The organism is Streptomyces sp. NPDC002886, assembly GCF_042888445.1.
Lineage (GTDB): Bacteria > Actinomycetota > Actinomycetes > Streptomycetales > Streptomycetaceae > Streptomyces.
In genome coordinates, this window is sequence record NZ_JBIAPV010000002.1 from 219193 (window position 1) to 272838 (window position 53646).

General features: G+C 72.9%; 56 protein-coding genes, 1 tRNA gene and 1 pseudogene (1 of these 58 only partly in view). 23 read left to right on the forward strand and 35 right to left on the reverse strand.

Annotation, left to right across the window (positions count from 1 at the left end; translation table 11 throughout):
- Positions 1–343: 343 nt before the first annotated feature.
- From pepN to ACFYYB_RS07150, 7 genes are all read right to left on the reverse strand, one after another.
- Entirely contained in the window at positions 344–2905 is a 2562-nt protein-coding gene (gene pepN / locus ACFYYB_RS07120) for an aminopeptidase N (RefSeq protein WP_389433687.1), read from the reverse strand.
- Positions 2906–2945: 40 nt separating this feature from the next.
- On the reverse strand, positions 2946–3293 hold the full coding sequence (locus ACFYYB_RS07125) for a chorismate mutase (RefSeq protein ID WP_389433689.1): 348 nt from the start codon (positions 3291–3293) through the stop codon (positions 2946–2948).
- Between the two features lie 67 nt (positions 3294–3360).
- Positions 3361–3591: a helix-turn-helix domain-containing protein gene (locus ACFYYB_RS07130; RefSeq protein ID WP_389434937.1), complete on the reverse strand. Its 231-nt coding sequence runs from the start codon at positions 3589–3591 to the stop codon at positions 3361–3363.
- 11 nt (positions 3592–3602) lie between these two features.
- Positions 3603–4187, reverse strand: a complete 585-nt coding sequence (locus ACFYYB_RS07135; RefSeq protein WP_389433691.1) for a DUF2975 domain-containing protein — start codon at positions 4185–4187, stop codon at positions 3603–3605.
- An 88-nt stretch (positions 4188–4275) separates the two neighbouring features.
- Positions 4276–5463: a sensor histidine kinase gene (locus ACFYYB_RS07140; protein ID WP_389433692.1), complete on the reverse strand. Its 1188-nt coding sequence runs from the start codon at positions 5461–5463 to the stop codon at positions 4276–4278.
- Positions 5464–6247: 784 nt separating this feature from the next.
- Complete coding sequence (locus tag ACFYYB_RS07145; protein WP_383954125.1) at positions 6248–6907, reverse strand: response regulator; 660 nt, start codon at positions 6905–6907, stop codon at positions 6248–6250.
- A gap of 286 nt (positions 6908–7193) precedes the next feature.
- Positions 7194–7976, reverse strand: coding sequence for a serine protease (locus ACFYYB_RS07150; protein ID WP_389433694.1), 783 nt, complete (start codon positions 7974–7976; stop codon positions 7194–7196).
- Positions 7977–8119: 143 nt separating this feature from the next.
- On the opposite strand from ACFYYB_RS07150, the gene ACFYYB_RS07155 reads away from it, so the two are divergent.
- Both ACFYYB_RS07155 and ACFYYB_RS07160 read left to right on the forward strand, forming a co-directional pair.
- Positions 8120–9013, forward strand: coding sequence for a hypothetical protein (locus tag ACFYYB_RS07155; protein ID WP_389433696.1), 894 nt, complete (start codon positions 8120–8122; stop codon positions 9011–9013).
- A 132-nt stretch (positions 9014–9145) separates the two neighbouring features.
- Positions 9146–9829, forward strand: a complete 684-nt coding sequence (locus ACFYYB_RS07160; protein WP_389433697.1) for an HAD family acid phosphatase — start codon at positions 9146–9148, stop codon at positions 9827–9829.
- A 40-nt stretch (positions 9830–9869) separates the two neighbouring features.
- Here the strand turns inward: ACFYYB_RS07160 and ACFYYB_RS07165 are convergent, their stop codons facing one another.
- The 6 genes from ACFYYB_RS07165 to hsaA all read right to left on the reverse strand — a co-directional run bounded on the left by ACFYYB_RS07165 (position 9870) and on the right by hsaA (position 15090).
- Positions 9870–11075 carry an FAD-binding protein gene (locus ACFYYB_RS07165; protein ID WP_389433699.1) on the reverse strand — a complete coding sequence of 402 codons (1206 nt, stop codon included), beginning with the start codon at positions 11073–11075 and terminating at the stop codon, positions 9870–9872.
- Entirely contained in the window at positions 11042–11536 is a 495-nt protein-coding gene (locus tag ACFYYB_RS07170; protein ID WP_389433700.1) for an FAD-dependent oxidoreductase, read from the reverse strand. Before ACFYYB_RS07170 ends, ACFYYB_RS07165 begins: the two co-directional genes overlap by 34 nt.
- A complete protein-coding gene (locus tag ACFYYB_RS07175; RefSeq protein ID WP_389433702.1) occupies positions 11533–12057 on the reverse strand; it encodes a flavin reductase family protein in 525 nt (174 codons plus the stop codon). The genes ACFYYB_RS07170 and ACFYYB_RS07175 overlap by 4 nt, the downstream gene beginning before the upstream one ends.
- Entirely contained in the window at positions 12045–12950 is a 906-nt protein-coding gene (locus ACFYYB_RS07180) for a VOC family protein (RefSeq protein ID WP_389433704.1), read from the reverse strand. Before ACFYYB_RS07180 ends, ACFYYB_RS07175 begins: the two co-directional genes overlap by 13 nt.
- Positions 12951–13063: 113 nt before the next feature.
- The gene (gene hsaD, locus ACFYYB_RS07185; protein ID WP_389433705.1) at positions 13064–13924 is read right to left on the reverse strand and encodes a 4,5:9,10-diseco-3-hydroxy-5,9,17-trioxoandrosta-1(10),2-diene-4-oate hydrolase; all 861 of its coding nucleotides are present in this window, start codon (positions 13922–13924) and stop codon (positions 13064–13066) included.
- On the reverse strand, positions 13921–15090 hold the full coding sequence (gene hsaA / locus ACFYYB_RS07190; protein ID WP_389433707.1) for a 3-hydroxy-9,10-secoandrosta-1,3,5(10)-triene-9,17-dione monooxygenase oxygenase subunit: 1170 nt from the start codon (positions 15088–15090) through the stop codon (positions 13921–13923). The genes hsaD and hsaA overlap by 4 nt, the downstream gene beginning before the upstream one ends.
- Before the next feature lie 247 nt (positions 15091–15337).
- Between hsaA and ACFYYB_RS07195 the strand changes: the two genes are divergently transcribed.
- A complete protein-coding gene (locus ACFYYB_RS07195) occupies positions 15338–16219 on the forward strand; it encodes an IclR family transcriptional regulator (RefSeq protein ID WP_389433709.1) in 882 nt (293 codons plus the stop codon).
- Between the two features lie 115 nt (positions 16220–16334).
- On the opposite strand, the gene ACFYYB_RS07200 is transcribed toward ACFYYB_RS07195, so the two are convergent.
- From ACFYYB_RS07200 to ACFYYB_RS07235, 8 genes are all read right to left on the reverse strand, one after another.
- On the reverse strand, positions 16335–17495 hold the full coding sequence (locus tag ACFYYB_RS07200) for a 2Fe-2S iron-sulfur cluster-binding protein (protein ID WP_389433711.1): 1161 nt from the start codon (positions 17493–17495) through the stop codon (positions 16335–16337).
- The gene (locus ACFYYB_RS07205; protein ID WP_389433713.1) at positions 17488–17718 is read right to left on the reverse strand and encodes a ferredoxin; all 231 of its coding nucleotides are present in this window, start codon (positions 17716–17718) and stop codon (positions 17488–17490) included. The genes ACFYYB_RS07200 and ACFYYB_RS07205 overlap by 8 nt, the downstream gene beginning before the upstream one ends.
- Positions 17718–18896, reverse strand: coding sequence for a Rieske 2Fe-2S domain-containing protein (locus ACFYYB_RS07210; protein WP_389433715.1), 1179 nt, complete (start codon positions 18894–18896; stop codon positions 17718–17720). The genes ACFYYB_RS07205 and ACFYYB_RS07210 overlap by 1 nt, the downstream gene beginning before the upstream one ends.
- A 51-nt stretch (positions 18897–18947) precedes the next feature.
- Positions 18948–20003, reverse strand: coding sequence for a 4-hydroxy-2-oxovalerate aldolase (gene dmpG / locus ACFYYB_RS07215; protein ID WP_389433717.1), 1056 nt, complete (start codon positions 20001–20003; stop codon positions 18948–18950).
- Complete coding sequence (locus tag ACFYYB_RS07220) at positions 20000–20920, reverse strand: acetaldehyde dehydrogenase (acetylating) (RefSeq protein WP_389434939.1); 921 nt, start codon at positions 20918–20920, stop codon at positions 20000–20002. The genes dmpG and ACFYYB_RS07220 overlap by 4 nt, the downstream gene beginning before the upstream one ends.
- Positions 20921–20996: 76 nt before the next feature.
- On the reverse strand, positions 20997–21779 hold the full coding sequence (locus tag ACFYYB_RS07225; protein ID WP_389433719.1) for a 2-keto-4-pentenoate hydratase: 783 nt from the start codon (positions 21777–21779) through the stop codon (positions 20997–20999).
- Positions 21780–21920: 141 nt separating this feature from the next.
- Entirely contained in the window at positions 21921–22829 is a 909-nt protein-coding gene (locus ACFYYB_RS07230) for an SDR family oxidoreductase (RefSeq protein ID WP_389433721.1), read from the reverse strand.
- 1 nt (position 22830) lies between these two features.
- Positions 22831–23667 (reverse strand): SDR family oxidoreductase, encoded by an 837-nt coding sequence (locus ACFYYB_RS07235; protein WP_389433722.1) that lies wholly within the window; start codon positions 23665–23667, stop codon positions 22831–22833.
- A 56-nt stretch (positions 23668–23723) separates the two neighbouring features.
- On the opposite strand from ACFYYB_RS07235, the gene ACFYYB_RS07240 reads away from it, so the two are divergent.
- From ACFYYB_RS07240 to ACFYYB_RS07260, 5 genes are read left to right on the forward strand one after another with little or no spacing between them, the layout of a single operon-like run.
- Complete coding sequence (locus ACFYYB_RS07240; RefSeq protein WP_389433724.1) at positions 23724–24521, forward strand: enoyl-CoA hydratase family protein; 798 nt, start codon at positions 23724–23726, stop codon at positions 24519–24521.
- Entirely contained in the window at positions 24518–25369 is an 852-nt protein-coding gene (locus tag ACFYYB_RS07245; protein WP_389433726.1) for a CoA transferase subunit A, read from the forward strand. The genes ACFYYB_RS07240 and ACFYYB_RS07245 overlap by 4 nt, the downstream gene beginning before the upstream one ends.
- Positions 25366–26118 carry a CoA-transferase subunit beta gene (locus ACFYYB_RS07250; protein ID WP_389433728.1) on the forward strand — a complete coding sequence of 251 codons (753 nt, stop codon included), beginning with the start codon at positions 25366–25368 and terminating at the stop codon, positions 26116–26118. The genes ACFYYB_RS07245 and ACFYYB_RS07250 overlap by 4 nt, the downstream gene beginning before the upstream one ends.
- 4 nt (positions 26119–26122) lie before the next feature.
- Positions 26123–27229, forward strand: a complete 1107-nt coding sequence (locus ACFYYB_RS07255) for an NAD(P)H-dependent flavin oxidoreductase (protein ID WP_389433729.1) — start codon at positions 26123–26125, stop codon at positions 27227–27229.
- Between the two features lie 31 nt (positions 27230–27260).
- Positions 27261–28193 carry a tyrosine-protein phosphatase gene (locus tag ACFYYB_RS07260; RefSeq protein ID WP_389433730.1) on the forward strand — a complete coding sequence of 311 codons (933 nt, stop codon included), beginning with the start codon at positions 27261–27263 and terminating at the stop codon, positions 28191–28193.
- A 73-nt stretch (positions 28194–28266) separates the two neighbouring features.
- Here ACFYYB_RS07260 and ACFYYB_RS07265 read toward each other — a convergent pair whose 3' ends face one another.
- The 4 genes from ACFYYB_RS07265 to ACFYYB_RS07280 all read right to left on the reverse strand — a co-directional run bounded on the left by ACFYYB_RS07265 (position 28267) and on the right by ACFYYB_RS07280 (position 32923).
- The gene (locus ACFYYB_RS07265; RefSeq protein ID WP_389433731.1) at positions 28267–29958 is read right to left on the reverse strand and encodes a DEAD/DEAH box helicase; all 1692 of its coding nucleotides are present in this window, start codon (positions 29956–29958) and stop codon (positions 28267–28269) included.
- Between the two features lie 120 nt (positions 29959–30078).
- Positions 30079–30282: a cold-shock protein gene (locus ACFYYB_RS07270; protein ID WP_112447913.1), complete on the reverse strand. Its 204-nt coding sequence runs from the start codon at positions 30280–30282 to the stop codon at positions 30079–30081.
- Positions 30283–30409: 127 nt separating this feature from the next.
- The gene (locus tag ACFYYB_RS07275) at positions 30410–31615 is read right to left on the reverse strand and encodes a sensor histidine kinase (protein WP_389433732.1); all 1206 of its coding nucleotides are present in this window, start codon (positions 31613–31615) and stop codon (positions 30410–30412) included.
- A gap of 147 nt (positions 31616–31762) precedes the next feature.
- Complete coding sequence (locus ACFYYB_RS07280) at positions 31763–32923, reverse strand: peptidoglycan DD-metalloendopeptidase family protein (protein ID WP_389433733.1); 1161 nt, start codon at positions 32921–32923, stop codon at positions 31763–31765.
- 228 nt (positions 32924–33151) lie between these two features.
- Here ACFYYB_RS07280 and ACFYYB_RS07285 point away from each other — a divergent pair, with 228 nt between their 5' ends.
- From ACFYYB_RS07285 to ACFYYB_RS07295, 3 genes are read left to right on the forward strand one after another with little or no spacing between them, the layout of a single operon-like run.
- Positions 33152–33805, forward strand: a complete 654-nt coding sequence (locus tag ACFYYB_RS07285) for a response regulator (protein WP_389433734.1) — start codon at positions 33152–33154, stop codon at positions 33803–33805.
- 54 nt (positions 33806–33859) lie between these two features.
- The gene (locus ACFYYB_RS07290) at positions 33860–34663 is read left to right on the forward strand and encodes a class I SAM-dependent methyltransferase (RefSeq protein ID WP_389433736.1); all 804 of its coding nucleotides are present in this window, start codon (positions 33860–33862) and stop codon (positions 34661–34663) included.
- Positions 34664–34717: 54 nt separating this feature from the next.
- On the forward strand, positions 34718–35092 hold the full coding sequence (locus ACFYYB_RS07295; protein ID WP_389433737.1) for a YrdB family protein: 375 nt from the start codon (positions 34718–34720) through the stop codon (positions 35090–35092).
- Here the strand turns inward: ACFYYB_RS07295 and ACFYYB_RS07300 are convergent.
- Genes ACFYYB_RS07300 through ACFYYB_RS07310 form a run of 3 tightly spaced genes read right to left on the reverse strand, consistent with a single transcriptional unit; the run spans position 35074 to position 38050 of the window.
- Positions 35074–36057, reverse strand: coding sequence for an acyl-CoA dehydrogenase family protein (locus ACFYYB_RS07300; RefSeq protein ID WP_389433738.1), 984 nt, complete (start codon positions 36055–36057; stop codon positions 35074–35076). The two genes, ACFYYB_RS07295 and ACFYYB_RS07300, sit on opposite strands and share 19 nt — an antisense overlap.
- Positions 36057–37202, reverse strand: a complete 1146-nt coding sequence (locus ACFYYB_RS07305) for an acyl-CoA dehydrogenase family protein (RefSeq protein WP_389433740.1) — start codon at positions 37200–37202, stop codon at positions 36057–36059. The genes ACFYYB_RS07300 and ACFYYB_RS07305 overlap by 1 nt, the downstream gene beginning before the upstream one ends.
- Entirely contained in the window at positions 37202–38050 is an 849-nt protein-coding gene (locus tag ACFYYB_RS07310; protein ID WP_389433741.1) for an enoyl-CoA hydratase, read from the reverse strand. Before ACFYYB_RS07310 ends, ACFYYB_RS07305 begins: the two co-directional genes overlap by 1 nt.
- Positions 38051–38096: 46 nt before the next feature.
- Between ACFYYB_RS07310 and ACFYYB_RS07315 the strand changes: the two genes are divergently transcribed.
- Genes ACFYYB_RS07315 through ACFYYB_RS07330 form a run of 4 tightly spaced genes read left to right on the forward strand, consistent with a single transcriptional unit; the run spans position 38097 to position 41870 of the window.
- Positions 38097–39245 carry an acyl-CoA dehydrogenase family protein gene (locus ACFYYB_RS07315; RefSeq protein ID WP_389433743.1) on the forward strand — a complete coding sequence of 383 codons (1149 nt, stop codon included), beginning with the start codon at positions 38097–38099 and terminating at the stop codon, positions 39243–39245.
- Positions 39242–40036, forward strand: a complete 795-nt coding sequence (locus tag ACFYYB_RS07320; protein WP_389433745.1) for an SDR family oxidoreductase — start codon at positions 39242–39244, stop codon at positions 40034–40036. Before ACFYYB_RS07315 ends, ACFYYB_RS07320 begins: the two co-directional genes overlap by 4 nt.
- A 25-nt stretch (positions 40037–40061) precedes the next feature.
- The gene (locus ACFYYB_RS07325; protein WP_389433746.1) at positions 40062–40697 is read left to right on the forward strand and encodes a TetR/AcrR family transcriptional regulator; all 636 of its coding nucleotides are present in this window, start codon (positions 40062–40064) and stop codon (positions 40695–40697) included.
- A 15-nt stretch (positions 40698–40712) separates the two neighbouring features.
- A complete protein-coding gene (locus ACFYYB_RS07330; RefSeq protein ID WP_389433748.1) occupies positions 40713–41870 on the forward strand; it encodes an acetyl-CoA C-acetyltransferase in 1158 nt (385 codons plus the stop codon).
- Between the two features lie 225 nt (positions 41871–42095).
- Here the strand turns inward: ACFYYB_RS07330 and ACFYYB_RS07335 are convergent, their stop codons facing one another.
- Positions 42096–42416: a hypothetical protein gene (locus tag ACFYYB_RS07335; RefSeq protein WP_389433749.1), complete on the reverse strand. Its 321-nt coding sequence runs from the start codon at positions 42414–42416 to the stop codon at positions 42096–42098.
- A 67-nt stretch (positions 42417–42483) separates the two neighbouring features.
- Here ACFYYB_RS07335 and ACFYYB_RS07340 point away from each other — a divergent pair.
- Positions 42484–42558 (forward strand) — tRNA-Ala (locus tag ACFYYB_RS07340).
- 9 nt (positions 42559–42567) lie between these two features.
- Here the strand turns inward: ACFYYB_RS07340 and ACFYYB_RS07345 are convergent.
- Genes ACFYYB_RS07345 through ACFYYB_RS07355 form a run of 3 tightly spaced genes read right to left on the reverse strand, consistent with a single transcriptional unit; the run spans position 42568 to position 45324 of the window.
- Positions 42568–43461: an alpha/beta hydrolase gene (locus ACFYYB_RS07345; RefSeq protein ID WP_389433751.1), complete on the reverse strand. Its 894-nt coding sequence runs from the start codon at positions 43459–43461 to the stop codon at positions 42568–42570.
- Positions 43458–44189: an SDR family NAD(P)-dependent oxidoreductase gene (locus tag ACFYYB_RS07350; RefSeq protein WP_389433752.1), complete on the reverse strand. Its 732-nt coding sequence runs from the start codon at positions 44187–44189 to the stop codon at positions 43458–43460. Before ACFYYB_RS07350 ends, ACFYYB_RS07345 begins: the two co-directional genes overlap by 4 nt.
- Before the next feature lie 4 nt (positions 44190–44193).
- Entirely contained in the window at positions 44194–45324 is a 1131-nt protein-coding gene (locus ACFYYB_RS07355; protein WP_389433753.1) for an LLM class flavin-dependent oxidoreductase, read from the reverse strand.
- 116 nt (positions 45325–45440) lie between these two features.
- On the opposite strand from ACFYYB_RS07355, the gene ACFYYB_RS07360 reads away from it, so the two are divergent.
- Positions 45441–46097 carry a helix-turn-helix transcriptional regulator gene (locus ACFYYB_RS07360; protein ID WP_389434941.1) on the forward strand — a complete coding sequence of 219 codons (657 nt, stop codon included), beginning with the start codon at positions 45441–45443 and terminating at the stop codon, positions 46095–46097.
- A 47-nt stretch (positions 46098–46144) separates the two neighbouring features.
- Here the strand turns inward: ACFYYB_RS07360 and ACFYYB_RS07365 are convergent.
- Positions 46145–46558, reverse strand: a pseudogene (locus ACFYYB_RS07365) (flavin reductase family protein); the annotation flags it as partial.
- 102 nt (positions 46559–46660) lie between these two features.
- Here ACFYYB_RS07365 and ACFYYB_RS07370 point away from each other — a divergent pair.
- From ACFYYB_RS07370 to ACFYYB_RS07385, 4 genes are read left to right on the forward strand one after another with little or no spacing between them, the layout of a single operon-like run.
- Positions 46661–48358, forward strand: a complete 1698-nt coding sequence (locus ACFYYB_RS07370) for a FadD3 family acyl-CoA ligase (protein WP_389433755.1) — start codon at positions 46661–46663, stop codon at positions 48356–48358.
- Positions 48355–49440, forward strand: coding sequence for an acyl-CoA dehydrogenase family protein (locus tag ACFYYB_RS07375; RefSeq protein WP_389433756.1), 1086 nt, complete (start codon positions 48355–48357; stop codon positions 49438–49440). The genes ACFYYB_RS07370 and ACFYYB_RS07375 overlap by 4 nt, the downstream gene beginning before the upstream one ends.
- 51 nt (positions 49441–49491) lie before the next feature.
- Complete coding sequence (locus ACFYYB_RS07380; protein ID WP_389433757.1) at positions 49492–50220, forward strand: vWA domain-containing protein; 729 nt, start codon at positions 49492–49494, stop codon at positions 50218–50220.
- Positions 50221–50256: 36 nt separating this feature from the next.
- A complete protein-coding gene (locus ACFYYB_RS07385) occupies positions 50257–50796 on the forward strand; it encodes a pyridoxamine 5'-phosphate oxidase family protein (RefSeq protein ID WP_389433758.1) in 540 nt (179 codons plus the stop codon).
- A gap of 6 nt (positions 50797–50802) precedes the next feature.
- Here the strand turns inward: ACFYYB_RS07385 and ACFYYB_RS07390 are convergent, their stop codons facing one another.
- Both ACFYYB_RS07390 and ACFYYB_RS07395 read right to left on the reverse strand, forming a co-directional pair.
- Positions 50803–52311 (reverse strand): DUF1906 domain-containing protein, encoded by a 1509-nt coding sequence (locus tag ACFYYB_RS07390; protein WP_389433760.1) that lies wholly within the window; start codon positions 52309–52311, stop codon positions 50803–50805.
- A gap of 118 nt (positions 52312–52429) precedes the next feature.
- Complete coding sequence (locus tag ACFYYB_RS07395; protein WP_389433761.1) at positions 52430–52924, reverse strand: MarR family winged helix-turn-helix transcriptional regulator; 495 nt, start codon at positions 52922–52924, stop codon at positions 52430–52432.
- A gap of 96 nt (positions 52925–53020) precedes the next feature.
- Here ACFYYB_RS07395 and ACFYYB_RS07400 point away from each other — a divergent pair, with 96 nt between their 5' ends.
- Together ACFYYB_RS07400 and ACFYYB_RS07405 are read left to right on the forward strand one after the other, a co-directional pair.
- Positions 53021–53488: an SgcJ/EcaC family oxidoreductase gene (locus ACFYYB_RS07400; protein WP_389433763.1), complete on the forward strand. Its 468-nt coding sequence runs from the start codon at positions 53021–53023 to the stop codon at positions 53486–53488.
- A 56-nt stretch (positions 53489–53544) separates the two neighbouring features.
- A protein-coding gene (locus ACFYYB_RS07405) for an SDR family NAD(P)-dependent oxidoreductase (RefSeq protein WP_389433764.1) crosses the window boundary here: on the forward strand, positions 53545–53646 show its 5' end (the start). It continues 1377 nt past the right edge of the window; 102 of the gene's 1479 nt are visible here — the first part of the coding sequence; it begins with the start codon at positions 53545–53547; its stop codon lies beyond the right edge, outside the window.

The window sequence follows — 53646 nt, forward strand, 5'->3', positions numbered from 1 at the left end:
GCGTAAGCCCGTGCCGGACAAGGCCGGTACAGCCACACCCGCCATAGCCCGATGCCGCGTAAGCCCGTGCCGGACAAGGCCGGTACAGCCACACCCGCCATAGCCCGATGCCGCGTAAGCCCGTGCCGGACAAGGCCGGTACAGCCACACCCGGCAGGGCTCGGTGCCACGTAGGGCCCGTGCCGGACAGGGCCGGTGGGGCCGTGTCCGGCAGAACCCGATGCCACGTAGGGCCGGGCCAGGCAGGGCCGTAGAGCCGCGCCCGGCAGAACCCGGTGCTGGGTAGGGCCGGGCGGGCTGGGCTGTCGGGCGTGGGTGGGGTTGGGGGGCGCCGGGGGTGTGGTTAGTGGCGGGCTCGGGCGGCGCGGGTGAGGTCGTCGAGGTGGTCCACGAGCTTGCGGTGGAGGAGGGGGGTGATGTCGGGGTCGGCCAGGGCGGCTTGGCCGGCCTGGAGGTTGGCCTCGGTGATCTCGTGGCCCGGGAGGGCCCAGCGGCCGGCGGCGTCGGCGATGGCGGGGCCGCGGCGGGCTGCGAGGGTGACGGCCTCGGCGTAGGCGCGGGGGACGTAGTCCCGTACCAGATCGGCCTGTTCGGGCTGCCAGAAGCCCTGGGCGGTGGCGGTGAAGAGGTAGTTGGACAGGGAGTCGTCGCGGAAGAGGCGCTCCCACGCGGCGGCCTTCGCCTCGGCCGTCGGGAGGGCGGCCCGGCAGTGGGCGGCGCCTTCCCGGCCGGTGGCGCTGGGGTCGGCGGCGAGGGCTTCGTCGATCTCGGCTTCGCCGGCCGCGCCGAGGACGGAGAGGCGGGCGAGGATGCGCCAGCGCAGTTCGGGGTCGAGTTCGGGGCCGCCGGGGACGGTGCCGTCGGCGAGCCAGCCGGCGATGGTGTCGGGCTGGGTGGCGCTGTCGACCAGGGTGCGGACGGCGACGAGCCGCAGTCCGGGGTCGGAGCCGTCCTCGGTGCGCCGCAGCAGGTCGCGGGCGATGGAGGTGAGGGTGGTGAGGGCGTCGGCGCGGCGGAGCGGGATGACGTAGCGGTCGGCGATCTGGGCGCGGGTGAAGGAGAGGACGCCTTGGACGATCGCGAGGTCGGTTTCCTCGGGGACGTGGGCCTCGGCGGTGGCCAGGTAGTCGCCGGCGTCCAGTTCGCCGTCGCGGACCATGTCGCGCAGGGAGTTCCAGACGACGGCACGGGTGAGCGGGTCGGGGATGCGGGAGATGTCGCGCATGGCTGTTTCGAGTGAGGTCTCGTCGAGGCGGACCTTGGTGTAGGTGAGGTCGCCGTCGTTGAGGACGAGGAGGGCGGGGCGCGGGCCGCTGACGGAGAGGATCTCGTCGGAGGGGACGTCGAGGGCGAGGACCTCGCGCGGTTCGAGGACCCCGTCGGGGGCGCGGTCGTACAGGCCGACGGCGATGTGGTGGGGGCGGCTGCCGGTGCGGTCGACGGTGAGGGTCCAGCCTCCGTGGCTCTCTTCGAGCCGGGGGGTGAGGGTGTCGACTCCGGTGGTGCGCAGCCAGGTCTCGGCCCAGGTGTGGACGTCGCGGTCGGTGTGGGCGGCGAGGGAGTCCACGAAGTCGGCGAGGGAGGCGTTGGCGAACTTGTGGCGGGCGAAGTGGGTGTTGATGCCGGCCAGGAAGTCCTTCTCGCCGAGCCAGGCGACGAGTTGGCGCAGGGCGGAGGCGCCCTTGGCGTAGGAGATGCCGTCGAAGTTGAGGAGGGCGGAGGCGGTGTCGGGGACGGCGGCGGCGTCGGGGGCGACGGGGTGGGTGGAGGGGCGCTGGTCTGCGTCGTAGCCCCAGGGCTTGCGTTCCATGCCGAAGCCGGTCCAGGTCTCGGTGAAGCGGGTGGCTTCGATGAGGGTCTGGTAGCCCATGAACTCGGCGAAGGACTCGTTCAGCCAGATGTCGTCCCACCAGCTGAGGGTGACGAGGTCGCCGAACCACATGTGGGCCATCTCGTGCGCGATGGTGACGGCGCGGCGCTGGCGTTGGGCGTCGGTGACGGCGGAGCGGAAGACGTAGTCGTCGCGGAAGGTGACCAGGCCCGGGTTCTCCATGGCGCCGGCGTTGAACTCGGGTACGAAGGCCTGGTCGTAGGAGTCGAAGGGGTAGGGCTCGCTGAACTTCTCGTGGAAGCGGTCGTAGCAGGCGGTGGTGAGGTCGAGGATTTCCTGCGCGTCGGCGTCGAGGTGGGGGGCGAGGGAGCGGCGGCAGTGGATGCCGAAGGGGAGCCCGGCGTGTTCGGTGCGGACGCTGTGCCAGGGGCCGGCGGCGACGGCGGCGAGGTAGGTGGAGATGACGGGGGTGGGGGCGGAGGTCCAGATGCCGGCTTCGGGGGCGGAGCCGTCCCCGGAGCCTTCCCCGCCGTCGCCGCCGTCCCCGGAGCCGTCGCCGCTGCCGCCGGGGCGTTCGCCGATGCGGGTGGTGACGCCGTTGGCGAGGACGGTCCAGTGCGCGGGGGCCGTGACGTGGAACTCGAACACGGCCTTGAGGTCGGGCTGGTCGAATGCCGGGAAGACGCGCTGGACGTCGTCGAGGAACATCTGGGTGTAGACGTACGTCTCCCCGTCCGCGGGGTCGGTGAAGCGGTGCAGGCCTTCGCCGGTGCGGGAGTAGCGCATGCGGGCGGCGATGCGGAGTTCGTGGGGGCCTTCGGTGAGGCCGGTGAGGGGGAGGCGGCCGTCGCTGAGGGCGGCCGGGTCCAGGGGGTGTCCGTCCAGGGCGGCGGAGCGCAGTTCGTCCGGCTTCAGCTCGACGAAGGTGTCGCCGGCCGCTCGGGCGGCGAACCGGATGACGGTGCGGGACTCGAATGTCTCGTCGCCGGTGGTGAGGTCGAGGGCGACCTCGTAGTGCTGGACGTCGATGAGCCGGGCTCGGAGCTGCGCTTCTTTGCGCGTAAGTGCGGACATGGGGCCCATGCTGCCGGATGGCGGCGCCGGGCCCCAGTTCCTATGCTTCGCCCGCGCTTTCGCCGTCGTTTTCGCCGTCGCCCTCGCCGGCGGCGATCGTCTCGTGGTGGCGGATGACCTCGGCGATGATGAAGTTGAGGAGCTTCTCGGCGAAGGCGGGGTCGAGTTTGGCGTTCTCGGCGAGTTGGCGCAGCCGGGCGATCTGGCGGGCCTCGCGGCCCGGGTCGGCCGGGGGCAGCTGGTGACGGGCCTTGAGATGGCCGACCTGCTGGGTGCACTTGAACCGCTCGGCGAGCATGTGGACCACGGCCGCGTCGATGTTGTCGATGCTGTCCCTGAGCCGGGCCAGCTCGGCGGTGACGTTCTCGTCGATGTCCCTGGTGTTCATGGTCACCGAGAATACGTGGCGTGCGCCGCCGGTTCCTCGGTTGATCGACCACTGAGACGGGCCGGGCCTACGACTCGGCGGGGTCGTGGGTGATCAGGTCGCCCGGCTGGCACCGGAGGACTTCGCAAATCCGGGACAGGGTGGAGAAGCGGATGGCCTTGGCCCGGCCGTTCTTGAGCACGGACAGGTTGACGACGGTGATGCCCACCTGCGCGGACAGTTCGGTGAGCGTCATACCGCGTTCGGCGAGGATGCGGTCGAGGTGGATCCGGATCGCGTGGAGTTCCTCTTCGGGCATCGATTCGGGCATCAGATGGTCCCTTCGAGGTCCTCTCGCATGCGCACGCCCTGGCGCATGATCTTCCCCATGATGACGGCGGCGAGGCCGGCGAGGATGAGCACCTGCGGCCCGGAGACCTCCGGGCCGTACGTCTCCATGGGCACCATGCTGGCGGTGAGCCAGGAATGCGACCCCCCTGCGACGAGGCCCGCCAGCGGTGTGCCCGCGGTGACGACCCAGCCGAGGACGGTGAGCCGTCGCGCCGTCTTGTCGGTGAACGGTCCCTCCGACACGACGGCGTCCAGCAGGCGGGAGAAGAGCAGCAGGGCGAGGGAGGCGAACAGCATCCAGGGCAGCTGTCCCCCGAGGTCGGCCGCGCGTTGCGCCGCCGAGGGGTCGTCCTGGCAGAGCCGCGCTTCGCTGCTGGACGCGTCCACCCCTTCGCCGACCGGCAGGCCGCCCTCCAGTGTGGCGTTGGCCCAGAGGCCGGTTTGTACGCAGACCGCCCCGTCGTCGGCCAGGCGCGAGACGGTCGTGCCGATGAAAGTGAGTCCCCAGAGCATCGCCAGCCCGAAGGTGAGGGTGGCCAGGATCTTCGTGAAGCGCGTGTTCATCGCGTTCCCCCCTATCGATTTTCGATATGCCTGAGACTAGACGACCATATCGATAATCGACAAGTGGGTCGGGTCGGGTCGGAGAGGTTCAGAGCGGGAGCAGCGCCGTGACCAGCCAGCCGCCTTCGGGGGCGGGGCCGGCGGTGAGGGAGCCGCCGAGGGCTTCGGCGCGTTCGGCCATGCCGACGAGGCCGTAGCCTCCGCCGCGGGCGTTCTCGGAGAGTTTCGCGGGGCGGCCGCCGTCGTCGGCGATCCGGACCTCCAGGCCCGCCGGGACCGTGCGCAGGCCGATCCGGACGGCGGTCGCGGTAGCCGCGTGCTTGCCGATGTTGGTGAGGGCTTCGAGGACGATGCGGTGGGCGGTGGCGGCGACGTCGGCGGGGAGCCGGGCCTCCAGGCCCTCCTCCACGTAGAGGACCACGGGCGGGCCGGTGGCGGCGAACCGTTCCGTCAGCCCGCGGATCTCCCGGAGGCCGGCGACGGGGGCCGTACCGGCGGAGCCGGGCGTGCCGGCGCCCTTGCCCGCCTCCGGGGCGGAGTCGTCGGCGCCCTCGCGGAGAATCTTGACCAGGCGGCGCATGGAGCCGAGCGCCTCGTCCCCGGCGGTCTCGATGCGGCCGAAGATCTCGGCGGCGCGTTCCGCGGAGACCTTGGTGTACCGGGCGGCGCGCGCCTCGACGACGATCCCCGTCACGTGGTGGGCGACGAGGTCGTGGAGCTCACGGGCCAGCTCCAGGCGCTCGGCACTGCGTACGGCGCGCAGCTCGCGGACGCGCTGGACGGACTGCAGGCGCAGGAGCAGGGAGTACGCGGTGACGACGACGGCGAGCACGGAGAAGAGCAAGGTGAAGCGGCCCGGGTCCGCGTCGCGGACGGGCGCGGCCATGGAGCCGAGGGCGAGCAGGGGGCCGAGGACGGCGGCGGTGCGGGCGGGGGCGCGGAGCAGGACCTGGGTGAGGAGGACGAGCAGGGCGACGGCCTCGCCGCCGCCCCAGACGACGAGGGGGAGGTTGCTGAAGAGCAGGGAGAGAGTGACGGCCCAGGTGACGGCGGCGGCGAACCACGCGCGGGTGAGGAGCGGGATGCGCGGCCAGGGCGCGGCGCTGAGGCAGACGAGGACGCCGGACACCCAGACGGCGGCGTGGGGGGTGCTGGGCTGGCGGGCGAGGACGACGCCCTCGAAGGTGACGAGGGAGAGGAGGGTGACGGAGAGGAGGATCCGGATCCAGTCCGCGGCATAGGGGTGCCGCCGGGCCCACGGCCCCAGGGGGCTCACGCGGGGCCCCTGCGGAGGGCTCCGCCGGTTGTACGGGGCTCAGCGCGGGCGGCTCCGCCGGGGAGGTGGGGGGTTCCGCCGGGGACGTGGGCCGCTCCACCGGGGACGTGGAGGGTTCCGCCGGGGACGTGGGCGGCCCCACCGGCGGCATGGGCGGCTCCGCCAGGGACGTGGGCGGCCCCGCCAGGAACGTGGGCGGCCCCACCGGGGACGTGGAGGGTTCCGCCGGGGACGTGGGCGGCCCCACCGGCGGCATGGGCGGCTCCGCCAGGGACGTGGGCGGCCCCGCCAGGGACGTGGGCGGCCCCGCCACGGGCGTGGGGGGTCCGGCGACGGCGGGGGCCGTAGTCCGGCGGGGTGTTACCCGCGCCCGTGGGGGCCGGGGTCGTCGGAGACGGCGTGTGCCGGCTTCCAGGGGCGGCGCCCCGGAGCCCGCGCCTCAAACGCCGGCGAGGCTGATGCCGCCCGGCGGTGCGTGAACACTGACGGGGCCGACCCTCGAGGGCAGCACCCGGACGCGGACGCAGTCGGCCCTGACCCGAAGCAGCCGAACGGCCACGCGGCCGACTCTGACACGGACTCAGTCGACCCTGACCCAATCCAGCCGCACTGCCACGCGGCCGGCCCTGACGCGGAGCACCCGCACATCGACGGGGCAGCCTGCGCCGCGCGACGCCCGACCGCCCGCGCGGCGGCGGGGTCTGTTCCCGGGCGCGGTACCGCCCGCACGACGGCATCCGTCCCGTGGGGGGCGTGCCGTGGGCGGGGGTGGGTCGGGGGTGGGTCACGCCGGGGTGCCCGCCAGGCCGCTTTCCCAGGCCCAGGCGGCGATTTCCACGCGGTTGCGGGCGTCCAGTTTGGCCTGGACGTTGGCCAGGTGGGTCTTGACCGTGGAGAGGGAGACGAAGAGTTCCCCGGCGATCTCGGCGTTGGTCAGGCCGCGCGCGAGGCAGCGTACGACCTCGCGTTCCCGGTCCGTCAGGGGTTCCGCCGGGCGGCGGGCGGCCGCGGCGGCCGCCGGGGTGCGGTGGGCCATTTCGCGCAGCAACCGGACGGTGATGGCGGGTGAGACGAGGGAGTCTCCGACGGCTGCCGCCCGTACCGCTTCAACCAGCATGGCCGGGCTCGCGTCTTTGAGGAGGAAGCCGGACGCTCCGCCCTGGAGCGCCGCGTGGACGTACTCGTCGAGGTCGAAGGTGGTGACGATGACGATGCGGGGGGTGTCGCGGCCCGAGAGCCGGCGGGTGACTTCGAGCCCGTCGAGTTTGGGCATGCGGATGTCGAGGAGCAGGACGTCGGGCCGGTGTTCGGCGACGGCCGCGAGGGCCGCTTCGCCGTCTTCCACGTCGGCGACCACCTCGATGTCGGGCTGGCTTTCGAGGATCATCCGGAAGCCGGTCCTGACCATCTCCTGGTCGTCCGCGATGATCACTCTGATCGCCATGCGCCGCCTGCCCCACTGTCGCCCGTTGCCTGTGCCGTCCCGGTTTCCCCGGCGTTCCCACGCGGTGGGATCTCTCCATGGGACCCGCGGGCGCCTCGGCCCGCAACCGCACGGCAGAGCGCCGGGAGCATGCCGTGAGGCCGGAACGGCGTCGTTCCGGCCTCACGGTACTTCGGTCGACCTTACGGACATGTTGCGCATTGCGCCTCATTCTTCCGGTCACCATCCGACGGGACGGACGGGCCGGAAGACCTGCCGGAAGACCCGCGGAAGGCCCCGGGACCGGTCAGAGCGTGGCGGCCGCGCTCTTGATGGCCGCCGCGAAGGTGGAGACCTCCGTGTAGACGCCGGGGTAGTCGGGGCGTGCGCAGCCCTCGCCCCAGCTGACTATGCCGACCTGGATCCAGGCGTTGGCGTTGTCCCGGCGGAACATCGGACCGCCGGAGTCGCCCTGGCAGGTGTCGACGCCGCCCGCGGCGAACCCGGCGCAGATCTCCTCGGCGGGCACGATCGAGCCGCCGTAGGAGGCCTGGCAGGAGGCGTCGGAGACGAAGGGGACGGTGGCCTTCTGCAGGTAGCGCTGCTGGCCGCCGCCTTCCCGGGTGGCGCCCCAGCCGGCGACGGTGAAGGTGCCGTTGTCGTAGGCCTTGGTGTCGGCGATCTTGAGGGTGGGCAGGTTGATGGGCTTGGCCAGCTTGATCAGGGCCCAGTCCTTGCCCGTGCCGTTGTAGCCGGGGGCTTGGAGCACCTTGGTGGACTTGACCTTGATGGCGCTGGCGCTGTTGAGGTCGACGACTCCGGCGGTGGCGGTGATGGAGGTGTTGTTGCCGGAGCCGCTCACACAGTGGGCGGCGGTGAGCACGATCTGCTGGGTGTAGAGGGCGCCGCCGCAGCCCATGGAGAGGCGGACCATGAAGGGGAACTCTCCCTGGGCGGCGCGGGTGCCGCCGACGACGGGCGCCGTGCCGGCGGTGGCGGTGCCGGGCTGGAGGCTGACGGCCGCGAGGGCCACCGCTCCGACGGCGAGGGCGCGCTTGAGGGTGGTGACGAGGCTGGACACAGTCGACACACTGCCTTTCGTGGGGGGTTGGGCCGTGCGCGTCACCTCGGGGCGGGTGGGATGGACCGCCCGGGTGACGGGTACATGACACACCGTTCACGCCGAGTCCATCAAGAACGCGTTTTCGGACAACTTCCGGCCGGAGGCACCCCATGACGCACAACGGTCGGCGCGACAGCCCGATCGAGCACGGATTTCCTCATCTGGAGACGGTCCGCGCGGCCCTCACCGCGCTGTTCCGGCGGCTGTCCGCCGACGAGATCCGCGCCTACGGCACCTCCTTCGCCCCCGCCGACGCGGCCTTCTCCGCCTCCGAGGACCTGTATCCGGGCGCCCACCGGGTGGCTTCCGCGATGGTCCGCGCCCTGCGGCTGCCCGACGCGCGCCTGATCGTGGGCTTCCGGCCGATGGAGGAGGCGGCGACCGTGGAACTGACCGCCGGGCCCGAGTACTTCGTCGAGGTCAACGACCGCTTCCGCGTGCACCGCCGCGATCTGGCGGCCGCCCTCGCCCACGAGGTCACGCACGTGCTGCTGCACCGCCTGGACCTGCGCTTCCCCACCACCGCCGCCAACGAGATCCTCACCGACACCGCCGCCGCCTACCTCGGCGCCGGCTGGCTGCTGCTCGACGCCTACCGGGAGGACGAGCTCACCCACCAGAAGCTCGGCTACCTCACCCCGGAGGAGTTCGGCTACGTCCTGGCCCGGCGCGGCCGGTTCCTCGGCGGCGAGGACCTCTCGGCGTGGTTCACCAGCCCGCAGGCCTACGAGGCGTACGTGCGCGGCCGTGCCCTGGCCGACCGGGACCTGCGCCGGGCCCCCCTCGCGGCGGCGGGCCGCCGGGAGCGGCTGCGGTACGCGGCGGCCCGCCTGACCGGAGCCGCCGCGCCCGGAGCCCCGTACGGGTTCGAGGAGCACCCGGCCGGGCTGCGCGTGGGCTTTCCGTGCCCGGTGTGCGGGCAGCGGCTGCGGTTGCCCGCGCACCGCGGGCCGGTCCGGGCCCGCTGCGGGCTGTGCCGCACGGTGCTGGACTGCGACACCTAGGCACCCGTCACGGGACATGACGGAGGTTCACCGACCGGCCATGAAAAATTACTTACCGGCCAGTAGACACGCGGGCGCGCGATCTCCAGCCTGATCACGTACATGCCAACACGTGATCGAGGAGCGTCCCCCATGCGCAGCACCCGCACCCGCACCACGGCCGCCGCGGTGGCCGCGGCAGCAGCCGCCGTACTGGCCCTGGTTCCGGCCACCGCCGCCCACGCGGCCCCCGCCACGACGGCCGGGACCGCCGCCACCGCCTCCGCCCCCGCCTCCGTCACCGCCTCCGCCCCCGGCGGCAACGCGGTGTTCCTCGGCATCGACTACGCCACCTGGCAGCGCGACGTCTCCGCCGTCATCGACGCGGCCCGCCCCGGGATCGAGCAGCGCATCGCCGCCTCACCGGCCGGTGAGAAGCCGGCGATCGTCCTCGACATCGACAACTCGTCGCTGGAGACGGACTTCCACTGGTTCTGGACCTTCCCGACCCCCGCGATCGCCCAGGTCCGCGACCTGACCCGGTACGCGAGCGACCGCGGGGTCGCCGTCTTCTTCGTCACCGCCCGCCCGGGGATCGTGTACTCCCTGACCGAGCGCAACCTCAAGGCGGTCGGCTACCCGGTCTCGGGCCTCTACGTCCGCGATCTGCCCGCCCTGTTCGACGAGGTCAGCGCCTACAAGACGGCCAAGCGGGCCGAGATCGAGGCGCGCGGCTACACGATCATCGCCAACATCGGCAACAACCAGAGCGACCTGGTCGGCGGCCACGCCGAGCGCACCGTCAAGCTGCCGGACTACGGCGGCAAGCTCTCTTAGGAGCGGGACGGGACGGGACCGGCGAGACGATCGGGGCGGCCTACTCCAGCCCGGCGGCGATCGCGTTGACGGCGGCCCAGCCGAAGGCCATCGCGGGGCCGATCGTCGCGCCCGGCCCGGGGTAGGTCTCCCCCATCACCGCCGCCGAGCAGTTGCCGGAGGCGTAGAGCCCCGGGATCGGCGTGGAGTCCTCGCGGAGCACCCGGCCGTCGGTGTCCGTGACGAGGCCGCCCTTGGTGCCGATGTCCCCGGGGTGGACGGGGACCGCGTAGAAGGGGCCCTTGTCGATCGGCGTCAGGTTCGGGTTGGGCAGGGTGGGGTCGCCGTAGTAGCGGTCGTAGACGCTCTCGCCCCGCCCGTGGTCCTTGTCGGTGCCGGCCTCGGCGAAGGTGTTGAAGCGGCTGATCGCGGCGGGCAGGCCGGGGGCGGAGATCTGCCGGGCCAGTTCCTCCACGGTGCCTGCCTTCTTCAGGAAGCCGCTCTCCAGCCACTTCTTGGGGAAGGGCTGCCCGGGGAAGAGGCCGGCGAAGATGTACCGGGCCTTGGAACGGGCGTCCAGGATCAGCCAGGACGGCACGGTCGACGCCCCGGGCCGGTCGGCGGCGTACATCCGGTCCACGAACGCGTGGTACGGCAGGGCCTCGTTGGCGTAGCGCTCCCCCGCCTCGTTGACGATGACCATGCCGGGGATGCCCCGGTCGGCGACGAGGAAGAAGGGCTTCTCCCCCGGCGGGCACACCGACGGCGCGCCCCAGACCTTGTCCAGCAGGTCGGTGGCGGCCCCCAGCTCCTCACCGAGCTTCAGGGCGTCTCCGGTCTGGCCCTCCGAGGCGTGCGTCCAGGCCGTGGAGGTGGGCGCGGGCAGGTGCTTCTCGCGCAGCGCCTGGTCGTGCGAGAACCCGCCCGAGGCCAGCACCACCCCGCCCCGCGCCGCTACGGTCACTTCGCGCCCGGCGCGCAGGACCCGTACGCCCGTCACCCGCCCGGCCGGGTCCGTGACCAGACCGGTCAGGGGCGCCGACAGCCACAGCTCGCCGCCCAGCGCCTCCAGGGACAGCCGCATGCGGGCGATGAGCGCCTCTCCGAGGGAGAGCAGCTTGCGGCCGGTGGCCAGCGCCTTGACGGCGCGCAGGCCGACCTTGACGGAGGTCCTCCGGCCCGCCCAGGTCCGGCTGACCATGTTCAGGAAGCGGAAGTCGTACGAGGTCATGGTCAGCCCGTACGTGGGCAGTCCGGCCCGGCGCATGGAGGCGCCGAGCCCGCCGAGCCGTTTGAAGTCGACGATGCACGGTTCGATGGAGCGCCCTGCGCCATGCCGCCCTGGGCCTCGGGGAAGTAGTCCGAGTAGCCGGGGGTGTACATGAAGCGGATCTCGGTGCGGTCGTGGAACTCCCTGACCATCCGCGGCCCGTGGCTGAGGTACGCGTCCTTGCGGGCGGCCGGGACCCGGTCGCCGACGGTGGCGTCGAGGTAGGCGCGGGCCTTCTCGCGGGTGTCGGCGAGGCCGGCGCGGTCGAGGTGGAAGTTGCCGGGGACCCAGATCGCGCCGCCGGACAGGGCGGTGGAACCGCCGTACCTGTCGGTCTTCTCCACGATCAGGACGCTCAGGCCGCGCAGTCGGGCCGTGACGGCGGCGGCGAATCCGGCGGCGCCGGAGCCGACGACCACCACGTCGTAGGCGTGCTCGGTGAGGTGCTCGGCTGTCATCCGAAGGCTCCGGTGGCGTAGTCGCTGCGGTAGTAGAGGAGGGGCGATCCGCCGTCGCGGGCGCTCAGTTCGAGGACCCGGGCGGTGACGAGGTAGTGGTCGCCCGCCTCGTGGACCTCTTCGAGGGCGCAGTCGACGGTGGCGAGGGCGCCGGTGACGCGGACGGCGCCGTGGGCGGAGAGTTCCCAGTCGACGCCCGCGAACTTGTCCTCGCCGCGGCGGCCCAGCGCCTCGCAGACGGCGCGCTGCTCCTCGGCGAGGATGCTGACGCCGAAGCGTCCGGCGGCCCGGACCTTGGGCCAGCTGGAGGAGCCCTTGCCCACGCAGAGCAGGACCAGTGGCGGGTCGAGGGAGAGGGAGGCGAAGGACTGGCAGGCCAGCCCGGCCGGCCGGCCGTCGTCCGCGAGGGCCGCGACGACGGTGATGCCGGAGGCGAAGGCGCCGAGGACCTCGCGGAACAGGGACGGATCGACCGCGTCGACCGCGTCGACCGGGGCTCCGGGGCCGGTCAGCCGTTCCACTGGTGGCCCCAGAAGCTGTCCGCGGTGATCTCCTTCGCGGTCCAGGTGGCGGGGTCGACCAGCAGGCCGTCCCAGCCGTATTCGACCTGGAAGCCGCCGGGGGCCTGGGCGTAGAAGGAGACCATGTGGTCGTTGGAGTGCCGGCCGAGGGTGGAGGCGATGGGGATGCCCGCCTCGTTCATGCGGTCCAGGCAGTAGCCGACGTCGTCGAGGGTCTCCAGCTCGACCATGAAGTGCACGATGCCGGGCGGCAGCGCGCCGGGGTAGAGCCCGAGGCTGTGGTGGCGGCGGTTGGGGCTGAGGAAGTGCATCCAGTAGGAGTCCTGGCCGGGCTTGCCGGTGGGGACGGCGACCGGGGGCAGCCGCATGGAGTCGCGCAGCTGGAAGCCGAGGAGGTTCTCGTAGAAGTCGAGGGTGGCCTCGGTGTCGGCGGCGGGCAGGACGACGTGGCCGAGGCCGAGATCGCCCTCGCGGCCGCCGGTGACGAACCGGTTGCCGTACCGGGCCGGGAGCGGGGTGTGGTCCTGGGCCTGGCCCCAGTAGATCTCCAGGGGGTTGCCGCTGGGGTCCTCGCAGTGGATGAGGCCCTGGACGCGGCGGTCGGCGAGGGTCTCGGCGTCGCCCTGCTTGACGGGGTGGCCGGCGGCCTCCAGTTCGGCGGCGGCGTCTTCGAGGGCGCGGGCGTTCGCCACCTCGAAGCCGGCGGCGAGGAGCCGGTCCTGGGCTCCGGCGACGAACTGGAAGCGGTGCGTGCGGTCGTCGATGCGGACGCCCAGGCTGGTGTCCGTGGTGCCTGCGGCTTCGGCCATGCCGAGGATGTCGAGGACGTAGGTGCGCCAGGCGGCGAGGTCGGCGGTCTCGATGCGGAGGTAGCCGAGTGCGCGTATGTCCATGCGGGAACTCCTCGGTGGGATCGGTGCGGAGATCAGTGCGGAGATCAGTGCGGGGGCAGTGCGGGGGCAGTGCGGGGATCGGTGCGGGGATCAGTGCGGGAGCAGTGCCGGGATCAGTGGAGGAAGAAGTCGGTGGCGAGCCGGTTGAACTCGTCGGCGGCCTCGGTCTGCGCCCAGTGCCCGCAGTGCGGGAAGACGTGCAGACGGGCGTCGGGGATGGTCTTCAGCGCGAGGAAGGCGCCGTCTACCGGGTTGACGCGGTCCTCGCGGCCCCAGGTCAGCAGGACGGGGCGGCTGATGCGGTGCGCTTCGCGCCAGAGCATGGCGGCCTCGGGCCACTTGGCGAAGGAGGCGCCCATGCGGGCGTTGCCGAGCCTGGCTTCGGGGTCGGTGGCCTGGGCGTAGCGCTCCTCGACGAGGGCGTCGGTGACGATCGCCGGGTCGTGGGCGAGGGTGGTGAGGAAGGTCCGCATCTGCTCGCGGGTGGGATCGGGGTCGAGGCTGAACTCGAAGAGCCGCTTGATGCCTTCGGTGGGGTCGGCGGAGAACAGGTTGAGCGAGATCCCGCCGGGGCCCATGAGCAGGAGCTTGTCGACGCGTTCGGGGTGGTCCAGGACGAGCCGGGTGGCGGTGCCTCCGCCGAGGGAGTTGCCGATGAGGTGCGCCCGCTCGATGCCGAGTTCGTCCATGAGGGCGAGGACGGCGTTCGCGCTGAAGCCGAAGTAGTCGCGGTCGGGTTCCGGCTTGTCGGAGCGGCCGTAGCAGGGCTGGTCGACGAGCAGGGTGCGGAACCGCTCGGCGAAGTGGGGCAGGTTGCCGCCGAAGTTGGACCAGCCGGAGGCACCGGGTCCGCCGCCGTGCAGCATGATCACGACGGGTGCGTCGAGCGGGCCGGCCTCATGGAAGTGCAGGTTCAGGGCACCCGCCTTGGCGGTGCGGGAGGTGTTCTCGTACGTGAATCCCGGCGCGCTCACAGCATCGTGTCCTGGATGTCGAGGCCGAGGGCGCCCTGTCCGAACAGGACCAGGGCCCGCTCCGGGTCGTTGGCGGCGTGGCCGCGGCCGGTGTGGACGTCGCGCCAGGCGCGCTGGACGGGGTTGGGGCCGGTGCGCATGGCGCTGCCGCCCGCGTTCTCCATGAGGAGGTCGACGGCGGCGACGCAGCGCTCGGTGGCGAGGACCTGGTCGCGGCGGGCCCGGGTGCGCAGCGGTGTGGGGAGTTCCTCGCCGCGTTCGGCGAGGGCGTAGAGCTCGGAGACGTTGCGCCGGAGCTGGAGCCAGGAGGCGTCGATGTCGCTGGCGGCGCGGGCGATGCGGACCTGGGCGAAGGGGTCCTCGGCGACCTGCTGGCCGTAGGAGACGCGGAAGCGTTCGCGGGTGGCGGTGACGTAGTCCTCGTAGGCGCCTTCGGCGATGCCGACGATGGGGGTGGAGATGGTGGTGGTGAAGACGGAGGCGTACGGGAGCCGGTAGAGCGGCTCGGGGTTGATGCGGTGGCCGGGTACCTGGAGGGCGGTGACGGGGCCGAAGCTCAGGGCTCGGTGTTCGGGGACGAAGACCTCCTCGACGACGATGTCGTTGGAGCCGGAGCCGCGCAGGCCGACGGTGTCCCAGACCTCGTCGATGCGGTACTGGGAGCGCGGGATCAGGAAGGTCCGCATGTCGACGGGGCGGCCTTCGGCGTCGGTGACCAGTCCGCCGAGCAGGGCCCAGTCGGCGTGGTCGCAGCCGGAGGAGAAGTGCCAGCGGCCGCTGAGGGTGAAGCCTCCGTCGACGGGGGTGACCTTGCCGGTGGGGGCGTAGGAGGAGCAGATGCGGGTGTCCTGGTCCCGGCCCCAGACCTCTTCCTGGGCGCGGGGGTCGTAGAGGGCCACGTGCCAGGGGTGGACGCCGACGACGGAGGCGACCCAGCCGGTGGAGCCGCAGGCCTTGGCTATGTCCTTGACCGCGGCGTAGAAGAGCGCCGGGTCGGCGGCGTACCCGCCGTGGGCCTTGGGCTGGAGCAGCCGGAAGAAGCCGGTGGCGGCGAGTTCCTTGATGCTCGCCTCGGGGACCTTGCGCAGGTCTTCGGCCTCGGCGCTGCGCTCGCGGAGGGCGGGGGCGAGGGCGCGGACCGCTGCGAGGACCTCTTCGTCACTCATGGTGTCCCCTTCTCGGATCAAGGATCTTCGGGAGTTCTGCATCGACGGCCGGATCGGTTTCCGGATCGATGGCGAGGAACGTACGCCGGGTGTTCCGGGCGCGGAACGAGCTGTTCCCGCTGAGCGGGAAGGTCCTCGAACCGACTACTTGAAGTATTACTGAATGAAATAGACCTCTCCGGGTGCTTCCCTCCGGCCGGGGGCGCGTGGCAGGGTCGCCCCAACGCCTCACGCAGGGGGTTTTCTCGTGCTCGACCAGTTCATGGAGCAGGTCGCGGAGACCGAGCTCGCGCCGCTTTCGCTGCTGGAGAAGGCCGCGAAGGTGCTGGGCGCCTTCGAAGGTCCGCAACCTCGGCTGTCACTCACCGAGGTCGTGCGCCGCTCCGGAATTCCACGTTCTTCCGCCCACCGGATCCTCCACCAGCTGGTGCAGTTGCGCTGGCTGGACCGCGAGGGCCGGGACTACCGCATGGGCATGCGCATGCTGGAGCTGGGCGCGCTCGCCTCCCACCACAACCGGCTGCGCCGGGCCGCGCTGCCGCTGCTGCACGCGCTGCACGAGCAGACGGGCCGGGTGGTGCACCTGTCGGTGCTCGACGGGGCCGAGGTGGTGTACCTGGAGCGGATCGGCGGCTCGGAGGCCACCTCGGTGCCCTCGCGGGTCGGTGGCCGGATGCCGGCGTACTGCACGGCCGCCGGGAAGGCGATCCTCGCCTTCAGTGATCCCGCCGCGGTCGAGCACGTCCTGGCGCAGGGGCTGCGCCCGCGGACCGCGCGCACCCTGATCCGGCCGCTCGCGCTGCGTTCGGAGCTGGCGGCGGTCCGCGAGCGCGGGGTGGCGTACGACCGGGAGGAGAGCTTCCGGGGCATCTCCTGCGTGGCCGCCCCGCTGCGGGGGGCCGGGCGGGCCGTGGCCGCCGTGTCGGTGTCCTCCTGCGGGGGCGAGCGGGACCCGGCCCGGCTGGCGCCGGCGGTACTGGCCTGCGCGCGGTCGGTGTGGCGGGAGCTGTACGGGCCGGGCCGGGCGGGGCGGGCCGCGGCCGCGCCGGTGCGGGACCTGGAGCCGGCGGTCTCCGCTCAGGCGATGGACAACATGATGGGATGGCTGCGGTTCAGCGAGTGGATGTAGTGGGTAGTGGTACCCCCACGTACGAGTGAACGAGTCCGGGCCCGACCCCTCGCCAGGGGGCCGGGCCCGCGGCCGTTCGGCGGTGCCGTCCAGCGGATCCGCTGGACGCATCCGCTCAGCCGTCGTAGCTGATGCGGACGCGGTCGCCGAGCGGCAGGGCCTGGCAGGCCAGGACGTAGCCGTCGGCCAGGTCCTCGGGGGCCAGGACCTCGTTGCGGACCATCGCCACCTCCCCCTCCAGCACCCGGCAGCAGCAGGCGCTGCAGGCGCCTTCACGGCAGGAGTAGGGAGCGGGGACGCCCGCGGCGAGCAGCGCGGTCAGCAGCGAGGTCTGCCGCCCCCAGGCGACGGTGTGCACGACCCCCTCGAACTCCACCTCCGCCTCCACCTCCGCGCTCGCGCCGCCGGCGGAGGCGGCGTCCTGCCCGCCGCCCGCCACGCCGGGTGTCGGGACCGCGCTCCCGGCGCCCGGGTCCGGGGCCGCCACGGCCGGGGCGAAGACGTCCCCGTTCAGGGAGAAGTACCGCTCCCGGTGGATCGCCCGGCTCCGGCCGCCCGAGGCCAGCAGCGCCGTCTCCGCCGCGTCCATCAGCGGAGCGGGCCCGCACAGGTAGGCCTCGCGGACCGCGTACGGGGCCACGAGCGGGCCCAGCTGCGCGGCGGTCGGCAGTCCCTGGAGGGTCTCCAGCCAGTGCACGACGGTGAGCCGCCCGGGGTGTTCCTCGGCGAGCCCCCACAGCTCGTCGCGGAAGATCACCGAGCCGGGGTCGCGGTTGGCGTACACCAGCACGACGTGGCCCGCGCCGGCCACCAGCGCCGACTTCGCGACGGAGAGCACCGGGGTGATGCCGCTGCCCCCCGCCACGAGCAGCAGGTCCCGGTCCAGGTCGGGCGGGGTGAAGGTGCCGGCGGGGGGCAGGATCTCCAGCTCGTCGCCGATGCGCACGTCCTGGCACAGCCAGCCGGAGCCGACGCCGCCGGGGACCCGTTTGACGGTGATGCGCAGCGGGTCCCCGGTGTGCGGGGAGCCGGCCAGGGAGTAGCAGCGGGCCGCGCCGTCCTCCCCGCTCGGCGAGGGAACCCGGACGGTGAGGAACTGGCCGGGGCGGTACGGGAGTTCCGCGTCGAGTACGAGGGAGACCGCCTCGGGGGTCTCCTGGATCCGGTCCGTGACGCGGACCAGCAGCCTGCCGGTGGCTCCGCCCCGGGCGGCAGCCGGGGCCGGGCTCCGTACCTCCGCGGCGCGGGACCTCGTACGACGGTCGGTGTCAGACATCGGCCGGCACCTCCAGGCGGCCCGCCAGGACGGCGGCCTCGATGCCCGCGCGCAGGGCCCCGCAGGAGCGGACGCGGCCGCTGGGGAGCCCTGCCGCGACCTCGGCGGCGATGCGCGGGCAGGCCGCGGCGGCCTCCTCGGCCCACTGGACCTGGGTGTGGGCGGGGCTGAACTTCTCGCACAGCACCACCGCGTCGCACTCCCCGCACGCGACGGGGGTCATCACGGGGTCCCGGCCGCGCGGCGGGCGAGGTTCTCGGCGACCTCGGCCTTCCAGGCGGCGGTGGCGCGGGCGGTGTCGATCTCGAACTCGAAGCGGCGGACCATCTCGTCCTTGACGTCGGCGGCGTCCACGTAGAACTGCTCGTACCAGCGGCGGAGCTGGTAGACGGGGCCGTCCTCCTCGGTGAGGAGGGGGTTGTCGATGCGGGTCTTGTTCTTCCAGATCTCGACGTCCTGCTCGAAGCCGACGGCGAGGCCCTCGGAGGTGAGCCGGGCGGCCTCGGCGGCCTGTTCGTCGCTCATGCCGGGGAGCTTCTTGACGATGGTCCCGTACATGAGCATGAAGCTGTTCTCGTCGATCGGGTAATGGCAGTTGATGAGGACCGATTCGAGTTCGACGCCGCCGCCGATATCGCTCCACAGCTTGTCGATCATGTACGAGGGGCCGTGGTACGAGGCGTCCGAGCGCAGGCCGCCGCCGGTGGAGAGGGTGCCCAGGTCCACGTCGCCGCGCGGGGTGGACTCCATGTACTGGGTGGCGACGTGGCCGTCGAAGACGTTCTTGAAGTAGTGCGGGAAGGCGTAGTGCACGTAGTAGAAGTGCGCCATGTCGACGACGTTGTCGACGATCTCGCGGCAGTTGGAGTTCTCGACGCGCAGGAAGTTCCAGCTCCAGTCGCTCCACTCGGGGTCGCCGACGCCCTCGATGACGGGGATCGTGACCTCGGGCGGCGGCGGGTTGCCCTCCGGGTCGTGCCAGACGTAGAGCTGTCCGTTGCGTTCCAGGCTGGTCCAGGCGCGGGTCCTGGCGCGCGGCGGGACGCGGCGGGCGTAGGGGATGGCGGCGCAGCGGCCGTCCCCGGACCAGCGCCAGTCGTGGAAGGGGCAGGCGACGGTGTCGCCCTTGACGGTGCCGTGGGCGAGGTTGCCGCCCATGTGGGGGCAGTGGGCGTTCAGGACGCTCAGCTCCCCGCCGCTGCGTTCGCCGCCGCCTCCATCCGTCCCGGACTGTCCTTGGAACACGACGAGCTTGGTCCCGAAGGCCTCCACTTCGTGCGGGGCGCCGTCCTTGAAGGCGGCGGCGAGGCCGAGGCAGTGCCAGCCGCGGGCGAACCTCGCGGGCACGGCGGCGGCTTCGATGACGCGGGGAGCTTCGTCGACTGCGGTCGTTTCGGCCATGGGGTGGCCCTCCACTTCGTTGTGGGTGTGCTGCGCTGGGATGGGGGGTGACTAGTGCGCTTCGGCGGCGAGTTCGACCGCGATGTCGATGAGCTGGTCCTCCTGGCCGCCGACGAGGCGGCGCTCGCCCGCGCGCAGGAGGATCTGCGCGCCGGAGACCCCGTAGCGCTCGGCCTGCCGGTAGGCGTGCTTGAGGAAGCTGGAGTAGACCCCGGCGTGGCCCATGAGCAGGGCCATGCGGTCGAGGGTGCACTCGTCTTCCATGACGGGGCGGACCACGTCCTCGGCCGCGTCGATGATCTTCAGGACGTCGATGCCGGTACGGATGCCCATCTTGCGGCAGACGGCGGCGAAGGCCTCGACGGGCGTGTTCCCCGCTCCCGCGCCGAGGCGCCGCGTGGAACCGTCGATCTGGAGCGCGCCGGCGCGGACGGCGGCGACGGAATTGCCCACGCCCAGGCCGAGGTTCTCGTGGCCGTGGAAGCCGACCTGGGCGTCGGGGCCGAGTTCGGTGACGAGCGCCGCGACCCGGTCGGTGACCTCGTCCATGACCATGGCTCCGGCCGAGTCGACCACGTACACGCACTGGCAGCCGGCGTCGGCCATGATCCGGGCCTGTCGGGCCAGGTTCTCGGGGGTGGTGGAGTGGGCCATCATCAGGAAGCCGACGGTCTCCAGGCCCATCTCGCGGGCGAGTCCGAAGTGCTGGACGGAGATGTCGGCCTCGGTGCAGTGGGTGGCGATCCGGCAGATCTGCCCGCCGTTGCCGTGGGCGGCGCGGATGTCGTCCTTGACGCCGAGCCCCGGGAGCATCAGGAAGGCGATCTTCGCGTGGCGCGCCGTATCGGCGGCGATCTTGATGAGTTCCTGTTCGGGGGTCTTCGAGAAGCCGTAGTTGAAGGAGGATCCGCCGAGTCCGTCGCCGTGCGTGACCTCGATGACGGGGACCCCCGCGCCGTCGAGGGCGGAGACGATCGACCGTACGTCCTCGCCCGTGAACTGGTGGCGCTTGGCGTGCGAGCCGTCGCGCAGGGAGGAGTCGGTGATCCGGATGTCGAGGGTGGCCGAGTAGCTCGGGTGGCCGGAGCGGTTCGGGCGGTCGGTCATTTCTGCAGCCCCTTCGCGAACTCCTCGCCGACCTTGGTGGCGGCGGCGGTCATGATGTCGAGGTTTCCGGCGTAGGGCGGCAGGTAGTCGCCGGCGCCCTCCACCTCCAGGAAGATCGCGACCCGGGCCATGCCGCCGTTGAGCGGGGAGGGGTCGTCGAACTGCGGCTCGGTGCGCAGCCGGTAGCCCGGTACGTACGAGGCCACGTCCTCGGCGACCTGTTTGACGGAGGCCGCGATGGCCTCGCGGTCGGCGTCGGCGGGGATGGCGCAGAAGACGGTGTCGCGCATGATCACGGGAGGGTCGGCGGGGTTGAGGATGATGATGGCCTTGCCGCGGGCGGCGCCGCCGATCTCCTCGATGCCCCGGGAGGTGGTACGGGTGAACTCGTCGATGTTGGCGCGGGTGCCCGGGCCGGCCGAGACGGAGGCCACCGAGGCGACGATCTCCGCGTAGGCGACGGGCACCACGCGGGAGACGGCGTACACCATGGGGATGGTGGCCTGGCCGCCGCAGGTGATCATGTTGACGTTGGCCCGGTCGAGGTGGGCGGTCAGGTTCGCGGGCGGGACGACGGCCGGACCGACGGCGGCGGGGGTCAGGTCGACGGCCTTGATGCCGAGCTCGGCGTAGCGCGGGGCGTTGGCGCGGTGCACGTAAGCGGAGGTGGCCTCGAAGACCAGGTCCGGCAGCTCGCCTTGGGCCAGCAGCCAGTCCACGCCCGCGTGGGAGGCGTCGAGTCCGGCGCGGCGGGCGCGGGCCAGGCCCTCGCTGGCGGGGTCCACGCCGATCATCCAGCGGGGTTCTATGTGCGGGGAGCGCAGGAGCTTGTAGAGCAGGTCGGTCCCGATGTTCCCGGAGCCGACGATGGCGGCGGTCGCCTTCGCGGTCGTCCGCGCCTGTGTCTGGGTCTGGATTTGGGTCTGGGTCGGCGCCTGTGTCTGCGTCTGGATCTGGGTCTGCGTCGGCGTCTGTGCGCTGATGGTGATCACCTCAGGAGAAGGAGAGGGACACCGGGCCGAGCCCGGTGAAGTCGGCGGTGTACGTCCGCCCGGCGACCACGTCCACGGCGCGGGTGCAGGACCCGGGCAGGATGAGGTGGCCCTTGCGGAGCTGGACCCCGAAGCGGGCGACGGTGCGGGCCAGCCAGGCGACGGAGGCGGCCGGATCGCCGAGCACGGCGTCGCTGCGGCCGCTCGCCAGGGTGTCGGATCCGCTGGTCAGCGTGGCGTCGACGGCCTTCAGGTCCAGTGCGCGCGGGTCCCGCCCCTCGCCGATGACGTATCCGGCGGAGGAGGCGTTGTCGGCGATGGTGTCGGCGATGGTGATGCGCCAGTCGGCGATCCGGCTGTCGATGAGCTCCAGGGCCGGGACGACCCGCTCGGTGGCGGCCAGGACGTCGGCGACGGTGCAGCCCTCGCCGGGGAGGTCGGCGCCGAGGACGAAGCCGACCTCGACCTCGACGCGCGGCGCGCAGTACGCGGCGGTGGGCACCGGGGTGTCCTCGGACAGCTCCATGGAGTGCAGCAGGTGCCCGTAGTCGGGTTCGTCGACGCCCATCATGGCCTGCATGACCGGGGACGACAGCCCGACCTTGTGCCCGGTGACGCGGTCGCCGGCGGCGAGGCGGTGGCGGATGTTGAGGAGCTGGATCTCGTAGGCGTCCTCGGTGTCGATTCCGGGGAAACGGGCGCCGAGCGGTGCGACGGGCGTCCGCCCGTGCTCGGCGGATCGCAGCTGCTGCGCGACGTGGAGCCGGTGGCGGTCCGAGAGCATGTGCGGGTCCTTGCGTACGGGGGCCGGGTTCGGTGCGGCGAGGCTAGACGGCCCGCCTCCGGCGCCGGGAGGGCGTTTTCCCGGCCACCGGGAAAGGCCCGTACGACCCCGTCCCCGGCCCCAGCCCCCGCGCGGCCCGCGCTATCGCGCCCCGTACACCGGCTGCGGCGGCTCCGACTGCGCCAGGAGCTTCGTCGTCGCCTCGCCCGCCTCGGACGGAGTCCACCGTGCTCCGCAGTCGGCCGTGGGGCCGGGTCGCCAGCCCTCCATCACCGTGATGCGGCCGCCCTCCGCCTCGAAGACGCGGCCCGTGACCCCCGCCGAGGCGTCGGAGCCGAGCCAGACCACCAGCGGGGACACGTTCTCCGGGGCCATCGTGTCGAAGGCCCCGGCTTCCGGGGCGGCCATGGTGTCCGCGAAGGTCTGCTCCGTCATCCGGGTCCGCGCCGCGGGGGCGATCGCGTTGACCTGGACCCCGTAGCGGCCCATTTCGGCCGCCGACACCAGGGTCAGCCCCAGGATCCCCGCCTTGGCCGCGCTGTAGTTGCCCTGGCCCACGGACCCGAGCAGCCCCGCACCCGAGGAGGTGTTCACGACCCGGGCGGCGACCTGCCGGCCTTCCTTCGCCTCGGCCCGCCAGTACGCCGCCGCGTGCTTCAGCGGCAGGAAGTGCCCCTTCAGGTGCACCCGCATCACGGCGTCCCAGTCGTCCTCGTCCAGGTTCACGAGCATCCGGTCGCGCAGGAACCCCGCGTTGTTGACGAGGGTGTCCAGCCGCCCGAAGGCCGAGACGGCCGTCTCGACCAGTGACGCCGCGCCTTGTGCCGTGGCGATGTCACCGCCGTGCGCCACGGCCTCCCCGCCCATGGCCCGGATCTCGGCGACGACCTGCGCCGCCGGGCTCTCCGGTCCCGGCAGCCCGTCCAGGCCGACGCCGAGGTCGTTGACCACGATCCGCGCCCCCTCCGCGGCGAAGGCCAGCGCGTGGGCCCGGCCCAGCCCCCGTCCGGCGCCCGTCACGATGACCACACGGCCTTCGGCAAGTCCCATGTCAGCTCTCCTTCTTCGACTCGTTCGGCTTCTTCGACTCGTTCGACTTGTTCGGATCGTTCGACTTGTTCGGCTCGGTCGGCTTGTTCGCGGTTGCCGCATCCAGAAAGGCCGGCCGTTCGCCGCCCCCGTGCACGAGCAGGCTCGCCCCGCTCACGTACGCCGCCCGGCCGGAGGCCAGGAAGACGGCCGCTTCGCCCACGTCCGAGGGCTCCGCCAGCCGTCCCAGCGGTACGGTCGCGCCGACGGCTGCGATCCCGCTCTCGTCGCCGTAGTGCAGGTGCGACAGCTCGGTCCGCACCATGCCCAGGACCAGGGAGTTGACCCGTACCTCGGGGGCCCACTCCACGGCCATGGAGCGGGCCAGGTTCTCCAGGCCCGCCTTCGCCGCCCCGTAGGCCGCCGTGCCCGGCGAGGGCCGGGTCCCGCTGACGCTGCCGATCATGACGATCGAGCCCCGGGTCTCCCGGAGCCAGGGGTACGCGGCGACCGAGGCGGTCATCGGGGCGATCAGGTTGAGCTCGACGACCCGTGCGTGGCGCTCGGCCTCGCCCTCCCCCAGCAGTCGGTACGGGGTCCCGCCGGCGTTGTTCACCAGGCAGTCGAGGCGCCCGTGGCGCGCGGCGACCGATCCGAAGAAGTCGTGCACCGCGGCCGGATTGCGCAGGTCGACGGCGGCGAAGGACGCCGAGCGGCCTTCCACCGCCACCGGTTCCTCCGGCGGCCGGCGCGCGCAGACGACGACCTCGGCCCCCGCCGCGAGGAACGACCGCGCGATCCCGGCGCCGACGCCACGGGTTCCGCCGGTGACGACGACAACCCTCCCGTTGAGCTCCATCGGCTGCTACCTTCCTCACCTAACAAATGTTTGGTGGAAAGGTAGCTGATCCGCTCATGGGTGTCTCCACCTCAAGCCCCGACAAGGGCATCGCACTCGTCACAGTCGACTTCCCACCCGTCAACGCACTGCCCGTACAGGGCTGGTACGACCTCGCCGACGCCCTGCGCGCGGCCGGCCGCGACCCGGAGGTCCGGTGCGTGGTGCTGGCCGCCGAGGGCCGCGGCTTCAACGCCGGCGTCGACATCAAGGAGATGCAGCGCGACACCGGCCACGCCTCGCTGATCGGCGCCAACCGGGGCTGCTACGAGGCCTTCGCCGCCGTCTACGAGTGCGAGGTCCCGGTCGTGGCGGCCGTGAACGGCTTCTGCCTCGGCGGCGGGATCGGCCTGGTCGGCAACGCCGACGCCATCGTCGCCTCCGAGGACGCGACCTTCGGACTGCCGGAACTGGACCGGGGCGCCCTCGGGGCCGCCACCCACCTGGCTCGGCTCGTCCCGCAGCACATGATGCGCACCCTCTACTACACCTCGCGCACCGCCACCGCCGCCGAACTGCACGCGCACGGCTCGGTGTGGAAGGTGGTCCCCCGCGAAGAACTGCGGGCGGCCGCCCTGGAGCTGGCCGCCGAGATCGCGAAGAAGGACGGCTACCTCATCCGGCTCGCCAAGGCGGCCATCAACGGAATCGACCCCGTGGACGTGCGGCGCAGCTACCGCTTCGAGCAGGGCTTCACCTTCGAGGCCAACCTCAGCGGGGTGGCCGACCGGGTCCGCGACACCTTCGGCAGCGGCGGACCCACCGGAACCACCGGAACCACACAGCCCGGCGGAGCAAAGGCGGAATCGGCATGACCGACAAGAGCATGACCCCCGAAGAGGCGGTCGGCCGCCTCAGCAGCGGAATGACCATCGGCATCGGCGGCTGGGGTTCGCGCCGCAAGCCCATGGCCCTGGTGCGGGCACTGCTCCGCTCCGAGATCACCGATCTCACCGTGATCGCGTACGGCGGCCCCGACGTCGGCCTGCTCGCCGCCGCCGGCCGGATCCGCAAGCTGGTCACCCCCTTCGTCACCCTCGACTCGATCCCGCTGGAGCCGCATTACCGGGCCGCCCGCGAGAGCCGGGCCTTCGCCCTCACCGAGCTGGACGAGGCCATGTTCATGTGGGGCCTGCACGCGGCCGCCAACCGGATGCCCTTCCTGCCCGTCCGCGCCGGCCTCGGCTCCGACGTCATGCGCGTCAACCCCGAGCTGCGCACCGTCACCTCCCCGTACGCCGACGGGGAGGAGTTCGTCGCCGTCCCCGCCCTGCGCATGGACGCGGCCCTGGTCCACCTCAACCGCGCCGACCGGCTCGGCAACGCCCAGTACCTGGGCCCCGACCCGTACTTCGACGACCTCTTCTGCGAGGCCGCCGACACCGCCTACGTCTCCTGCGAGCAGCTCGTCGAGACCGCGGAGCTCGCCAAGTCCGGCCCCCCGCAGTCGCTCCTGGTCAGCCGCCACTCGGTCACCGGGGTCGTGGAGACCCCGAACGGCGCGCACTTCACCTCCTGCGTGCCCGACTACGACCGCGACGAGGCCTTCCAGAAGCTGTACGCGACCACCCCCTGGCCCGAGTTCGCCGAGCGCTTCCTCTCCGGCGGCAGCGAGCACGCCTACCAGTCCGCCGTCCAGGCCTGGCACGAGGAGCAGAAGTGAGCACGCCCTCCACGACGACCACGACCGCGGTCAGCCGTTCCGAATACTGCGTGATCGCCTGCGCCGAGGCCTGGCGGGACAACGGCGAGGTGCTGGCCAGCCCGATGGGACTGGTGCCCTCCTTCGGAGCCCGGCTGGCGAAACGGACCTTCTCCCCCGACCTGCTGCTGACCGACGGCGAGGCCATGCTGGTCGGCCTCGACGGCTCGGCCGAGGGCTGGCTCCCGTACCGCCGTCACCTGACGATGGTCACCGGCGGCCGCCGGCACGTGATGATGGGCGCCAGCCAGATCGACCGGTACGGCAACCAGAACATCTCCTGCATCGGCGACTGGGAGCAGCCCGCCCGCCAGCTCCTGGGGGTGCGCGGGGCTCCGGTGAACACCCTGAACAATCCGGTGAGCTACTGGATCCCCAAGCACTCCACCCGGGTGTTCGTCGAGCGCGTCGACATGGTGAGCGGGGTGGGCTACGACCGCGCGGAGGCGGCCGGGGTGACCCGGTTCCACCGGCTCCCCCGGGTGGTCAGCGATCTCGGCGTCTTCGACTTCACCGGCCCGGACCACGCCATGCGGCTGGCCTCCCTTCACCCGGGCGTCACCGTGGAGCAGGTCCGGGCGGCCACCGGCTTCGAGCTGGCGATCGCCGACGACGTCCCGTACACCCGCGAGCCGACGGCGGAGGAGCTGCGGCTGATCCGCGAGGTCATCGACCCCAAGGGCCTGCGCGACCGCGAAGTGCGGGTCTGATCCGATGGAGACGGCATTCACCAAGCTGGTCGGGGTCGAGCATCCGATCGTGCAGACGGGCATGGGCTGGGTGGCCGGTCCGCGCCTGGTGTCGGGGGCGGCCAACGCGGGCGCGCTCGGCATCCTGGCCTCGGCGACCATGACGATGGAGCAGCTGCGGGCGGCGGTCCACGAGGTCAAGTCCCGTACGGACGCCCCGTTCGGGGTCAATCTGCGCGCGGACGCCGGGGACGCGGCCGAGCGGGCGCAGCTGATCATCGACGAGGGCGTCCGGGTGGCCTCCTTCGCGCTCGCCCCGTCCAGGGAGCTGATCGCGCGGCTCAAGGACGCCGGCGTGGTGGTGATCCCCTCGATCGGGGCCCGCCGGCACGCCGAGAAGGTCGCGGCGTGGGGCGCCGACGCGGTGATCGTGCAGGGCGGCGAGGGCGGCGGGCACACCGGTGACGTGGCCACGACCGTGCTGCTGCCGCAGGTGGTCGACGCGGTGGACATCCCGGTGATCGCGGCGGGCGGTTTCAGCGACGGCCGCGGTCTGGTGGCGGCGCTGGGCTACGGGGCCGCGGGCATCGCGATGGGCACCCGGTTCCTGCTGACCTCCGACTCGACGGTCCCGGACGCGGTGAAGGCCGAGTACCTGAAGGCGACCGTGAAGGACGTCACCGTCACCACGGCCGTGGACGGGCTCCCGCACCGGATGCTGCGCAGCGAGCTGGTCGCTTCCCTGGAGCGGGCCGGGCGGGCGAAGGCGCTGGCCAAGGCGGTGCGGCACGCGGCCGGCTTCAAGAAGCTTTCGGGCCTGTCCTGGGCGGAGATGGTCCGGGACGGCCTCGCGATGAAACACGGCAAGGACCTGTCCTGGAGCCAGGTGCTGCTCGCCGCGAACACCCCCATGCTCCTCAAGGCGTCCATGGTCGAGGGCCGTACGGACCTCGGTGTCATGGCATCGGGCCAGGTCGCGGGCGTGATCGAGGACCTTCCGTCGTGTGCGGAGCTCGTCACCCGCGTCATGGCCGAGGCGTACGCCGTGCTGGAACGGCTGAACGGCCTCACTCCCCCACAGCATCTCCCCCTCCCCCCGCACCCGCTCGGCACCCTGCCACCACCAGGGTGATTCCCCTTCTCCGTTACAGGAGTTGCCCCAGATGAGCCGTGCCCGAATCCGCCTGGCGACCGCGGTGCTCGCTTCCGCCCTCGCCATCGGAACCCTGCCCGCCGCCGCGCACGCCGCGCCGGCGGGCGGTTCCTCCGCCTCCCGTCACCACTGGCACACGCAGGCGGCGGAAACGATCCGCCAGATCCCCCTCCAGGGCGCGGTCAACGTCCGCGACCTCGGCGGCTACCGCACCTGGACGGGAGGCCAGGTTCGTCAGGGACTGGTCTACCGCGCCGATGCGCTCGGCAAGCTGACCCCGTCGGACATCACCACCGTCGGCGGTCTGGGCCTCACGAAGGTCCTCGATTTCCGCATTCCCATGGAGGTCCAGTACGACGGCGCCGACAAGCTGCCCGCCGGTCTGGCCTCCACCGCCCGCCCGGTCAACGACAACGGCCTGTACGGGCTGCTGCTGTCCGCGATCGGCAGCGGTGATCCCGTGAAGCAGGAGCAGATGCTCGGCGGAGGCCGCGGCGAGGCGTACATGCGCGACGTCTACCGCGCGTTCGTCACCAACGCCGACAACCGGGCGCAGTTCGCGGCCACCCTCCGCGAGATCGCCGACGGGAAGCAGGGCCCGCTGCTGTACCACTGCACCTCGGGCAAGGACCGGACGGGCTGGATGAGCTACCTCCTGCTCAGCGCGCTGGCCGTCCCGAAGGACGCGGCCGAGCGCGACTACCTGGCCTCGAACACCTTCCGCGCGGCGTACGACGCCCAGGTGCGGGCGGGCCTCAAGGCGTCCGGCCGGATGCAGAACCCCGATCTGCTGATCCCGCTCCAGGAGGTCCGTCAGGGCTACCTGGACGCGGCGACCGCGCAGATGGAGGCCGACTACGGCAGCCTCTACGGCTACCTCACCGACGGCCTCGGCCTGGACCTGCGGACCCTGGCGAAGCTCCAGGTGAAGCTGGTCCGCTAGACAGCCGAAAACACCCCTGCGCCGGGCGGCAACTGCCGCCCGGCGCAGGGGTGTGTGTACGTACTTCCCGGGATCAGGCGGAGCGGCGGCGGCCCTGGCCGGCGCCACCCACGCGGCTGCGGGCCGAAGCCGCGGCCGCGCCACCGGAGGGGGCACCGCCGGTACGCCGGCCGCGCTCGGCGGAGCCGCCCGTGGAGCCACCCTGTCCGCCCTGGACACGGCGGGCCTGGCCGGAACCGGAGGCCGGAGCCTGACCGCCGGCGCCGCCACCGGTGCGACGGCCGCGGCCGCCCCCGGCGGCCGGAGCCGCGCCCGTGCCGGCGCCCGTACGCGGTCCGCCCGAGCGGCGGCGCGCGCCGGAGCCCGAGCCCCCGCCGGACTGGCCGGCGGAACGCTGACGCGGCGGGGTGGCCTGCGGCACCTCCATGACGACCGGGATGCCCGAGGGCTCCTTGGCGCCGGTGATGCGCGCGAGCTCCTCGTCGGAGGACTTGATCTGCGCGGTGTGCGGGGAGATCCCGGCGTCCGACATCAGGCGGGTCATGTCGCGCTTCTGGTCGGGCAGGACCAGGGTGACGACGCTGCCGGACTCGCCGGCACGGGCGGTACGGCCGCCGCGGTGCAGGTAGTCCTTGTGGTCGGTCGGCGGGTCCACGTTGACGACGAGGTCGAGGTCGTCGATGTGGATGCCTCGCGCGGCCACGTTGGTGGCGACCAGCGCGGTGACCTCGCCCGTCTTGAACCAGTCGAGGGTCCGGTTGCGCTGCGGCTGCGAGCGGCCGCCGTGCAGGCCGGAGGCGCGGACGCCGTCGGCGAGGAGCTTCTTGACCATGCGGTCGACCCCGCGCTTGGTGTCGACGAACATGATCACCCGGCCGTCGCGAGCGGCTATGCGCGTGGCCACGGCCTTCTTGTCGGTCTCGTCCATGACGTACAGGACGTGGTGCTCCATCGTGCTGACCGCACCGGCGGACGGGTCGACGGAGAAGGCGACGGGGTCGGTGAGGAACATCTTGACGAGCTTGTCGATGTTCTTGTCGAGGGTCGCCGAGAACAGCATGGTCTGGCCGCCGGACTGGACCTGCTTGAGCAGCGAGGTGACCTGCGGCATGAAGCCCATGTCGGTCATCTGGTCGGCCTCGTCGAGGACGGTGATGGCGACCTGGGAGAGGTCGGCGTCACCGCGGTCGATGAGGTCCTTCAGACGGCCGGGGGTGGCGACGAGCACCTCGGCGCCGCGGCGCAGGGCGCCGGACTGCCGGTTGATCGACATGCCGCCGACGACGGTCGTGATCCGCAGGTTGACGGCCGTGGCGTACGGGGCCATGGCGTCGGTCACCTGCTGCGCGAGCTCACGGGTCGGTACGAGGACCAGCGCGAGCGGCTGCTTCGGCTGGGCGCGGCGGCCGGCGGTGCGGGCCAGCAGGGCCAGGCCGAAGGCCAGCGTCTTGCCGGAGCCGGTGCGGCCGCGGCCGAGCAGGTCACGGCCGACCAGCGAGTTCGGGATGGTCGCGGCCTGGATCGGGAACGGCTGGGTGACGCCCTGGGCGGCGAGGGTCTTCAGCAGCGCCTCGGGCATGTCCATGTCCTCGAACGCGTCCACCGGCGGCAGGGCCGGGGTCAGCGGTTCGGGCATGGTGAATTCTTGGGGCCTGGCCACGGGGGCGGACTTCTGCCGTCCCGCGCCAGCCTTCGGACGTCCCTGAGCCGCACCTCGACCCCGGGTGGGGCGGCGGCTGGGTCGTGCGGAGCTGGAGCTGGTCATGCGAGAAAGCCCTCCTGAAACCGGCAGGTACTGCACAAAGCACTGCAAACAAATGGTGCGAAACAGCAGACAAGCCGGGGCCCGCACCTACTCGGTGCGGACCCCGGCGTGCTGACTGCCTTAGGCGGGGAGGATGTTCTCCGCCTGGGGGCCCTTCTGGCCCTGGGTGACGTCGAAGGACACGCGCTGGCCCTCGTTGAGCTCACGGAAGCCCTGGGTGGCGATGTTCGAGTAGTGGGCGAAGACGTCCGGGCCGCCACCGTCCTGCTCGATGAAGCCGAAGCCCTTTTCCGAGTTGAACCACTTCACGGTGCCAAGTGCCATTTTTGAATCTCCTGAATAGGCGGCAAAGGGCCCCATCCGGAGATTCCGGCAAAACAATAAAAGCGCCTGTCGGAGCATTCCCGTCAGGCGCACATAAAGTTCATGGGTACCACAACTGCAACGAGCTCTAAGCTAGCACACGTCGGTCGGGGAGTGTCGCCGCGAGCCTGTGACCTCCGTCCTGAGTGGGTCCGGCGCGCAGCCGCCCGCCCACCTCCGTGAGGGCGTGCCGGAGCCCCGGAATGCCCATCCCACCGGAATCGAGGACGATCCGCTCCCCCTCCGGTGCGGTGTTGATCACATCGAGGCGGACCTCCCCGTCCTCGGCGTAGAGATTCATCCGAACGGCGGAGCCGGGGGCGTACTTCGCCGCGTTGGTGAGCCCCTCGCGGGCGATCCGCAGCAGGAGGCGCCCGTCGGCCGCCGGGAAGGACCCCAGCCCGGGCTGGGTGTGGTGGGTGATCTCCATGCCGGTGGCCCGCATGTTCCGGGCCAGGGAGCCGAGGAAGCGGCCCACGTCCACGGGGGAGGTGTACGCGCGGCTGCCCGCGGGGTCGGTCAGCATGTCCAGCACCTCCCTGACCTCGGCCATCGCGGCCCGCGCCGATTCCTCCACGGCCCCGGCGGCCTCCCGGACCCGGGGGTCGGCCCCGGCGTCCAGGCGCAGGGCGGCGGCCTGCATCGTGAGGGCGGTGAGCCGGTGGCCGAGCCCGTCGTGGGTGCGCTGGGCCAAACGGGTGCGTTCCTGGACGACGGCCAGGTCGGCCGCCTGGTCCACGGCGGCGTGGGCCTGGCGGGCCCGCTCGCGCAGCGCGGCCATGACGTGCCGGTTGCGGCGCACGGTCTCCCCGTACAGGGCGGGCACGAGGATGGAGCCGAGGACGAAGGAGGCGGGGTCGCGCCCCGCGTACCCGAGGGGCAGGATCACGTCGCGGGTGGCGGCGTAGACGACGGCCATCAGCAGGACCCCGCCCCAGCGGTGGGTGCGGCCGTACGCGGCCAGGGCGTAGGCGCCGAAGACGAGGGGTCCGCGGTCGTCGGAGACGAGGGTGGCCGCGGTGGCCGCGAGGGCCGGTATCCAGGGGTGGGAGCGGCGCCAGAGCAGGGAGAGCGCCGCGAGCCAGCCGACGGCGAGGCTCGTGGGGTAGTCCGTGACGAAGCCGAAGCGGTGGACGTCGTGGAGGTTGAGGGTGGTGAGCAGCCCGCAGACCAGGGCGAGCCAGATGTCGGTGCGGCGGGCGCGCACCGGGTCCGGCGCCCCGGCGCTCTCCCCGGTCAGGGTCCGCAGACCCCGCTCCAGCAGCTGTCCGGCGCGACCGGGCACGGCCTGCATGACTCCACCACCCCCCCATGGGCGCACAGATGTGCGCAGAACATGCCAAAACTTCCCCCCAGGTTGCCCTTCTTCCGCCGAAGGGGCATCCCGGGGGGACGTGTTCTGGGACCGGCGCCTGATGGCCCGGGGTGTCGCTCGCGCTGGTTACACGGAGACGCCGAGGCCGTTCAGCCAGGTGACCGGGTTGATGTCGGCGCCGTAGCTGTTGCTGGAGCGGACCTCGAAGTGGAGGTGCGGGCCGGTGGAGTTGCCGGTGTTGCCGGAGCTGCCGATCCGCTCGCCGGCGGAGACGCGCTCGCCTTCGGAGGCGGTCGCCGAGGAGAGGTGGGCGGAGAGGGTGTAGCGGCCGTCGTCGTGCTTGATGACGACGGCGTTGCCGTACGCGCCCTGCCAGCCGGAGGAGACGACGGTGCCCGCGGCGGCCGCCCGGACCGGGGTGCCGGTGGACACCGCGAAGTCGATGCCGGTGTGGTAGCCGGCGGCCCAGCCGCCCGCCTGGTGGTAGCGCGCGGAGATGCTGCCGCCCGAGACGGGCAGAGCGCCCTCGGCGCCGCTGCGGGAGCCGCTGCCGGAGGAGTCCGAGGAATCGGACGAGTCCGCGGAGTCGGAGGAGCCTGCGGAGTCGGAGGAGTCGGAGGACTCCGACGAGCTCGACGAGCTGGAGGGCTTCGGGGCGGCCGGGGCGCTGTCGCTGGAGTCGGAGGAGCCGTACGCGAGGCGCTGGCCCGGGAAGATCATGTCCGGGTCGGACCCGATCACCGAGCGGTTCGCGGAGTAGAGGGACTCCCAGCCGACGCCGAGTTCGGAACCGATGGTGCCGAGGGTGTCGCCACTGACCACGGTGTAGTTGTTCGCACCCCGGGCCTTCGGGGCGGCCGGGGCCTCGGCGCTCTCGTCCGCGGTCGAGGCACCGGCGCCCCGGGCGGGCGCCTCGGGCGCCTCGGGGGCGGGACCGCCGCGCTGCAGGCCGGCGAGCTTGCCGCAGGCGGGCCAGGCGCCGGGGCCCTGGGTCGCCAGGACCTTCTCGGCGACGGCTATCTGCTGCGCCTTGGTGGCCTGGTCGGCCTGGGGGGCGTACTGCCGGCCGCCGAACTCCGCCCACGTGCCGGAGGAGAACTGCAGGCCGCCGTAGTAGCCGTTGCCGGTGTCGATGCTCCAGTCGTTGGTGGACTCGCACTGGGCGACCTTGTCCCACGTGCCGACCGACGCGGCGGACGCGGGCTGAGCCACGAGACCCACGGCGGCGGGTGCGGCGATACCGGCGACAACGAGACCGGCGAGGGTACGGGCAGACGGGAAAGACATGCGGAGTTCCTGACTTCGGGGACATTGCGGAGGCCGGTGCACCGGGTGAAGCGGTGGTGCGTTCTGCCTCGGTCACCACCGTCCGGGAAGACGGGGGGTGTCCGAAGTCGCCGAAAGAGGACAAGCGGGACAGCAAAAGGGGACTGGGGAGGGAGGGTTGGGCGGACTTAAGTCCCTATATGGCGGTAATGTCCGCAATAAGACGGGGATTCAGGGGAGGTGGGTCACATGACGATCCGCGTGATGGTGGTCGACGACCAGAGCCTCATACGGTCGGGGCTGGTGACCCTGCTCGCGAGCGCCCCGGACATCGAGGTGGTCGCGGAAGCCGGCGACGGGGCCGAGGCCGTACCGCTGGCCCGCACCTACCGGCCGGACGTCGTACTGATGGACCTGGTCATGCCGAAGGTCGACGGCATGGAGGCCACCTTGCAGCTGCTGCGGCTGCCGGATCCGCCGCGCGTGCTCGTCCTCACCGGCTACACGGCGGACGATCTGGTCCTGGACGCGCTGCGGGCCGGAGCGGCCGGGTTCCTGCTGAAGGACCTGCGCCCCGAGGAGCTCTTCGCCGGGATCCGCACGGTCGCGGCGGGCGGCAGCGCCCTGGCGCCCGGGGTGATGCGGGTCCTGCTGGAACGGGCGGACACCCGCACCGAGGCCCCCGACCACGCGGAGCAGCTCTCCACCCTGTCCCCCGGCGAGCGCGACGTCCTCGCGCTGGTCGGCGAGGGCCGGACGAACCTGCAGATAGCCGAGGCCCTGCACCTGTCCCCGGCGAGCGTGAAGACGTACGTCTCGCGGATCCTGACGCAGCTCGACCTCTCGAACCGGACCCAGGCCGCGATCCTCGCCTACGAGGCGGGGCTGGTCCGCGCCGCGTGAGCACCGCCCCGGAGGGTCTGGCCGTCACCGGCGTGATCGAAAACAATGGCAACCATGACGACACCTCGGACGACTCCCCGCTCCCGGGCCCGGTCCTTCGACAGCGCCGCCGCCCTCTACGGGCGGCACCGGCCCGGCTATCCCGAGGCCCTGTACGACACCGTCGAGGAGCTGGCCGGGCGCCGGTTCGCCGGGGCCCGGGTGGCCGACGTGGGCGCGGGCACGGGGATCGGGACGGCGCCGATGCACGCCCGGGGGGCCGAGGTGGTGGCGGTGGAGCCCGGGGACGGGATGGCGGCGGAGTTCCGGCGCAGCCGGCCGGGGATCCCCCTCGTGCGCGGGGACGGGGACCGGCTGCCGCTGGCCGGGGCCGCCTTCGACTTCCTGACGTACGCGCAGGCCTGGCACTGGACGGATCCGGCGCGGTCCGTGCCGGAGGCCCGCCGGGTGCTGAAGCGCGGCGGGGCGCTCGCGATCTGGTGGAACGACCTGGACGAGTCGGCCGGCTGGGTCGCGGCGCAGGGCGAGCGGATCCGTGCCTTCTTCGGGGCCGACGGCGCGGGCGGCGCGGTCGCGGGCGGGGCCGGCGCGGTCGGCGGGAGCGCCGAGGCCCTGGGGTTCCGGACGCTTCCGCGCGGCCTCGACTCCGGTTTCGCCACGCGGACCGTCCCGTGGTCCCGGCGGATCCCGCTGGAGGCGCACCTGGCGAACCTGTCCAGCCATTCGGCGTTCCTGCTGCTGGGCGAGGCGGGGACGCGGGAGTTCCTGGACTCCGAGCGGGAGCGGCTGAACCCGCTCTTTCCGGACGGGACGGTGGAAGAGCCCTACGTGGTGAGCGTCAGCGTGGCCGTCCTCTGAGACGGCCCGGTGCGGAGTAGCGCCCTCCGCCCCGGCGGTACGAGGCTGGCGGGCATGGCTTCCTCTTCTCCCCTGCCCCCCGCCGTCAAGGTGTTCTTCCTCGCCAACGAGGGCCTCGCCTTCCTGCTGGAGCTGCTGGCCCTGGGCCTGCTGGCCTGGTGGGGCTGGAGCCGTGACATCGGGCGGGCGGGCTCCGTCGCCCTGGCGGTGGCCGCGCCGCTGGCCGCCGCCGTGCTCTGGGGGATGTTCGCCGCGCCGAAGGCCCGGTACGCCGTCCCGCTCGCCGCTCAGCTCGGGGTGAAGGCCGTGGTGTTCGGCGCCGCCGCCCTGGCGCTGCTCGCGCTCGGGCAGCGGCTGCCGTCCCTCTGGTTCACGGTGGTCGTGGTGGTGAACACCGCCCTGGCGACGTACTACCGCTCCCGCTCCTGAAGCACCGCCGCCCGGCACTGCGAGGGGCTCCCCCAGGCGTCGCGCAGCGGGCGGGCCTTGCGCAGCCACAGGGAGAGGTCGAGTTCCTCGGTGTAGCCGACGGCGCCGTGCAGCTGGAGCGCGGTCATGGCGGACGCGTACGCCGCTTCGCCCGCGGTCAGCTTCGCCGCCGCGACCTCCCCGGGGTCCAGGGAGAGCGCGGCCGCCCAGAGCAGCGGCCGGGCGAACTCCAGGCCGATCAGGGTGTCGGCGAGCCGGTGCTTGACCGCCTGGAAGGCGCCGATCGCCGTGCCGAACTGCGTGCGCTGCTTCGCGTACTCCACCGTGCGCGCGAGGAGGGCCTCGCCGGTGCCGAGGCACTGGGCGGCGGTGAGCAGCCGGGCCCAGTCGGCGGCGTCCCGGGCCGCCGCGGTGACCGCCGGGCCGGCGGCGAGGAGTTCGCCGCCGCCGTCCGGGAGGGCGAGGCAGCGGGCGGGGTCGGTGGAGGTGCGCGTCGGTCCGGCGCCGGGGGCCAGGCGGAGCTCCCCGGCCGGGGACACCGTGAAGAGGTGGGTGGCCGCGTCGGCGTCCAGGGCGTACGGGCCCCCGCCGGGCAGGGTGAGGGTGGCCGAGGTCTCCCCCGCGGCCAGCCCGGGGAGGAACCGCTTGGCCAGTGCCTCGTCGCCGAGCAGGGTCAGGAGCACGGCGGCGGCGGCCGTCTCCACGACCGGGCCGGGGACCCCGGCGCGGCCCAGTTCCACGAACCCGGTGGCCAGCTCAAGCGGCATCAGGCCCATGCCCTCGTGGGCCTCGTCGGCCGCGAGGGCGAACAGTCCGGTGGCGGCGAGCCTCGCCCACAGCGCCTTGCCGGGAGCGTGGTCGCCCGCGCCCCAGGCCCGTACGGCGGCCGGGACGTCCGAGGCGGCGAGCAGACCGCGCAGGGTGCGGGCGAAGTCCGACTGTTCCTCGGACGGCAGGAAGCGCATCAGCGGCGGCCCTTCGGGAGGCCGAGCAGCCGCTCGGCGATGATGTCGCGCTGGATCTCGTTGGTTCCCGCGTAGATGGGACCGGCGAGGGAGAAGATCCACGGCTCGGCCCATTCCCCGTCGGCGAGTTCGGCGTCGGGGCCGAGCAGGTCGAGGGCGCTCTCGTGCAGGGCGATGTCGTACCGGGACCAGAACACCTTGTTCAGGCTGGACTCGGCGCCGATCGTCTCTCCGGCGGCGAAGCGGGAGGCGTTGGCCCAGGTGAACAGCTGGTAGGCGCGGGCGCCGACGACCGCGTCGGCGACCCGGTCGCGCAGGGCGGTGTCGGCCGGGTTCCCGAGGTCGTGCCACAGGTCCACGAGCCGGTCGGCGGCGGCGAGGAAGCGGCCCGGGGCGCGCAGGGTGAGCCCGCGCTCGTTGCCGGTGGTGGACATGGCGATCCGCCAGCCCTGTCCGGGCTCGCCGATGACGTCCTCGTCGGGGACGAAGACCTCGTCGAGGAAGAGCTCCGCGAAGGCGGGCTTGCCGTCGAGGCGGCCGATGGGCCGCACGGTGACCCCGGGGGCGCGGAGGTCGAACATCAGGTAGGTGAGGCCCTGATGGGGTTTGGGCGCGTCGGGGTCGGTGCGGAAGATGCCGAAGGCGCGGTCGGCGAAGGCGGCCCGCGAGGACCAGGTCTTCTGCCCGGACAGCAGCCAGCCGCCCTCGGTGCGCACCGCCCGGGAGGTGAGGGAGGCGAGGTCGGAGCCGGATTCGGGCTCGGACCAGGCCTGGGCCCAGATCACCTCGCCGCCGGCCATGGAGGGCAGGACGCGGGCGCGCAGTTCGTCGGTGGCGTGGTCGAAGAGGGTGGGGGCGAGCAGGTTGATGCCGTTCTGCGAGACCCGGCCGGGCGCGCCGGCGGCCCAGTACTCCTCCTCGAAGACCAGCCAGTGCTCGATGTCGACGCCGCGGCCGCCGTACTCCTCGGGCCAGGACACCACCGCCCAGCGGGCGGAGTGCAGGAGCGCCTCCCATTCCCGGTGGGCGGCGAAGCCCTCGCGGGTCTCCAGGGAGGGCAGGGGGGTGGCGGGAACGTGGGCGGCGAGCCAGTCGCGCGCCTCGGCCCGGAAGGCCTCCACGTCCGCCGAGTGGTTCAGGTCCATCAGCCGTTCGCCTCCTTCATCGCGGATATGTTCATGCCGCCGAGCGAGTCCGCCGCCGTTTCGGCGTTGTGGGCGTGCGCGAGGTGGTGCAGGCCGAAGACGGAGTCCATGCCGGTGTGCAGGCCCTGGAGGTCCTCGGCCTGGTTGACGGCCCGCTTGGTGAGGGCGAGGCCGAAGGAGGGCATCTCGGCGATCCGCAGGGCGAGCCGGTCGGTGGCTTCCGCCAGTTCGGCCCGCTCGACGACCCGGTTGACCATGCCGATCTCGTAGGCCCGGCGGGCGGGCATCCGGTCGCCGGTGTAGAGGAACTCCTTGGCGATGCGCGGGGGCATGACCCACGGGTGGGCGAAGTACTCGACGCCCGGGATGCCCATGCGGACGACGGGGTCGGCGAAGAAGGCGTCCTCGCTGGCCACGATCAGGTCGCAGACCCAGGCGAGCATCAGCCCGCCGGCCACGCAGGCGCCGTGGACGGAGGCGACGACGGGCTTGGGCAGTTCGCGCCAGCGCCGGCACATGCCGAGGTAGACCTCGGATTCGCGGGCGAAGCGGGATTCGGCGCCGGAGCGCTGGGAGTGGTCCCACCACAGGCCGGCCCGGCGTTCGAAGGGCAGGTGCGCGTCCCGCTCGGGAGTGCCGATGTCGTGGCCGGCCGAGAAGTGCTCGCCGGCCCCGGCCAGGACGATGACCTTGACCGCGGGATCGTCCGCGGCCCGGTAGAAGGCGTCGTCGAGGGCGTAGGTCATCGCGCTGTTCTGGGCGTTGCGGTACCGGGGGCGGTTCATGGTCACGTACGCGACCGGTCCGCGGCGCTCATAGAGCACGGGGGTGTCATCGGGCATCGGCATCCCAGGATCCTTCCCTAACAAGTGTTTGGTAGGTTAACGTACGGCCATGAGCAGCGTCGAGGAGTTCCGCACCGAGGTTCGGAGTTGGCTACGGACCCACCTCACCGGTGAGTTCGCCGCCCTCAAGGGCCGCGGCGGACCGGGCCGGGAGCACGAGGCCTTCGCCGAACGCCTCGCCTGGGAGCGGCACATGGCGGCGCACGGCTGGACCTGCGTGGGCTGGCCCGTCGAGTACGGCGGCCGCGGCGCGAGCACGGAGCAGCAGATCGCCTTCCACGAGGAGTACGCGCTGGCCGACGCGCCCGCGCGCGTGAACCACATAGGGGAGCAGCTCCTCGGCCCCACCCTCATCGCGCACGGCACCGAGGAGCAGCGGCGGCGCTTCCTGCCGCCCATCCGGGCCGTGGAGGAGCTGTGGTGCCAGGGCTACAGCGAGCCCGACGCCGGCTCGGACCTGGCGAACATCCGCACCCGGGCCGCCCTGGTGGACGGCGCGTGGGTGGTGGACGGCCAGAAGATCTGGACCTCCCTGGCCCACGCCTCGCAGTGGTGCTTCGTCGTCGCCCGCACCGAGCCGGGCTCCCGCCGGCACGCGGGGCTGTCCTACCTCCTGGTCCCGATGGACCAGCCCGGGGTGGAGGTCCGGCCCATCGTGCAGCTGACCGGTACCTCGGAGTTCAACGAGGTCTTCTTCGACGGGGCCCGCGCCGACGCCGCCCACGTGGTCGGCGCGCCCGGCGAGGGCTGGGCCGTGGCCATGGCCACCCTCGGCTTCGAACGCGGCGTCTCCACCCTCGGCCAGCAGGTCGGCTTCCGCCGCGAGCTGGAGGACCTGGCGGCGCTGGCGAAGCGCAACGGGGCGATCGCCGATCCGCTGATCCGCGACCGGCTCGTCCGGGCCTGGATCGGCCTGGAGACCATGCGCGCCTCCGCGCTGCGGCCCGGGGTCGCGCCGTCCACCGCCAAGCTGTACTGGGCCCGCTGGCACCGGGACCTCGGCGAGCTCGCCATGGACGTCCGCGGAGCCGACTCGCTCCTGGCGGCGGGGGCGCACGGGGACCCGTACGACCTCGACGACTGGCAGCGGCTCTTCCTGTTCTCCCGCTCCGACACCATCTACGCGGGCTCCGACGAGATCCAGCGCACCATCGTCGCCGAGCGCATCCTCGGCCTTCCCAAGGAGGTACGGGCATGAACGCGATCGGCAACGCACCCGAGTACGTGGCCGGGCACGGACTGCTGACCGGCCGGAGCGCCGTGATCACCGCGGCCGCCGGGGCCGGCATCGGCGGGGCCACCGCACGCCGGTTCCTGGAGGAGGGGGCCCGGGTCCTCATCGGCGACGCGCACGCCCGGCGCCTCAAGGAGAGCGAGGAGGCGCTGGCCGCCGAGTTCGGCGCGGACCGGGTCGCCTCGCTGCCCTGCGACGTCACCGACGAGGAGCAGGTGGGCGCCTTCTTCGCGCTCGCCGAACGGCTCCACGGCGGCCTCGACCTCGTCGTCAACAACGCCGGACTCGGCGGCACGGCGAACCTGGTCGACATGACCGACGACCAGTGGTCCCGCGTCCTCGACGTCACGCTGAACGGCACCTTCCGCTGCACCCGCGCCGCGATGCGCTCGATGCGGGCCTCCGGAACGGGCGGGGTGATCGTCAACAACGCCTCCGTCATCGGCTGGCGCGCCCAGACCGGGCAGGCCCACTACGCCGCCGCCAAGGCCGGGGTGATGGCGCTGACCCGCTGCGCGGCACTGGAGGCGGCGGAGTTCGGCGTACGGATCAACGCGGTCGCACCGAGCCTGGCCATGCACCCGCACCTCGTGAAGGTGACCAGCGAGGAGCTGCTCACCGAACTCACCGCCCGCGAGGCCTTCGGCCGCTACGCCGAGCCCTGGGAGGTGGCCAACGTCATCGTGTTCCTGGCCAGCGGCTACTCGTCGTACATGACGGGCGAGACCGTGTCGGTCAGCAGTCAGCACGCGTAGGGCGACCTATGACGAGAATGGCCGGGTGCCAACGAACAAGCCGATCGCATCGACGGCCAAGAAGAAGCCCCAGGTGACGGCGTCGCCCGAACGCCGCCGCGAACTCCTCGGCACCGCCGCCGAGGTCTTCGCCGCGCAGGGCTACAACGCCACCACCGTCCGCAAGATCGCCGACGCCGCCGGCATGCTCGCCGGCAGCCTCTACTACCACTTCGATTCCAAGGAATCGATGCTCGACGAGATCCTCTCCGCCTTCCTGACCGAGCTGTGGGAGGGGTACGACACCGTCCTCGCCGCCGGTCTCGGACCCAGGCAGACCATCGAGGCCCTCGTCACCGAATCGTTCCGGGAGATCGACCGGCACCGCGCCGCGGTCGCCATCTACCAGAAGGAAGCCCGGACCCTGTCGGTCCAGCCCCGTTTCCACTACCTCTCCGACTCGCAGGTCAAGTTCGAGAAGGCGTGGCTGGGGACGCTGGAGCGCGGGGTCGCGGACGGGGTCTTCCGCGCCGACCTGGACATCCGCCTCACCTACCGCTTCGTGCGCGACACGGTGTGGGTGGCGGCGTCCTGGTACCGGCCGGGCGGCCAGCACAGCCCCGAGGAGATCGCCCGCCAGTACCTCTCGATGGTCCTGGACGGCATCGCCACACGCACGTAACCCTGAGGAGTTCTGATGCCCGAGGCCTACATAGTCGAAGCGGTACGCACCCCCGTGGGGCGGCGCAAGGGGGGCCTGTCCGAGGTCCACCCCGCCGACCTGGGGGCGCACGTCCTCAAGGCGCTCGTCGAACGGTCCGGGATCGACCCGTCGGCCGTGGAGGACGTGGTCTTCGGCTGCCTCGACACGGTGGGGCCGCAGGCCGGCGACATCGCCCGGACGGCCTGGCTGGCGGCGGGACTCCCCGAGGAGGTCCCGGGCGTCACCATCGACCGCCAGTGCGGATCCTCGCAACAGGCCGTGCACTTCGCGGCGCAGGGCGTCATGTCCGGGACGCAGGACCTGGTGGTCGCGGGCGGCACCCAGAACATGTCGATGATCCCGATCGCCTTCGCCTCGCGGCAGGCGGCGGAGCCGCTCGGCTTCACCGAGGGCCCCTACCTGGGCTCGGCGGGGTGGCGGGCCCGGTACGGGGACTCCCCCGTCAACCAGTTCTACGGGGCCCAGCTGATCGCCGAGAAGTGGGGCATCTCCCGCCTCGACATGGAGGAGTTCGCCCTGCGCTCCCACCAGCGGGCGCTGCGCGCGATCGACGAGGGCCGCTTCGAGCGGGAGATCGTGCCGTACGGGGAGGTGGCGGTGGACGAGGGCCCGCGCCGCGACACCACCCTCGAGAAGATGGCGGGGCTGAAGCCGGTCATGGAGGGCGGCACGATCACCGCGGCGGTCTCCTCCCAGGTCTCGGACGGCGCGGCGGCGATGCTGCTGGCCTCGGAGCGGGCGGTACGGGAACACGGACTGCGCCCGCGAGCCCGCATCCACCACCTGTCGGTGCGCGGCGAGGACCCGATCCGCATGCTGTCGGCGCCGATCCCGGCGACGGCGTACGCCCTGAAGAAGACGGGCATGTCCCTCTCCGACATCGACCTGGTCGAGATCAACGAGGCCTTCGCCCCGGTGGCCCTGGCCTGGCTGAAGGAGACGGGCGCGGACCCGGAGCGGGTCAACGTCAACGGCGGCGCGATCGCCCTGGGACACCCCCTGGGCGCGACGGGCGTCAAGCTGATGACCACCCTCCTGCACGAACTGGAGCGCACGGGCGGCCGCTTCGGCCTCCAAACGATGTGCGAGGGCGGCGGCCAGGCCAACGTCACGATCATCGAGCGGCTCTAGCCTCCGGCGGAGCGCGGGCCGGCCCAGGGCGCGGTCCGTGCTCACGCGCGGCGCCGTTCCCGGAGACGAGCCCCCGGACCCCCGCTCCTCAAACGCCGGAGGGGCTGGAGAATCCGGCCTCGCCGGCGTTTGAGGCGCGAGGTCTGGGGCGGCGCCCCAGGGGTCCGGGGCACAGCCCCGGGGAACGGGCGAAGGGCGGGTAGGGGACCTCGCCCCGCGCAGCGGCTACCCGCGACGCGAGAGGCAGGTCAGGGAAACCGTCTGGGCCAGGACCAGACCGCCGGTCAGGATCTGCCAGAGCAGCGGGTCGGGTGCGTCCCAGGCGCGAGCAGCGCACAGCGCGATCACCACCGCGCCCAGCGCCAGCACGACCCGGTGGACGAAGCCCGCATCGGTGCCGTGGGGCAGTCCCGACACGAGGGCGACCAGGCCGAGCAGGATCGGCAGCCAGTGCGGCTGGGCGCCGCGCATCAGCAGCGCGGCGGCGAACTCCGCTGCGAGGGCGAGGGAGTTGCGCGCCAAGGCCCCCGGGGCCGATATCGACATGCGCACATCATGCCGGGGATATTCGTGTGCGCACCCGCCGGGGCCGCGCCTAGGATCCGGAGCAAGGGCTGGGTCGTAGCACAGAGGTAGTGCGCCTACACAGCATGGAGGAGGACGCCGGTTCGAATCCGGCCGCCCAGCCCCCCTCCCCCTACTTCGCGACCGTCGCCGCCACCCACGCCCCCGCCGCCCCGATCGCCGAGGCCGCCGCCGGCAGCGGCAGGCCGAGGAAGCCGTGGAAGACACCGGGGAGCAGCTGGATCCCGCAGTCGACTCCGGCTTCGCCGAGCCGGCGCCCGTAGGCCAGGCCCTCGTCGCGCAGGACGTCGCAGTCGGCCAGCACCAGCAGCGTGCGCGGCAGCCCCGAGAGGTCGGGGGCGCGCAGCGGGGAGACGTGGGGGTGGTCCGGGTCGCCGCCGTACTGGTCCCAGTACCAGGCCATGTGCGCGGCCGTGTGGAAGTACCCCTCCGCGAACTCGGCCACCGACGGATGCTCCATCGAGGCGTCCAGCGGCGGGTAGAACAGCAGCTGACCGGCGACCAGTCCGGGGGCCCGCAGGGCCGTCACGGCCGCGAGGTTGCCTCCGCTGGAGTCCCCGGCGACGACCAGCCGCGCGGGGTCGCAGCCCAGTGCGGCCGCCCGCGCCCGGGCCCACAGCAGCACCGTCAGCGCGTCGTCGGGCGCGGCCGGCCAGGGGTGTTCGGGCGCGAGGCGGTAGTCCGCGGAGACCACCACCGCGCCCGAGGCCACGGCCAGGGCCCGGCACAGCGCGTCGTGGGTGTCCAGGCCGCACATCACCCAGCCCCCGCCGTGGAAGAACACCGTCAGCGGGCGGCCCCCGCCGCCGCCCGGCGCCGGATCGTAGATCCGGACGGGGACCCCGCCGGCGTCGGCGTCCCGTACGGAGGCCACCGCCGCGCCGCCGCCCGGGGAGCCGGCGGCGGCCGCGCGCAGGGCGGCCGGATCCCCCGGTCCGGGGAAGGCGGCCGCCATCGCGTCGCACAGCCGGCGGGCCGCCGGGGACAGCCGGTCGGCGCCGCTCATCGCGCGGTCATCCCGCCGTCGACCGTGAACTCCGCGCCCGTGATGTACGAGGACCCGTCCGAGCAGAGGAAGAGGACCAGCTCCGCGACCTCCTCGGGCCGCCCGATCCGCCCCAGCGGCAGGTGCGACCAGTCCCGTCCCGCGACGGCCTCGCTGACCATCGGGGTGTCGATCGCTCCCGGGTGCACGGAGTTGATCCTGATCCGGTCCCCCGCCAGGTCCAGCGCGGCCGACTTGGTGAGCCCGCGCAGGGCGAACTTGCTGGAGCCGTACGCCGCGTGGCCCGGGATGCCGACCAGTCCGGCGGTGGAGGAGACGTTGACGATCGAGCCGCCTCCGCCGGCGCGCAGCACCGGGGCCACGGCCTGGATCCCGAGGAACGGTCCGAGGAGGTTGACCCGGAGCAGGGCTTCGAAGTCCTCCAGGCCCTGGCGCTCCACGTGGGCCGTGCGCCACAGGGCGGCGTTGTTGACCAGGGCGGAGACGGTGCCGAAGGCGCGTACGGCCTCGCGGACCACCTCCGCCCAGCTGTCGGCGTCGGCCACGTCGTGGCGCACGTAGAGCCCCTGGCCGCCGAGCGAGGCGGCGACCTCGCGGCCCTCCTCCTCCCGGATGTCGGTGACCACGACCCGCGCTCCGGCCTCGGCGCACAGCCGGGCCTCGGCCGCGCCCTGGCCGCGTCCGGCGCCGGTGATGACGACGACCTTGCCGTCGAGGGAGATGGCCATGGGGTCAGCCCTCCAGTGCGCGGAAGTGCGGGATGACGGTCTCGCCCCACTGGCGGATGGTCTCCATGCAGGCCTCCTGGGGGACGGTGCCCATCTGGATCAGGCACATGACCTCGTCGACGCCGATCTCGCGCAGCTGCTCGACGTAGGCGATGGCCGTCTGGGCGTTGCCGTAGGCATGCTCGGCGTTGTAGGTGCCGGTGTCTACGGGGCGGGCCGGGATGTTCGCCCCGTGGAGCTTGGCGACCAGCTCCTCGCGGCCCCGGTCCAGTGCGGCCACGTGCTCCTCGGCGGTCTCGTCCTCGGAGTAGCCGGTGGGTTCGGGGGCGTTGCCGTACCAGTGGGCGATGGACTCGGCGAAGAAGCGCTGGCCGCGGGTGCCCAGGCGCAGGGCGCGTTCGGCGTCGTCGAGGACGATGGTGGGGCAGAGCGCGGAGAGGTGGTCGTTGACCTCGGTGGAGACGAAGCTGGCGCCGGTGCGGGTGGCGATGGCCTCGTCGTAGACCTTGCGCATGGCGCGCACGTCGTCGGCTCCGGCGAAGCCCATCACGAGCGCTCCGATGCCCAGTTCGGCGGCGAGCTTGAGGGTGTCGTGCTTGGAGCAGGCCATGAAGAGCGGCGGGTGCGGGTCCTGGACCGGCCGGGGCAGGATCGCGCCGGGGCCGATGTCGATGGAGCCGTGCCACTCGAACTTCTCCTCGCGCCAGGCGGAGGAGAAGATCCGCAGCGCCTCTTCCATCTGCGGGTAGGTGTCCTCGGGGCGGACCCCGTACATGGACATCTCCTGGCGGGTGGCGCCGCGGCCGGCGCCGATGTCCACGCGGCCGCCGGAGAGCACGTCGAGCATGGCGGCGCGTTCGGCCACGCGCACGGGGTGCTGGTAGCCGAAGGGCATGGTGACGACGCCGTGGCCGATGCGGATCTTCTCGGTCCGGGCTGCGACCCAGGTCAGGAAGATCTCGGAGGCGCTCATGTGGGCGTACTGGGTGAGGGCGTGGTGCTCCACGGCCCAGATCCGGTCGAAGCCCATCTCCTCGGCGAACACGGCCTGTTCGACGCAGTCGTGGATGACCTGGCGCTCGCGTTCGGGCGTCGGGTCGACGAGCTGCGCCTCGAAGATCATCGAGAACTTCACGGGGTGCCTCCCAGCCGTGCGCTGCGCACGGCACGTCGGTAATGTATTTCGAATAGGAATACTTCTAGCAGTCATATCGGGCCGGGGGAAGGGCCGCCGCGCAGACCGGTCGTAGACTGCGCTGCGTGACCAACGAGGCGGCAGAAGACACGAACGGGCGCACGCTCCCCGCGACCAGCTGGGCGGTGCTCGGGCTGCTCTCCTTCGGGGAGGAGCTCTCCGGTTACGACCTGAAGAAGTGGTCGGACTGGTCGCTGCGCTTCTTCTACTGGAGTCCGTCCTTCAGCCAGATCTACAGCGAGCTCAAGCGGCTGGAGAAGGCCGGTTACGCCTCTTCGCGGCTGGTCGCCCAGGAGACCGGCACCCGCGACAAGCGGGTGTACCGGATCACGGACGAGGGCATGACGGCCGTACGGCGCTGGGCGCGCGAGGCACCCGTCGACCCGCCGGTGCTCAAGCACGGACCGATGCTGCGGCTGTGGCTCGGCCACCTGCTGGAGCCGGAGCAGATGCGCGAAGTCCTCGTACAGCACCAGGAGTTCGCGGAGAAGATGCGGCGGCGCGCGGTGGCCGACGCGGACGGGGCCCGGGAAGAGGCCTCGTGGGCCTACCCGACGCTCACCCTCAAGTGGGCCGAGCGGTACTACGCGTCCGAGCGCGACCTGGCCGCGGCCATGCTGGACGACCTCGCCGACGTCACAGCGCTGGAGAGCGGGCGCGGCCCGGCCCCCGCTTCGGACCCGGCGCCGGGCGAGCCCGGCAAGCGCCCGTAGGTGCGCCGGAAGTAGAGCAGCGGCGCGCCCTCGCGGTGCGCCGTCAGGGCGGTGACCCGGCCCAGCGCGATGGCGTGGTCGCCGCCGTCCAGGACCGCCTCCAGATCGCACTCGACGGTGGCGAGGACCCCGTCCAGCAGGGGCGCGCCATTGCCGCCGGCCCGCCAGGGGACACCGGCGAACTTGTCGCCCCCGGTGACGGCGAAGCGGCGGCACAGTTCCTGCTGGTCGGCGGCGAGGATGTTGACGGCGAAGGCCCCCGCCGCCTGGATCAGGGGCCAGGTGGAGGACGTGCGCGCCGGGCAGAAGCAGACCAGCGGAGGGTCCAGGGACACGGACGAGAAGGACTGAACGGCCATCCCCACGGGGCGGCCGTCGGCTCCGCGTGCCGCGATGACGGCGACGCCGGTACAGAAGCTGGACAGGACCGACTTCATGTCGGACATGGCTGCCTCCCTCATGAGAACCCTCCCTGATTATTTCTACTAGGTATATGCCTAACCGAAACACCTGTGATTGGATACCGCCCACGCTCGCTCGTCAAGTAGGGAGGGTCCGATCCGATGCCACCACCACCCCCGCCGCCGCCCCGGCCCGAGGCACGGCCGAAGCCGCCGTCGCCGCAGCCGCCCGTCACGCTCGCCCGGCTCCCCGAGTACGCCGCCGCCGCGTACGGGGAGCGCGAGGCGCTCGCCGACGGAGAGGTCCGCTGGACCTTCGCCCGCCTCGCCGCCGAGATCTCCGCGGCCGCCCGCGCCGCCATCGCCCACGGCGTCCGCCCCGGCGACCGGGTCGCGATCTGGGCCCCCAACAGCCGCCGGTGGATCACCGCCGCCCTCGGCGCGGTCGGCGCCGGCGCGGTCCTCGTACCGGTCAACACCCGCTACAAGCCCGCCGAGGCCGCCGACATCATCCGGCGCAGCGGGGCCCGAGTGCTGCTCACCGAGCGCGGGTTCCTCGGTACCGACTACGCCCGTGACCTGCACGCCTCCGGCGAGGACCTCGGGGCGCTCGCCTCCACGGTGATCCTGCGCGACGGGCGCGAGGGACGCGGGGCGGACCAAGAGGGCACGGGGGACGCGGGCGCGGGGGACGCGGGCACGGGGGACGCGGGCGCGGGTGTCTCCTGGGAGGCCTACCTGCGCGCCGGCGAGGCCGTGCCCGAGGCCGAGCGGGCCGCGCGCGCCGCCGCCGTGCGCCCCGACGACCTCAGCGACATCCTCTACACCTCCGGCACCACCGGCCGCTCCAAGGGCGTCATGACCACCCACGGCCAGACCCTGCGGCTCTACGCCTCCTGGTCCGGCCTCGTCGGCCTGCGCCCCGGCGACCGGTACCTGCTGGTGAACCCCTTCTTCCACACCTTCGGCTACAAGGCCGGGGTGCTCGCCTGCCTGCTGCGCGGGGTCACCATGCTCCCCGAGGCCGTCTACGACACCGACCGCATCCTGCACCGCATGGCCGCCGAGCGCGTGACCTGCCTGATGGGCCCGCCGACCGTCTTCCACGGCCTGATCCGCCACCCGGCACGGGCCGCCCACGACCTGTCCGCACTGCGCCTGGCCGGCACCGGGGCCGCCTCGGTGCCCACCTCCCTCGTCGAGGAGATCCGCGGCGAACTGGGGGCGCCCGACGTGTTCACCGCGTACGGGCTCACCGAGTCCGGCGGGGTCGTGTCCGTCTGCCCCACCGACGCCGACGCGTGGACCCTCGCCCACACCGTCGGCCGGCCGCTGCCGGACACCGAGGTACGGATCACCGACCCGCTCGGCGCGGTGCTGCCCGCCGGGGAGCCGGGCGAGGTGCAGGTCCGCGGCTACCACGTCACCCCCGGCTACCTGGACGACCCGGCGAGCACCGCCGAAGCCGTGCTGCCCGGCGGCTGGCTTCGGACCGGGGACATCGGCGTGCTCGACGCGCGGGGCTACCTCGCCATCACCGACCGGCTGAAGGACATGTACGTGGTCGGCGGCTTCAACGCCTACCCGGCGGAGGTGGAGAACGTGCTGCTGACCCACCCCGCCATCACCGACGCGGCGGTCGTCGGCGCCCCCGACGAGCGGCTCGGCGAGGTCGGGGTGGCCTACGTCGTCACCACCGGGCCGGTCACCGCCGAAGAGCTGACCGCCTGGACCCGGGAACGGCTGGCCAACTTCAAGGTGCCCAGGCGGTTCACCCTGCTGGAGGAGCTCCCGCGCAACGCGGGCGGCAAGCTGCTGAAGACGGAGCTGCGCCGCGCGGCGCGAGGGGAGTCGGCATGAGGCCGCTACAGCCGACCGGCGAGCAGGAGGAACTCCGGGACGCGGTACGGGCCGTCCTGGCCCGCCACCCCGGCCACACGGCCTGGGCTCCGCTGACCGCGCGGATCGGCGCGGCCGCGCTGGCGGTCCCCGAGGAGTACGGCGGGCTGGGCTGCGGGCCGGCCGAGGTCGGGGTGGTCATGGCGGAACTGGGGCGCGCGCTGAGCCCCGTACCGTACCTGGGTTCGGCGGTGCTGACGGTGGCGGCCCTGCTCGCGTCCGGCGACCGCGAGGCCTGCGCGAAGCACCTGCCGCACCTGGCGGAGGGCACGGTCGTGGGGGCCCTGGCCTGGGCGGAGACCCCGGACGGCGGCTGGGAGGCGGACGCCCTGTCCGCCCGGGCCGAGCCCGCCGGGGCGGACTGGCTGCTCACGGGCACGAAGCGGTACGTCCTGGCGGGCCCGGCCGAACCGTCCCTGCTGCTGGCGTTCGCCCGGCCGGACGCCGCCGCCGGCACGGCCCCGGGCCGGCTCGGGCTGTTCGAACTCCTCGCCGCGCCGGCGGCCTTCACCGTACGGTCCACGATGGACCGCACCCGGCCCCTCGCGGAGCTCACCCTGCACCGGACCCCGGCCCGGCTGCTCTCGCCCGACGGCGCCGGGGTCCTCGCCCGGGTCCGGGACCTGGCCTGTACGGCGCTCGCCGCCGAGCAGGCGGGGGCGGCCGCGCGGGCGCTGGAGGTGACGGTCCGGTACGCGAAGGACCGCGTGCAGTTCGGGCGGCCCATCGGCTCCTTCCAGGCGGTCAAGCACCGGCTCGCCGACCTGCACACCGCGGTGGAGGGCGCCCGCTCGCTGGCCCTCGCGGCGGCCGCCGCCGACGCGGCCCCCGACCTGGCGGCCGCCGCCAAGTCGGCCTGCTCGGAGGCGTACGCGTATGTGGCGGGCGAGATGATCCAGCTGCACGGCGGCATCGGCATCACCTGGGAGCACGAGGCGCACGAGTACTTCAAGCGGGCCCACGGCTCGGCCCTGCTCTTCGGCTCCCCGGCCGCACACCGTGAACGGCTGGCGGGAAGACTGGGGTTCCTCCCGACAGGGTGACGCGCCGACGACCGGGGCCCGGATGGCGCGGGTTGTCGTACCCTCGGCCCCATGACGGGCAGCGCGATAGACCTCCGGAAGATCGAAGAGACCGCCCCGGCGCTGGTGAGCCTGTACAAGAGCGCCGGGACCTCGCTCCGCAACCACGGCCTGGAGGGCGGGCGGGCCGCCGTCTACCTGGTGCTCGACTACTCGGGGTCCATGCGCCCGTACTACGAGGACGGCAGCGTGCAGGCCCTCGCCGACCGGGTGCTGGGGCTCTCCGCGCACCTGGACGACGACGCCCGCGTGCCGGTCGTGTTCTTCTCCACCGAGGTCGACGCGGTCGAGGAGATCTCCCTGGCCGGCCACGAGGGGCGGGTCACCGCGATCGCCGCCGGCCTCGGCCACATGGGCAAGACGGCCTACCACGCGGCGATGGACGCCGTGATCGACCACTACCTGGACTCCGGGTCCACCCTCCCCGCGCTCGTGGTCTTCCAGACCGACGGCGGCCCGATCAACAAGCTCGCCGCCGAGAAGTACCTGTGCAAAGCGGCCCGGCTGCCGCTCTTCTGGCAGTTCGTCGGCTTCGGCAACACCCGCAGCTCGCAGTTCGACTTCCTGCGCCGGCTGGACGAACTGCCCGTGCCGCAGAAGCGGGTGGTGGACAACGCGGGCTACTTCCACGCCGGCCCCGACCCGCGCACGGTCGCGGACCCGGAACTGTACGACCGGCTGGTCGGGGAGTTCCCCGGATGGCTGGCGGCGGCCCGGGCTGCGGGAATCGTGCGCGCCTGAGCGGCGGGCGCAGGTGCCCCGCGCTTTGATGGACGCATGACGACGAACAACTGGGCCGTATTCGAAAAGGCGGAACCGGACTTCGCGGCGGCCGTCCGGGCCCGCTTCGCGCAGTTCCCGCACCACGTCCTGGCGACCCTGCGCAAGGACGGCTCCCCGCGCGCGACCGGACTGAACGTCGAGATCCGCGGCGGCGAGCTGTGGCTGGGCATGATGCCGGGCTCGATGAAGGGGAAGGACCTGCGGCGCGATCCCCGCTTCGCCCTGCACACCAACCCGGGCGCGGACGAGGCGATGCCCGACGGGGACGTGCGGATCGCCGGGCGCGCGGTGGAGATCGTGGAACAGCCCGAGCTCCACCGGTACGCGGAGGAGGCCGAGGAGAACGACACCCCGCACCCCTTCGACCTGTTCCGCGCCGAGCTGACCGAGGTGGTGCACGTGGGGGTCGAGGGCGACGACCTGGTGGTCCGCTCGTGGACCCCGGAGCACGGACTGCGCACCCTGCGCCGGGGCAATGACGACGAGCCGGCCCGCGAGGAGCCCGCGGCGGGCGAGGAACCCGCGGCGGGCTGAGCGGGGCTAGACCCTGGCCGGGGACGGCGCCGGGACGACCGCAGGGGTCTTGGCGGGCGCCTTGGCGGACGCCTTGGCCGGGGCCTTGGCCGGGGAGCCGGCCGGGGACTTGGGCGCGGAGCCGGCCGGGGACTTGGCAGGGGACTTGGCGGGAGCCTTCTTGGCCTTGCCCGGTGTCTTCGGACCCTTCGGGGCCTTGGCAGGGGCCCCGGCCGGGGTCTGGGCGCCGACGTCCAGCCAGCTCCGGTCGATGTTGAGCGTCACGTCCCCGTACGTGGCGTCGTGGTCTCCCCGGAACTGGTGGGCGCGGCGGCCCCCCGTCCACTGCCCGGTCCCGGCCGGGAGTCCCATGTCGGCGTCGGTGACCGAGGCCGCGCCGTTCCAGCGGGCCACCCACAGCACGTCGGGCATGGCTTCGGGGGCCTGGGCGAAGTGGGCGCTCAGCGCCTTGGCCCCGGAGCTGGCGGAGACGTAGGCGGCGGCCCCGTAGCCCAGTTCGTGCAGGCGGACCGTCCAGGCGGTGAGGTAGGCGACGACGGGGGCGTCCCAGGTGGCCCGGTCCGAGTAGTTCTCCAGGTCGTTGTAGAGGACCGTGCCCTCGGCCATGCCCAGCGCCGCGGCGGCGTGGGCCGCGCCCTCGGCCTCGGCCCGGCCCTGCTCGTTGGCCTCCGAGGCGTCGGTGGAGAGCCCCGTGGAGGAGCTGTTCCAGGGCTGGGGCCCGACCCAGATCGGCATGAGGTGCCAGCCCGCCCCGGCCTGCCGGCTCACCCATCCGGCGGTGAGCTGCGGCTGGGCGCAGGCGCGGGCGCGGCCGCCGATGTAGACGCCGACGGCGCCGAAGGGCGAGTCGGACCGCCAGGCGTCCATGGTGCGCTGGGTGGGGGCGGTACAGGCGTCGAACCCCTCGCCGGTGAAGGGCGCCTGGACGGTCGTGCGGGACCCCCCGCCGACCACGCCGACCGGATCGACGGGAACCGGACCGGGGGCGGCCGGGGGTGTGAGGGCGCGGGCCCGCGTCAGGACGGCGCGGACGGCCTCGGGGGTGGACCCGTAGGAGACGGTGGCCATCACCCCGGCGCGGCGCAGGGCGTAGCGGATCTCGTTGCTGTCGCCCCGGACCTTGGGCAGCGGGTCCCCCTCGTCGCCTCCGACGGTGGGGATGTCGGCGCGCGGCGGGGCCCCGTCGAGCGGCTCCAGGTGCAGGGTGTCGGAGCGGGGGGCCGCGGCGCGGCCGGCCGCGCATTCGCCCTGGCCGCCGGCGTGCCCGAGGTACAGGGTGGGCAGGTCGAGGCGCAGGCAGGCGTCGGGGTTGCGATCGAGGTCGACGACCCGCCAGTCGGCGGGAACGGTGAGGCGCAGCCCGCGGTAGTCGACGGTGCGGCCGTCGGCGCCGTGGCTCTCGGCCGTGGGGCTCTCGGCGCCGGTGCCGGTGCGGCTCTCGGCGGTCCCGAGCGGGACGGGAGCGAGCAGCGCGGCGCCCAGCAGGCAGCTCAACAGCATGTGGGAGGGGAGCATGTGACCCACTGTTACCAGAAGGCCCGGGGGTTGCCGCAGAGGCACGAGAGCCCGTGCTCACGTGTTGACGGGACGGCCGCACCGCACCGCGACCAGCCCCCCTTCCTCCCCCGCTCCCCTACTCCGCCGCCGGGCGGCCCTTGCTCCGGCGGGGCCCGGCCGCCGCGCGGATCTCCTCCGTGGCCGCGCGGAACGCGGGCGCGGCGCGGGCGAAGTAGTCGAAGAGCAGGGCCTGCTGCTCCGGGGTGTAGGAGCCGATCACTGCCGCGATGTGCCGGCGGGCCGGTCCGACCACGTCCTCGATGCGGTCCAGCGCGTCCGGTACGGGTTCCACGATGACCCGGCGCCGGTCCCCCGGGTCGGCGGCCCTACGGGCGTAACCGGCCCGTTCGAGGCGGTCGATGAGCCGGGTCGTCGCACCCGTCGTCAACCCGGTGCGGGTGGCGAGCTCGCCGGAGGACAGGCTCCCTTCCAGGGTGATGAGGCTGAGCGCGTACCACTCGGAGGTGTGCAGTCCGGCCGCCTCGGCGCTGGCCAGGCCCTGGAGCCCGACGGCGTCCAGGTACTGCCGGAAGTTCGTGTGCGCGTCCGGGCCGCCGCCGCCTGTTGCCATTCTCGGGATCGCCTCCTACCTTTATATCTGCACACATGCAGATATTGTGTTCAGTCAGTATCTGCGTCAGTCTAATCACATGGGGAGTGGTCCGTCATGCAGCAGCCCACCGGCGAGTCCGTAGCCGCCGCCTCCACCGCCGTCCGGACCGTGCTCGACCGGCTCGTCTCCGCCTGGGAGCGCCACGACGCCGAGGCGTACGGCGCGCTGTTCACCGAGGACGCCACGTACATCACCTACGTCGGCACCTTCTACCGGGGCCGCCGCGACATCGTGGACAGCCACCGCGCCCTCTTCGCCGGCTTCCTCAAGGGCACCCGGCTGGCGGACGAGATCCTCGACGTCCGCTTCTACGGGCCGGACACGGCGGTGGTCAACGGCCGCGGGGACACCTACAAGGGCAAGCGCCCGGCGAAGCTCACCAAGATCCAGACGTACACCCTCGTCCGCGACGCGGACGGGTCATGGCGGATCGCCGCGTTCCAGAACACCAAGCGCAAGCCCCTGATGGAGGCCGTGTCCTACCGGTTCGCCCCGGACCTCGTCCCGGCCGCCGAGCGCTGACCGTGCGCAGCGCCCCCTCGCCCGGCCCCACCCCGACGACCTTACGGAGAGCCCGCATGACCACCGTCCGTACCGACGACCGCACCAGCGCCCCGAGCACCGACCCGGACTGCGCACCCGACTCCTCCCCCGGCACCGGCCCGGCGGCCCCGCCCGCG

Bases quoted from the DNA above. Each gene is read 5' to 3' on its own strand.
- ACFYYB_RS07205 (WP_389433713.1), bottom strand. From the start codon at position 17,718: ATGACCCCCGTCGCGTGCGGGGAGTGCGACGCGGTGGTGCTGTGCGAG.
- ACFYYB_RS07330 (WP_389433748.1), top strand. From the start codon at position 40,713: ATGCCCGAGGCCTACATAGTCGAAGCGGTACGCACCCCCGTGGGGCGG.
- ACFYYB_RS07285 (WP_389433734.1), top strand. From the start codon at position 33,152: ATGACGATCCGCGTGATGGTGGTCGACGACCAGAGCCTCATACGGTCG.
- ACFYYB_RS07265 (WP_389433731.1), bottom strand. From the start codon at position 29,958: ATGACCAGCTCCAGCTCCGCACGACCCAGCCGCCGCCCCACCCGGGGT.
- ACFYYB_RS07155 (WP_389433696.1), top strand. From the start codon at position 8,120: ATGACGCACAACGGTCGGCGCGACAGCCCGATCGAGCACGGATTTCCT.
- ACFYYB_RS07210 (WP_389433715.1), bottom strand. From the start codon at position 18,896: ATGGCCGAAACGACCGCAGTCGACGAAGCTCCCCGCGTCATCGAAGCC.
- ACFYYB_RS07275 (WP_389433732.1), bottom strand. From the start codon at position 31,615: ATGCAGGCCGTGCCCGGTCGCGCCGGACAGCTGCTGGAGCGGGGTCTG.
- ACFYYB_RS07260 (WP_389433730.1), top strand. From the start codon at position 27,261: ATGAGCCGTGCCCGAATCCGCCTGGCGACCGCGGTGCTCGCTTCCGCC.
- ACFYYB_RS07270 (WP_112447913.1), bottom strand. From the start codon at position 30,282: ATGGCACTTGGCACCGTGAAGTGGTTCAACTCGGAAAAGGGCTTCGGC.
- ACFYYB_RS07315 (WP_389433743.1), top strand. From the start codon at position 38,097: ATGAGCAGCGTCGAGGAGTTCCGCACCGAGGTTCGGAGTTGGCTACGG.
- ACFYYB_RS07160 (WP_389433697.1), top strand. From the start codon at position 9,146: ATGCGCAGCACCCGCACCCGCACCACGGCCGCCGCGGTGGCCGCGGCA.
- dmpG (WP_389433717.1), bottom strand. From the start codon at position 20,003: ATGACCGACCGCCCGAACCGCTCCGGCCACCCGAGCTACTCGGCCACC.
- ACFYYB_RS07235 (WP_389433722.1), bottom strand. From the start codon at position 23,667: ATGGAGCTCAACGGGAGGGTTGTCGTCGTCACCGGCGGAACCCGTGGC.
- ACFYYB_RS07280 (WP_389433733.1), bottom strand. From the start codon at position 32,923: ATGTCTTTCCCGTCTGCCCGTACCCTCGCCGGTCTCGTTGTCGCCGGT.
- ACFYYB_RS07400 (WP_389433763.1), top strand. From the start codon at position 53,021: ATGCAGCAGCCCACCGGCGAGTCCGTAGCCGCCGCCTCCACCGCCGTC.
- ACFYYB_RS07230 (WP_389433721.1), bottom strand. From the start codon at position 22,829: ATGGGACTTGCCGAAGGCCGTGTGGTCATCGTGACGGGCGCCGGACGG.
- ACFYYB_RS07225 (WP_389433719.1), bottom strand. From the start codon at position 21,779: ATGCTCTCGGACCGCCACCGGCTCCACGTCGCGCAGCAGCTGCGATCC.
- ACFYYB_RS07170 (WP_389433700.1), bottom strand. From the start codon at position 11,536: ATGACAGCCGAGCACCTCACCGAGCACGCCTACGACGTGGTGGTCGTC.
- ACFYYB_RS07350 (WP_389433752.1), bottom strand. From the start codon at position 44,189: ATGGCCATCTCCCTCGACGGCAAGGTCGTCGTCATCACCGGCGCCGGA.
- ACFYYB_RS07125 (WP_389433689.1), bottom strand. From the start codon at position 3,293: ATGAACACCAGGGACATCGACGAGAACGTCACCGCCGAGCTGGCCCGG.
- ACFYYB_RS07385 (WP_389433758.1), top strand. From the start codon at position 50,257: ATGACGACGAACAACTGGGCCGTATTCGAAAAGGCGGAACCGGACTTC.
- ACFYYB_RS07395 (WP_389433761.1), bottom strand. From the start codon at position 52,924: ATGGCAACAGGCGGCGGCGGCCCGGACGCGCACACGAACTTCCGGCAG.
- ACFYYB_RS07390 (WP_389433760.1), bottom strand. From the start codon at position 52,311: ATGCTCCCCTCCCACATGCTGTTGAGCTGCCTGCTGGGCGCCGCGCTG.
- ACFYYB_RS07320 (WP_389433745.1), top strand. From the start codon at position 39,242: ATGAACGCGATCGGCAACGCACCCGAGTACGTGGCCGGGCACGGACTG.
- ACFYYB_RS07245 (WP_389433726.1), top strand. From the start codon at position 24,518: ATGACCGACAAGAGCATGACCCCCGAAGAGGCGGTCGGCCGCCTCAGC.
- ACFYYB_RS07345 (WP_389433751.1), bottom strand. From the start codon at position 43,461: ATGAGCGGCGCCGACCGGCTGTCCCCGGCGGCCCGCCGGCTGTGCGAC.
- hsaA (WP_389433707.1), bottom strand. From the start codon at position 15,090: ATGAGTGACGAAGAGGTCCTCGCAGCGGTCCGCGCCCTCGCCCCCGCC.
- ACFYYB_RS07165 (WP_389433699.1), bottom strand. From the start codon at position 11,075: ATGCGCCGGGCCGGACTGCCCACGTACGGGCTGACCATGACCTCGTAC.
- ACFYYB_RS07200 (WP_389433711.1), bottom strand. From the start codon at position 17,495: ATGTCTGACACCGACCGTCGTACGAGGTCCCGCGCCGCGGAGGTACGG.
- ACFYYB_RS07130 (WP_389434937.1), bottom strand. From the start codon at position 3,591: ATGCCCGAAGAGGAACTCCACGCGATCCGGATCCACCTCGACCGCATC.
- pepN (WP_389433687.1), bottom strand. From the start codon at position 2,905: ATGTCCGCACTTACGCGCAAAGAAGCGCAGCTCCGAGCCCGGCTCATC.
- ACFYYB_RS07375 (WP_389433756.1), top strand. From the start codon at position 48,355: ATGAGGCCGCTACAGCCGACCGGCGAGCAGGAGGAACTCCGGGACGCG.
- ACFYYB_RS07295 (WP_389433737.1), top strand. From the start codon at position 34,718: ATGGCTTCCTCTTCTCCCCTGCCCCCCGCCGTCAAGGTGTTCTTCCTC.
- ACFYYB_RS07145 (WP_383954125.1), bottom strand. From the start codon at position 6,907: ATGGCGATCAGAGTGATCATCGCGGACGACCAGGAGATGGTCAGGACC.
- ACFYYB_RS07380 (WP_389433757.1), top strand. From the start codon at position 49,492: ATGACGGGCAGCGCGATAGACCTCCGGAAGATCGAAGAGACCGCCCCG.
- ACFYYB_RS07335 (WP_389433749.1), bottom strand. From the start codon at position 42,416: ATGTCGATATCGGCCCCGGGGGCCTTGGCGCGCAACTCCCTCGCCCTC.
- ACFYYB_RS07135 (WP_389433691.1), bottom strand. From the start codon at position 4,187: ATGAACACGCGCTTCACGAAGATCCTGGCCACCCTCACCTTCGGGCTG.
- ACFYYB_RS07305 (WP_389433740.1), bottom strand. From the start codon at position 37,202: ATGGACCTGAACCACTCGGCGGACGTGGAGGCCTTCCGGGCCGAGGCG.
- ACFYYB_RS07180 (WP_389433704.1), bottom strand. From the start codon at position 12,950: ATGGACATACGCGCACTCGGCTACCTCCGCATCGAGACCGCCGACCTC.
- ACFYYB_RS07300 (WP_389433738.1), bottom strand. From the start codon at position 36,057: ATGCGCTTCCTGCCGTCCGAGGAACAGTCGGACTTCGCCCGCACCCTG.
- ACFYYB_RS07290 (WP_389433736.1), top strand. From the start codon at position 33,860: ATGACGACACCTCGGACGACTCCCCGCTCCCGGGCCCGGTCCTTCGAC.
- ACFYYB_RS07370 (WP_389433755.1), top strand. From the start codon at position 46,661: ATGCCACCACCACCCCCGCCGCCGCCCCGGCCCGAGGCACGGCCGAAG.
- ACFYYB_RS07240 (WP_389433724.1), top strand. From the start codon at position 23,724: ATGGGTGTCTCCACCTCAAGCCCCGACAAGGGCATCGCACTCGTCACA.
- ACFYYB_RS07310 (WP_389433741.1), bottom strand. From the start codon at position 38,050: ATGCCGATGCCCGATGACACCCCCGTGCTCTATGAGCGCCGCGGACCG.
- ACFYYB_RS07255 (WP_389433729.1), top strand. From the start codon at position 26,123: ATGGAGACGGCATTCACCAAGCTGGTCGGGGTCGAGCATCCGATCGTG.